The sequence below is a fragment of the Geomonas anaerohicana genome (genome assembly GCF_016458305.1).
Classification (GTDB): Bacteria; Desulfobacterota; Desulfuromonadia; order Geobacterales; family Geobacteraceae; genus Geomonas; species Geomonas anaerohicana.
The window spans coordinates 1-57,671 of the sequence record NZ_JAEMHL010000001.1; the positions used below are offsets into that span (position 1 = coordinate 1).

Genomic DNA, 57,671 nt, shown 5'->3' on the forward strand with positions numbered 1-57,671 from the left:
GGGGGAAGCCGGATCGAGCCGCTACGCTCCCCCTCCCTGTCCCTCCCCCTCCGGGGGCGGGAACGCTTCGGCAACTTTCTCAGAAGGGACGGTGTTCCGCTAATCCCTCTCCCTCCGGGAGAGGGTGCCCGAAGGGTGGGTGAGGAAGGTGCCAACGCAGCGGGATCATTGCCTAATGCAGCGCCCTGCGCTTGGCAACGCAGGGCGCTTCTTTCGTTACGGATATTTCCTACTTCTCTTTCTTGATGAAACTCGCCGCGTTGCTGCCGGCGATCCTGCCGAAGACCACGGTGTCGGTGATGGCGTTGCCACCCAGGCGGTTCCAGCCGTGCACGCCGCCGGTCACCTCGCCCGCCGCGTAGAAGCCGGTGATCGGGTTGCCGTCCTTGGCGATGACCTGCGCCTCGGTGTTGATCTTCACGCCGCCCATGGTGTGGTGGCGCCCCGGTTTGACCCAGATGGCGTAGTACTTCGGCCCGTCCACCGGACGCGGGATATCCTGACGCTGGAATTCCGGATCCTTTTTGGCCTCGAAGGCCTTGTTGTAGGCAGCAACCGTGGCGGTAAGCGCATCGGCCGGCACGCCCATCTTGGCCGCGAGGGCGGCGACGCTGTCCGCCTGCTGCACCAGGCCGAGCGCGATATAGCCGTCGATCTGGACGTTGCTTTTGCGGGTGCTCTCACCCAGCACCAGGAAGGCCGACTTCTCAGGCTGCGCCAGGATGGCGGCGGAGGCCTTGTCGCGGGTGGTCAGCTCGTTGACGAAGCGCTTGCCGGCATGATTGACCAGGATGGCGCCGCTGCCGCGCACCGTTTCCGACACGAGCACCTTGGTGTCGCCCCCCATGGTCGGGTGGATCTGGATCTGTTCCATGTCGATGAGCTTGGCGCCTGCTTTTTCCGCGAGGAACATCCCTTCGCCGGTCGCGCCGGGCTGGTTGGAAGAGGCGGTTTCCCTGAACTGCGGCTTATAGGAGCCGACCAGTTCGTTGTTGGCGGCGAAGCCGCCCGCGGTGTCAATCACGGCCTTGGCGTTGATGGTATACACGCCGCTGTGCTTGCCCTTCACCTGGACGCCGGTGACGCGCCCCTTGCCGTCGGAGAGGATCTGCACCACCTCCGAGTTCACCCGGACGTCGATGTTGCGCTTGGCCGCATTCTCCCGGTACACCTTGATCAGGTGCGGTCCAACCGCGGCCCCGCCCACCGGACGGTGGGTACGGTCCACGGCGACGCCCCCCGAACGCACCAGGTCGGTCATGTCGGCACCAAGGGAGACCAGGAAGTCCACCGCATCGGCTGATTTGTAGGCGAGGACCTTGACCAGCTCGGGATCGTTCTTGTCACGCCCCCCCTTCATGGTTTCCTTCACCATCTCGGCCGGGTCGTCGTGCATCCCGAGCCGCTCCTGGTAACGGGTCCTGGCGGCGTTGATGCCACCGGCCGCCAGCATGCTGTTGCCGCCGGTGATGGGCATCTTCTCCAGGAGGATCACCTTCGCCCCGGCGTCGTGGGCGGTGATGGAGGCTACGTAGCCCGAGCCGCCGGCGCCGATGACGACCACGTCGGTGGACTCGACCCGGTTCGATTTCAGATCCTTCTTCCCGGGCGCCGATTCCTGCACCCACTTCTTGTCGGTCGATTCCTTCTCGGTCCCCATGGCGGGGATCTTCATCGCGAAGCTGTGACAGTAGTTGCAGTACGCCTTCGAGGCGACGTGCCCTTTGTGGCAGGCGGTACAGTTGGTGTCGCCCAGGTGCGAGTTGTGCGGGTTGATATGCTCCTTGGTCTTCGCCGCGAGGTCGGCGAAGCCGCCGTGACATCCCTTGCAGTTCTTGTTCAGCGCAGTCTCGCTGTCATCGACGGTAAGCGATTTGCCGTGGCAGTCGGCACAGGTAACCTGGTTTTTCTTGTGCACCCCGGAGAGGAAGGAGCTCTTGGATGAGTCCTCCCCCCAGGCCGCGGATGCCGCGATGAGCAGGGCTGCCGAGAGCAGCAGTGCCGGTACGATTGTTTTCCGTGTCATTTTTCTCTCCTGTGATTACGTCGTAGCTGTCCTGACCGAGCCCTTAGAAGAGCAGCTGCACCTGGGCGCGCGCCACGAGGTCGTCAACCTGCCCCTTGTAGATGTGGCGGTTGCCGACGTCGCCTTGGATCTTCAGGTTGTTGCCGTAGAGGAAGTAGTTGACCGCGCCCTGGATTTCCGAGATGGAGTCGCTGGATACCTGGCGGTTGGGATCCATCCAGGCGTAGCGGAGGGCCAGTTCCAGGCGCTGCGGTATCACGAAGTAGCCGGCTTGGACGTAGCCGCCCCTGGCGATCAGCTCCTTGCCGGAGGTTTCACCCACAGCCTTGCCCCAGAAGTACTCGCCCTGCATCGACGCGCCCAGCCACTTGCAGGCGAAGTCCGCTTCCCAGGAGTCGACGCTGATATCCTCGGCAGCCTTGGTGCCGAAGTATTTCCCCTTCACCGCCGTGCCCAGCCAGCCGTTGGCGTCGGTTACGAAGTTGGAGTTGTTGTTGTCGATGGCGGAAGTCGCCGTGGCGCCGGTCCCAGCGACCGTCTTTTTCACGGTGTTCAGGTAGTAACTGCTCCCGAGGGAGACCAGGGGCTTCTGGGAGTATTCCAGGTCCCCCTCGCCGTATTTCATGTCGCCGAGCGGGTTGTAGGTCAGCCTGAAGTTGTAAGCGTTGTCGCTGGTTTTGTTCTTGGTGTTCTGCCCGGCGCCGCCGAAGACGCCGGCATCGTATTTGACGATCCCGGTCCAGAGGTCGCCGTGCAGGTTGATGCCGGTATCGTACCCCTGCATGAAGGCATTCCTGACGAAGGAGCCGTCCACGAACTGCTGAGCGGTGTTGGAGGTGATCCACTGCCTGGAGTACTGGATCTTCTCCTGCCCGAGCATGACCTGCAGTTCGTCGGCGACGCGGTACTTCATGTTCACCTCTTCCATCGCCTTGGAGTTCTCCTTGACCACGTTGGACCAGTTGTAGGTCGCCTTGTAGGTGAGGTCCTTGGTGAAGGCGTAGCCGCTCAGCAGGGTCTTGACGCGACGCAGGTTGAACTGGCTCACGTCCTGCTTGTTAGCCACATCGTAGTTGTCCAGCTCGTACTGGGCCTGGATCTGCCCGCCCAGCTGCAGCTGGAACTTCTGGTCCGGCGAGGTGAGGACGAACCCCTTACCCAGCTTGTAATCGTAAGGTTTGGCCTTGGCGGCTTCCTTGTACTCCGCCTCGGTGATGACACCTTTCTCCTTCAGGATATCCTCCAGGCTCTTCGCCTGGGCATCGTGCCCTACAGCCAGTGCCGCCAGAAAACCTGCCATCGCCATTGCCGCTTTCTGATTCATGATCCTCTCCTTCGGTTGTTGGGGCGAGGGCCCCGTGATTGCTTTTGAACTCATTAGAGCAGGATCGATACCAACGGCGAAATTAAGGATAAGTAGCCGGTATTGCGGATGTATTTAAAATGGGGAGGGGGGCAACGGCTATAGACTCAGGCTATGGGACTTCCGGGAGCAGGAGGAGGATGCGCGTGATTACGCGGAGTTACAACGCTATTGCCGAAGTCTATAGCTATAGACTCCGGCAATAGGGGTTCAGCCGCGGGCCAGTTTCAGGCGTTTCCAGAGGGAGGGTTGGGATATCCCGAGCAGCCGTGCCGCCAGGGTCTGGTTGCCGCCGGCGCGGTTCATCGCCTCATCGAGGAGATAATTGGCGGCGTTAGCGAAGGTGGGCAGGGGCTCGAAGCCTGCAAAGGGGTTCTGGTCCGGCGCCCGCTCCGTAACTCCTCCGCCGGCGCTGATCGCCTTGGCGAAGGAATCCATGGACAGCATGCGCTCCTTGTGGGTGCTCACCGCGTCGAAGACCATGGCCTTCAACTCGCGGACGTTGCCCGGGAAGCTGTAGGTGGACAGGAGCTGCACCAGCCCGGGGGGCGGCGTCGGCTTCTTTTTCCCCAGCGTGGCGGCAGCCTCCTCCAGGAACAGGTCAAGCAGGTACGGCAGGTCCCCCTTGCGGCTCCGCAGCGGCGGCACCTCCACGTGGTGGGTGCGCAGCCGGTAGAACAGGTCGCGCCTGAAACTCCCCTCGGCCACTTTTGCCTCCAGGTTCTGGTGGGTCGCCACCACGACGCGCGCCTTCAGCCTCTTGGGCTGGTCGCTACCCAGCGGGAAATACTCCCCTTCCTGGAGCAGACGCAATAGTTTCACCTGGGAGGCGATGCTCAAGTCCCCGATCTCGTCCAGAAACAGCGTGCCGTTGGCCGCCGCCTCGATCATGCCGCGGCGCACCCCTTCGGCCCCGGTGAAGGCGCCGCGCAGGTGGCCGAAAAGGGTGTCGGAGAAGACGGTGTCATCGAGCCCGGCGACGTTCACCGCCACCAGTTCGCCCCGGCAGCGGCTCAACCGGTGCGTGGCCTGGGCCAGGAGTTCCTTGCCGGACCCGCTCTCGCCGGTGATCAACAGCGGCAGCGGGCTGACGGCCACCGCCTCGATGTAGGCGAAGAGCGCCTGCATGGCCCGGTCCGCCGTGCAGATGGCGGAGAACGCCTCCGGGTGTTGCAATTCGCAGGAAACGAAGCGACGGGACATCTCCTTGTTGTCGCGTTGCAGTTCCAGGTGCTTGATGGCACGCAGGACGCCGCAGACGATGCGCTCCTCGTCATCGGTTTTGACGTAGTAGTCGTAGGCACCGAGCTTCATGCAGTTGACCACCTTGCCCACCTGGTTCAGGCCGCTCACGACGATCACCGCCACGCCGGGAAAACGTTCCGCGATCTGGACCAGGAGTTCCTCTCCCGAGACGTGCGGCATGGTCAGATCGAGCAGCACCAGGCCGATCTCGCCCGCGGCGAGGATATCCAGGACCTTGCGGCTGTCGCTGCAGAGTTCCACGTTGGTGATGCCGGAACTGCTCTCCAGCGCCAGCGACAGCGAGCGCAGCCACGCCGGTTCGTCGTCGACAAGCAGCACCTTGAAGCTTGGGTACAGCTCACTGTCCATGTTCGCTCCCCTCCACGGCAGCCGGCAGGGCGAGGGTGACCGTCGTCCCCTTGCCGAGACTGGAATCAAATCTGATTTCGCCGCCGTGGTCCTTGATGATGTTGGCCGAGATGGAGAGTCCCAGTCCGGTCCCGCCGCTCTCGCGCTTGGTGGTGAAGAATGGGTCGGTGAGGTGCTTCAGGTGCTCAGGCGAGATCCCGCTTCCCTCGTCGTGCACGGTCAAAATGACCCGGCTGCTGCCGGCATCGTAGCTCGTCTGCAGGCTTATGGCGCGGCTGGGATCCGGCAGCGCCTGTCCCGCGTTCATGACCAGGTTCACCACCACCTGCTCCAGCCGTTGCTCGTTGCCCAAAACCCGGGGCAGCCCCTCGCCGTAAGAGGCGCTGAAATTGTTGGTCAATTTCCGCGTCGCCACGTCCACCAGGCGCACCGCCGTCTGCACCACGCCGTTGAAGTCGAGCAGGTCCTTGCGTGCCTCATCGTCCTTGCGGGCGAAGTTCTTGAGGTCCTCGACCGTCTTCTTGATGCGCTGGGCGCCGTCCTGAATCTCATCCAGGATCAGCGGCACCTCCTGCCGCACCCTCTGGTATCGGATCCCGCCCAGCGCGAACTCCCCCTCTTCCTCCTGATACCGGTCCAGGATCCGCTCGGCGTCGCGAAATATCTTCTTCAGGGTCGGCATGTTCATGAGGATGATACCGGTAGGGTTGTTGATCTCGTGGGCCACCCCGGATACCAGGATGCCCAAGGCTGCCATCTTGTCCGCCTGCACCAGTTGCTGCTGGTTTCTCTGCAACTCGGCCAGGGCGTTGGAGAGCGACTCCGTGCGCTGTGCCACCTGACGGCGCAGCGAGTACGACCAGAACACCGTCGCCGCCAGGATCAGGGAGAGCGGGATCACCACCAGTGCCGCGTACTTCGCCACCGTTACCCACGACGTGCGCTGCGGTTCCAGCACGCCGATCCACTTGTCGTAGATCTGGTTGAATTCCCCGGTCTTCTTGAGTATGGAGAGCCCTTCGTTCATCTGGGCCACCAGCTCCGCGTTCCCCTTTTTCACCGCATAGCAGTAGTAACGCTGCGGCGCCACGTTGGTCGCCACCGGCACCAGGTTGGTGAGCTTCTCCTCCCGGATGATGTACATGGCCGGCAGCAGGGCCACCACGGCGTAGTCGCACTGCCCGGCCGCCAACTGCTGCAAAGTCTCCCGGGGGCTGTCGGTCAGCACCAGGTCCGGGTCGTAGTGCCGTTCCTGCAGGTAGCTGTGCATGCCGCCGCCACGGTGCACCAGCACCTTTTTCCCCTTGAGCTCTTCCAGGCTTTTCACCGCCGGGGTTCCCTTACGTGCGAAGATGGCCTGCACGATGATGGAATGCGGCGTCGAGAAATCGTATTCCTTTGCCCTCGTTTCCGAGTAGGAGAGCCCCTCGAGGATGTCGATGTCGCCGTTATCCAGTCCTTTGAGGATCTTGCCGAAGTCGTCCAGCCGGATCTCAACCTGCAGCCCCATGACGCGGGCGATGGCCCTGGTGAGGTCGACGATGTAGCCGGCGGGCTGCCCGTTCTTGTCGAGGAACTGGTAAGGGGGATAGTTGCTGTTGCCGCCCACGACGATGACTCTCAGGTCGCGGCCCGGTGGTGGCTCGGCATGCCCCCCGGAGACGGTCAGGGCCAGAACGAAAAGCAGCAATAGGATTCTAGTCAACATGGCGAGAGGCTCCTGGCGCAACGGGTTCAGATATTGCCAAAGGAAGGAGCACAAGAGAATGAGGGGAGTTCGCGGAACTTATAACACCGGCGGTAACTTCACGTCAAAGCAAAATATCTTTCCTGACCAGCGATGATCTTCCGCCAAGATGCCCATCCCCCTCTCCCACCGGGAGAGGGCAGGGGTGAGGGCGCGGACGGTCCCACGCAATCCCACACAAGTTATGCGACAAAATGCCATCTTCTCCTTGAAACATATTGACATATGTCTTTTTGAATGTTAGTTGTGCCTGTGCGCCTGGTCACAATGGAGGGTTCCATGGAGTTGCTGGACAAGCTTGCTGCCGCGGCAACAAGCCAACATGAAGCCGGTCTTCCTGCCTCGCTGGTCGAGGACATTCTGGCCCTGTGCGCGGTCCCCGTTCTCGCGGAAGGGAAGGCCGATCTGCTCGAGCTGCTCCTGCAACAGGTCGAGGACTTTGACAGTTACGCCGGCGCGGGCTGTTTCGGCGACTCCGTGAGCGCCGCCACGATAGAAGGTACTGTGAACCGTCTGCGCGGCCGCGGGTGACCATGCGGCCGGTAGCAGTTTGACGCCGGTCCCCCGGCTTTAGGTTCCCCCTTTACCAAGGTCCTCCGGAATCCCGGCCAACTGATTTTGGTCCCCCCTCCCGTCAAGGGAGGGGGGAGATCAGCCTTTGCGAAGGCCAGGGGGATTTGTAGTAGCGCGGCTGTTGCGGACAGTCCGGTCCGGCTACCGTGGATAACGATTTATTTCGAGGTGCGACATGGCGTGTGAACTCGTCGAGTGCTGCCAATTTTTCAAAGACAACATGAAGGAATTGCCCAAAGCTGCCGAGTACATTCAAAGCAAACTGTGCTTTGGCGACTATGAAAGCTGCAACAGGTATCAGATCTTCAAAAAGGGGGGTGGCGAATATGTCCCCTTCGCCCTCAACCCCAGTGACCATGAGGCCATCAGCAAGGTCAAGCGCTGCATGTTGAGCAAAGAGGAATCCGAACCGAAAGAGCCGTAGTCGAACCGGCCAAGTACCCCATAAGCCCCCGCCCCCGCGGGGGCTTTTTTGTTCATCTAGAATTCCAGGCGGCCGCTGCCTTGGTCCCCCCTCCCCCTGCGGGAGGGGGTTAGGAGGTGGGGGAAGGTGCCACAAGTTGTGACCGCCCGCTGCTCGTCACCACCTATCGTAATTACCGATCACGCTGCACAGTTTTATCGAAACAATCGGTTTGACTTATCCCCCCCTTACATATAAAAATCCTCATAATTTTATCTTCGGTGGAGGGACCTGTTATGAACGACGCTTTTCAGGTGCATTCGGACCCGGAACTTTGGGAAGAACTCGGCATGGACGTCGCCCGTTTCTCGGGCATGCCTCCCATGCTGACCAACGCCTATAAGAACATCTTCCTGTCGCAGCACAACCGACCTGAAAAGATGTCGTATTTCGACGACATGGTCGCCAACATCCACACCGGGCGCATCAGGGAGATCTACGACGCCAAAAAGGGAGGCAAGCCGGTGATCGGCACTTTCTGCGTCTACGTCCCCGAGGAGCTGGTGGTCGCCGCTGGCGGCATCTGCATCGGGCTTTGCGGCGGCGCCCAGGGCTCCATCGCCGACGCCGAGAAAATTCTGCCGCGCAACATCTGCCCCATGGTCAAGTCCGCCTTCGGATTCAAGGTCGGGAAAATCTGCCCCTACTTCCAGGTGGTCGACCTGGTCTACGGCGAAACCACCTGTGACGCCAAGAAAAAGACCTGGGAGCTCCTGGACCGCTACGTCCCGACCCACGTCATGGAGATCCCGCAGATGAAGCGAGAGCGTGACAAGTGGCTCTGGCTGGACGAGGTGAAGGATTTCAAGGCCGCCGTTGAACGCATCACCGACACCGTGGCCGATTTCGACGCGGTGGCCGACGGGATCAAGACCATCAACGCCAAGCGTTTCGCCCTGCAGCGCCTGAACGCCCTGCGTCACCACAACCCGTCCCCCATCAGCGGTAGGGACATGCTGCTCATCGAACAGATCGCGTTCTACGACGAGCCTGTGCGCTTCGCACAGAAGGTGCACGAACTATGCGACGAGTTGGAACAGCGCATCGGCAACGGAGTCTCGGTGGCGCCGACCTCGACCCCGCGTGTCATGGTGTCGGGGACCCCGATGGCGCTCCCCAACTGGAAACTGCACTTCATCATCGAGTCCGCCGGCGCCATCGTGGTCAACGAGGAGAGCTGCATCGGCACGCGCTACTACAAGGACCTGATCGACGAGAGCTCCGCCGACCTCGAGCAGCAGTTGGAGCGCCTCACCGAGCGTTACATGAAGATCGATTGTTCCTGCTTCACCCCCAACGACGACCGCATCGCGCAGGTGCTCAAGGAGTACGAGGCCTCCGGCGCCGAGGGGATCATCGATTACTGCCTCCAGTTCTGCCATACCTACAACATCGAGGCGGTGAAGCTGAGGGAAGCCTGCGAGGCGCGCGGCATCCCCTTCATGTCCATTGAAACCGACTATGCACCGGACGACGTCGGGCAGTTGCAGACCCGTGTCGAGGCGTTCCTGGAGCAGATCAGGGGGTAGCTCATGCAGGTTGGTATCGATCTTGGCTCGCGCACCATCAAGACGGTGGCTCTCAAAGGGGGGGCGGTGCTGCAGCGCCGCGTCGTGGAGAGCGGCTTTGAGCCGCACCGCCAGGCCCTGCAACTGCTGGGCGACCATCCGCGGGCTCGGGTGGTGGCCACCGGCTATGGCCGCCACTTGATGCAGCAGCACGCCGACCTCGACATCATCACCGAGATCAAGGCGCACGCCCTGGGGGCACGGCACCTGTTCCCCCACTGTCGGACCGTCCTCGACGTCGGCGGCCAGGACAGCAAGGTGATCCAGTTGAGCGAGAACGGCCGCATCGTCAGCTTCCAGATGAACGACAAGTGCGCCGCCGGCACCGGGCGCTTCCTCGAGATGATGGCGCTGTCCCTTGGTTATGACCTCAAGCAGTTCGGGTTGGCCGCAGCCGAGGCCCAGGCCAGCACGGCCATCAACAGCATGTGCGCAGTCTTCGCCGAATCAGAGGTAGTCTCGTTGAAGAACAGGGGCGTTCCCCCCGGCGAAATCGCCCGCTCCGTGCACCTTGCCGTCGCTTCGCGGTTGGCGGCCATGGTGCAAAAGACCTGCGAAAGCCATCACTTGGTATTCACCGGCGGCGTGGCCAACAACAAGACCCTGGTGGCAATGCTGGAGAAGGCGCTGGGCGTGCCGATACTGGTCCCGGAGGACCCTTCCATCGTAGGGGCGCTCGGTGCCGCCTTGCACGCAGGGTGCTCCTGAGCATTTACGGGACGAGAAGTAGCAACATCTGGGACTGGCTCCGCAGGTGCCTGTCCCGCTTAGCAACCAACAAAACAGGAGAAGAGAAAGATGAGAAGAATCGTGGCACTTACCTTGGCAGTTGCAGTGACCCTGATCGCAACGGCGGCCTTCGCCGGGAACCTTTTCGGTGGCAACTACCGCTACGTGGCACCTGCCGATTTCAAGAAGTGGCTGGAGACCGGCAAAAAGGTGCAGATCGTCGACATCCAGGTCCCCGCTGAATTCCAGCAGCATCACTTCAAGGGAGCGGTGCAGACCAACGCCTTCCCGGTCAAGTCCGCCGAGGACAAGCAGAAGTTGGACCGGATACTGCCGCAGCTGACCGCTTCCCGTGAGGAGATCGTCATCGTCTGCCCGCGCGGCGGCGGCGGTGCCAAGAACACCTACGACTACCTGAAGGGCAAGGGGATCGCCGAGGCCCGCCTCTTGATCCTCGAGGACGGTATGCAAGGCTGGCCGTACCGCGAACTGGTGGCGCAAGGGAAATAAAAAGTAAGGTGAGGGGACTGGCTCCGCCAGGTGCCTGTCCCCTTCTATCTGCACTCCCTTCTGCTACCGCGCCCTTTGCAAAGGTTCTCCGGAGAGTTTCCGGAACCTTGACCATGTCACCCACGACGTGCTGCACGTGAACCTGCGTCCCCCCCTTTGACGAAGGGGGGACAGGGGGGATTTACCTTACACAGAAAAGCCGCTTCTTTTTCGAAAGAAGCGGCTTATTTATTGTTCAGCATCCTGCGGCTGCGCCCAGAACTCCCCAATATCCTTCAATATCGCCCCCGACACCAGTTCATCCGCCCGCGTCTCGAACCAGTCCGCCGGCATGGCACTGCTGTACCCCTCCTCGAGAAAGCGGTCATCCATGAGCACGATCACGCCCCGGTCCGTCTCCGAGCGGATCACCCGCCCCGCCGACTGGATCGCCTTGGACATGGCGGGAATGGTGTAGGCGTACTCGAACCCCTTGCCGTAATGGCGCTGGTAGTAGGCCCGCATCTCCTCGCGCTCCAGGTCGTAGTTGGGAAGCGGCGGCCCGACCACGAAGGCGCCGATCACCATGTCTCCCGCGTAATCCACCCCTTCGGAAAGGGATCCCCCCTGCACCGCGAGTACCACCGTGGGCACCTGCCCCGACCGGAGCTGTTCCAGGAACTCGGCCGTCCGCGCCCCCTTCATGTTGCGCTCCTGCCGGAGCACCTCGAACCCTTCCGGAGCCCGGAACAGCTCGCCGACCCGCTCCAGGAACGTGAAACTGGGAAAGAAGGCCAGGTAGTTGCCGCGCCTGAGCGCCACGATGCGGGCCAGGGCGTCCGCGATGCGCCCGTAGTTGCGCTCGCGCTGTGAAAAGCGGGTGGAAACCTGCGGGATGATCAAAAGCTTGCGCCGCTCCGGGGGGAACGGGCTTTGGAACTCAGACCAGCGCACCTGGTCCGGGTCGAGGCCGGAGAGCTTGGCGTAGTACTCCATCGGCTTCAGCGTGGCCGAGAAACCGACCACCTGCTGGTACTCGGCGTAGCGCTCCCGGATCAGTTCCGAGGCGTCGCAACAGGTGACCTTGACGCTGCCACCGCCACCGTGCGGCTGGTACGAGGTGAAGAATTCCTGGCGCTCCGAGCGCACCGCGAATTCCAGCGTCTCGGTGAACTCCGACCAGTAGTAGCACAGGCGCAGGACGGGGTCCTCCTGCCGGATCTCCACGTCCGCCTCCAGGTAGCGCGACAATAGGGCACGCAACCGGCCGTCCAGGTCCAGAAACGGTGCCAGCGGCGGCTCGATGCGCGCCGCTTTGCCACCCTCACCCCGGCGGCAGGAGAGGACCGCCGCCACGCACTCATCCAACAGGGCCGCCGCCTCGCGCCGAAACGAGAGCGGCACACCGGCCAGATCCTCGCGCATCCCCTCCAGCACGGTACTGGAGAGCCTTGGAGAGTAGTACTCCATGGCCCGGGAAGGGAGGTTGTGCGCCTCGTCGATGACCAGGTTGGGCTTGCCCACCTGGTCCACCGGCAACCCTGCGGCACGCCCCAGCGCGGAGCGAGGCGCGAAGACGTAGTTGTAATCGCAGATGACCACGTCGGCCAGCTTGGCGCAGTCTATCTGCAGCTCGAAGGGGCAGACCTGGTACTCCTCGCCGAACTGCCGAAAAGTGCGGCTTTTCAGGCTCCTTTTCTTCTCCAGCAATTCCACCAGCCCGTGGCGCGCCACCTTGGCGTAATAGTCGCGGGCATACTCGCAGTATTCCGGGGTGCAGATCGGCTCCTCCTTGAAGCAGATCTTGCCTTTGGCGGTGATGGTCAGGGAGCGCAGCTTCGAACCCGCCTCGCGGAACCTGTGCACCGCGTCCTCGGCGACCTCGTGCTGGCTGTTCTTTGGCGTCACGTAGCAGACGGCCTGCCCCCGCCCGAGCGCCTCCCTGAGCACCGGGTGCAGGACACCCACCGTCTTGCCGAGCCCCGTCGGCGCCTGGATCAGCATGCGCCGCCCCAACGCCATCCCCAGCTCGACCTCCTGCATCAGTTCCACCTGACCGGTACGCGGCTGGTCAAAGGGAAAGGGGAAGGTTGCCGCCACCTTGCGCCTGCGCTGTGCCCTCTTGGCTGCCAGGACCGCCTCCCGGACCAGTTCATCGAGTCGGGCCTCCAGCCACTGCTGGTACTGCTCCAGGTCGAGCCGGATCTCCAGGTCCGCCGACTGCCCGTTACGTGACGAGACCAGGTGGAAGGTGAGCCTGGGAACCACGCCGTGCTCCAGCCAGTGGAAGTAGCCGTAGGTGCAAAGCTGCAGGCAGTAGGGCTCCTCGAGCGACCCAGCGCTAAGGCGCCGCTTCAGGTCCCAGAGGTTGAAGCAGCTCTTTATCTCCTCGATGCAGGTGACATCGCAGCCGGACACGCCGTCCATGCGGCCGTTGATCTGGAAGCGGAAGCCGCCGCGCTCGATAAGCCGCCCCACCGGCACCTCGGCCCGGTAGGTCGGGTCGTCCTGCGCCCGTTTCCGCTGCACCCGCTGGTGGATCTCCTGGCCGTCGCTGGTGGAGCGGTCGTAACCCGAACGGGGCTCGATGCTGCCAGTGCGCGGCACGGGGAGAGCGAAGTACCCTACGGGGATGTTGATGATGTCTTTTGCTGGTTTCATGCGCTGCAGCCCCTTGATTCTCCGCCACTTTCTAATGACACCCCGTCTTTTGTCAAGTTAAGAATCCGCAGGACGTTGCAATACCTGGCGGAGCGGGTATCCTCTTCAGCGTATTCTCTAATTACAAGCCCAAAGGAGACGAAAACATGAGAAGAGCCATTGCAGCCGCCGTCCTGACCGTTTTCTGTGCCGGACTGGCCTATGCCGCTGACGAAACCGTGGTGGTGCTCCAGGCCAAGAACGGCAACGTGACCTTCCCGCACAAGAAACACAAGGACATGGCGGAGATGAAGTGCACCAACTGCCACGAAACCGACAAGGGAGGCAAGATCGCCGACCTCGGCAAAGACTGGGCGCACAAGACCTGCAAGGGGTGCCACAGCGACAAGGGCAAAGGCCCCACCAAGTGCAACGAATGTCATAAGAAGTAGCACTCTTTCCCGCCCGATCAGCACCCCGGCGGGGGCCACGGCCTCCGCCTTTTTCGTGCCCGCCTCCCCCCCACGAAATCAATTAGAACCCCGCTCACAACATTGACATACTTTAATTTTTGGAGATAATGAAGTCGCGCGCCCTGCCCCGCTCATCATACGACGGCGGACAACTCCTTGCACTGACATGGCTTCTGTCGTAACGGCACGGCACGCACCGAGGAGCTAAGCCCTCACATTAAAGGTTGAGGCTGAGGAGATTCACTCATGAGGGACCCTTTCCACGACCTGCATCACCATGAATCCGTCAGCACCTCCCATATCAGGCTCATCTCCGAAGGGGGGACCTCCCACCCAAGGAGCCCGGAGCTGGTCTGCATCGACTCCATCCAGGCCACCCAGTGCTGCACCACGGAAGCACAGCATACGGTGTACCCGTCCACGGTCGCTCCGGGCCAGGTGCTGCCGGAAAGCCCGGTCTGCACCCTTCCCGCGGAGTATGTCGAGGAGCTCGATCGCGAGATCCTCCCCTCGTTGCTGCTGCAACGCCTGCAGCTGTTGCAGCTCCCTTTGGGGGCGGCAGCCACCGTCTCGGTCAGGGACCACGGCAGGCTGTGGCTGGTCGGCGATGAAACCTGCTCCTACTCTGTCAGATTGCTCGGAGGCCGGATCGCAATCTACGCCGAGCAGCGCTGAACGCGGTCCCGAAGAACCGCCTGTTTGTTTACCGGCAGCGGCGGCAACAGCGCCGCATGCCCGGATGCTATCCAATGAAAGGAGAGAGCCATGGCCGAGGAAAACATTGGTGGGGGCGACGGTGGCAGCAGGCACTTGAAACTGGTGTCCGAAGGGGACGGTGACCCCGCAACCCGACGCGCACAATCCTGGTCGCCGGACCAGATCGTCGCCAGTTGCATCACCTCGCAACAGATGGAGAACTTCAGGGCATACAACAACGTGTGCATGACCCTGCCGACCAACGACATGTACGTATTTTCAGTGCCGCTGGAGCATGCCGGAGAACTGGACCAGGGGGAGATCCCGTTGGCCGTGCGACAGCAGTTCGACGCCAACAGCTCGGCCCTCTCCCCGGCCGCCAGGATTACCGTGCAGCAGTCCGGGAGAGTCTGGTTCATCATCGACCTGGACCGGAAATATTCAATCAGGATGGTGCCGACCGGTTTGCTCGTCTACAGCGAGAGGTTGTGACCAGCGCCCCAGCCGGAGAACGGTCATGAGCGACTTTCATACCTTCAAGCAGGGAGGGGAGCACTTCCTGTTTTTCAGCCGTTCCGCCAAGCTCTACCAGGTCAGCCCGCTGGCGGCCCGGCTGCTGGAGCGGTTTATCCCTGCCGAGCCGGGAACTGACCTGCCCGCCCCGATGGCGCAGCAGCAGCCGCTCGGTCCGGAGGAGGCAACGCTCTACCGCGAACTGCTCGACCTCTTCAACCGGGAGCGCGCCGTCCCGCTCCCCACCCCCTACCAGGAAGACGCCCTCACCGGTGAAAACAGCTACCAGACCTTTTCCATCTACCTCGCCCAGACCTGCAACATGGCTTGCTGCTACTGCTGGAACCGTGGCGGCACGTTCGGCAAGCCGGGACATGTCATGGGTTGGCAAACCGCCCGGCGCGCCACCGAACTGATCGTTTCACTGGTGGAGCATTCCAGCGCGGAAAAGATCTTCATAAACTTCTACGGCGGCGAGCCTCTGCTCGATTTTCCGGTGTTGCAGCAGATCACCCGGGAGCTCCTCAAACACGAGGCACGCCTTGGCAAAAACTTCTGTCTGACCTTGGATACCAACGGCACCCTGCTGCAGGGGCATGCCGCGCAGTTCCTGGCCCGCTACTTCACCCAGGTCGGGGTCAGCCTCGACGGAAGCCAGCGCATTCACGACCTGCAGCGCCCCGGGAAGTACGGCGAGGAAACCTGGCAGCAGATCGTCGACAACATCCGGAACTTCCCGAACCAGAAACTCCTCGGCATCCGCGCCACCCTGACCACCTTTTCCGACAGCTACCTGGAGACCTTCCGCCACCTCACTACCCTGGGCGTCGGCCGGATACAGCTAGAGTACTGCCACGAGCCCGGATACCACCAAAACCCCATCTATGAAAAGCTGATCGTGCCCCCGCAGCGGCAGCTGGCCGAACTCCAGCAGTTCGTCGATTACTACGTCGATTACATCGCCAGCTACAAAAGCACCCGCGACATTCCCTTCGTATCCAACCTTTTGGACAGCATCAACAGGATCAGGCGCGCCAGCCGCTTCACCCGCCCCTGCGGAGCCGGCACCAACACCCTCGCCATCAACAGCCACGGCGAGGTCTTTCCCTGCATCGCCTTCGTGGAACGGGAGGAATTTGCCATGGGACAAACGGAAAAAGGATCCTTGTCCCTGCACCATGCCCTGCAGGGATTCGAGGTGGACAGCGCGCTTCCCTGCCATGACTGCTGGTTGCGCTACGACTGCGCCGGTGGCTGTTATGCCACCCACTATGACATGACGGGGCACGCCCGGCAGCCGCACCCCGAATACTGCCGCAACATGCAGGGACGCGCGGAGGTCTTCTTATACGCCCTCACCCGGATACTCACCAAGTGCCCGTGGCACCTGGATCGGTAGCCCCGGATCCCTCTATCGCCCGCCGGGCGTCACGTACCAGAAAATGGCCAGAAAATGGAAGGCGCTGCCGACCAGCACGAAAACGTGCCAGATGGCGTGGTTGTAAGGAAGGCGGTCCCAGAGGTAGAAGAGGACGCCCAGGGTGTAGGCCGCGCCGCCGGCAAAGAGCAGCAGGAGCCCGTTGAGCGCGAGGGATGCGGCAAGGGGTTTGATGACCACCAGCACCAGCCAGCCGAGCCCGAGGTAGAGTAGCGGCCCGAGGTAGGGGAGCCGGTGCGTGGTGTAGAGCTTCATGAAGGCGCCGATGGTTCCCAGCCCCCACACCGTGATCAGCAGCCAGTATCCCCACGCCCCACGCAGGGTCACCATGGCAAACGGGGTGTAGGTGCCGGCGATCATGAAGTAGACGCAGGCATGGTCCAGTATTCGGAACAAGTAGCGCAGCCGTGGCCTTCTCACGCTGTGGTAGATGGTGGAAACGGCGTAGAAGAGGAGCATGGCCCCGGCATACACGGAGGTCGAGACAATGCGCGCCATTTCGCCAATGCGCACGGCCAGACTGATCAGGGCAGCTGACGCTGCCGCGCTGAGCATGAGCCCGATGCCGTGAGTCCAGCGATTGGCCAGCTCCTCCGCCTCGGTGTAATGAAAGAGCAGTTTCGTGATATCGTCGTCATCCATGGCCACCCCCAGATATTAGTACCTACTTAAGATACCTCGACTTTTCCTCTCCCGCAATCAATCCCCATCCCGCCTTTCAGCTTGACAAGCCGCCCCTTCGATACCATCATGGGCATCGCGTTTACACTATGCTAATGAGGTATAGCGGAGGCAGTCTTGGCCAGGAAGATTTTCGTCGCGGCTTCGGGTCAGAACATCGGTAAGACCACCATCAGCGTTTCGCTGCTGCACCTCGCCCAGAAAAAATACGGGCGCGTTGGTTTCATGAAGCCCCTGGGGCCCAAACCCACCGTACTGCGCAGCATTCCCGTCGACAAGGACGCCGCCTTGATGGCCCAGGTATTCGGCCTCACCAAGGATCTGCGCTACATGTCACCGGTCGTGGTGTACCCGGAGACCTCCCGGCAGGCCATCGACGGTAAGCTGAACCTTCCCGAACTGGCTGACCGGATCATGACCAGCTTTGCGGAACTGGAGAAGCACTGCGATTACATCGTAATCGAGGGATCCGGGCATCCCGGTGTCGGATCGGTGCTCAATCTCTCCAACGCGCGCATCGCCAAGATGCTGGGCGCGCCGGTCCTGATGCTGAGCGGCGGAGGCGTGGGGAACGTCATCGACACGCTGGCCATGAACACCGCCCTGTTCAAGCTGGAGGGGGCCGATGTGCGCGGGGTCCTGGTGAACAAGCTCTTCACCGAAAAACGGGACATCATGCTGGACTACCTGACCCGCGCCTTCGTGGGACAGCCTTTCTCGGTCCTGGGCGGCTTCGACTACAAACCCGTGCTGGCCAATCCATCGTTAGGAAGGGTGGCGCGCCTGCTCGACCTCCCCTTGCACGGCAACCGCCGCGAGGTGAAGCGCATCATCCACCACGTGCAGATAGGGGCGGCCTCCACGCAGCGGGTCACCGAGATGCTGCGCGACTCCTCACTTTTGCTGGTGACCAGCAGCCGTGACGAATTACTGGTGACCCTGGCCAACCTGTACCAGATGCCCGAGTTCCATCAGCAGATCGCCGGTCTGGTCATCTCTGGGCAGGCACCGGTCAGCGGCATCACCCAGCGCATCATCGACCGCAGCAACATCCCCTATTTCCGCACCAACCAGACCACCACCGACCTTTACAAGCTCATCACCGAGGATGTTTCCAAGCTGACCGCAAAGGATACGGAAAAGCTCGCCCTGATCCGCTCCCTCGCGGAGGAGCGCCTCGATTTTGACGCCATTGACGAGTTGTTTGCGCAGTAGGGACTGGCTCCGTCAGGTGCCTGTCCCTTTAGCGGAACGCTCCTTTCAACTCAGCCACCTTCCCCAAGCCTTCAGGATTTCTTAAGACCTAAGGCAAAAGCATTAACACAGAGGTCACAGAGGTTCACGGAGGACACAGAGAGAAAACCGGAGCGGGGAAACCCCAAAAACTCTTTAAGATTTTCCTCTGTGGCCTCCGTGAACCTCAGAGTCCTCTGTGTTCCTGGGTTAACTAAAAAGGCGGCCTCCATGGGAGAGCCGCCTTGCGCCGTCCATTTTGGGAACGGCTTGCGCTGGTACTGCTGATTACTTCTTGTGGCAGTCAGAGCACTTGGTCGGACCGGCACCCTTGTCGCTGTGGCACCCTTTGCAGGTCTTGTGCGCCCAGTCCTTGCCGAACCCTTCGATCTTGCCCGGTCCCTTCTCGTGGCACACCTTACAGTCCTTCAGCGCCTCCTGGTGCTTCTTGTGATTGAAGGTGATGTTGCCGTTTTTGGCCGGGAGGGTGATGACATCGGCGGCGAAGGCCGCTCCAGCACCGAAGACGACGAGGGCTGCTGCTACGATTACCTTTTTCATGGTCTGCTCCTTTTTACTTTTTGAGTTTTTTGCTGCCGAACTGTGGTAAAAATAGCATCTGGTCAGCCGCCCCGGTATCGACATCTATAGCAATTCGACCCGATGTCGGGTCCTGTGCAGGCCATGTCTGGCCGTCCCGCCCCGGGATCGGCCCCCTTTTCACCCCGGGGAGAGTGCTGTTAATGGCGGAAACCAACGACAAAAACGAGAAGGTGCCCCTACCCAGCGTCGCCATCGACGGCACCCGGATCAGGAACATCCGTGAGGCCAAGAAGCTCACCCAGCTTTACGTGGCCAACGTCGTCGGGGTGACCACCGACACCATTTCTCGCTGGGAGAACAACCGCTACCCCTCCATCAAACGTGACAACGCCCAGAAGTTGGCCGATGCCCTCGAGGTATCGCTGGATGAGATCCTGCGCCAGGAGCTTTCCGACACGGATGAGACTTCGGTGCAACCTGCACCTCCCCCTGCCCGGCGCGCCGTGGTTACGGTTCTTGCTGTCGTTGCCGCAGTGATCGTCGGCCTGCTTCTTTTCTTCCTGTTACGTCAGCCTCCCGTCCCTGCCAGTGCCACCCGCTGGGCGCCGCGCTTCGCTGCTCCCGGGGAGCCTTTCCCGGTTCAGGTTAAGGTGGCGCGCCAGCCTTCGGCCCCCTTCGGCTTCATCCTCAGGGAAAAGCTTCCCCCCGGCGCCCGCCCGGTCAACTCGCTCCCCGCCACGTCCTCTGCCGATTCGGAACTGAAGTGGCTGGTTCCCAGCGCCGGCACACCGGTAACCGTCTCCTTCACCCTGCAGGTCCCGGCCAGCTTCAATCCTGGCAAGGACGCCGCGCTCAAGGGGGAGATCGTCGTCCACAGCGCCGACTCCTCTAACCGGACCGAAACCGTCGGCGGCAACGGCTCCGTCCACATAGGCGCCTACCACTGGGCCGACAGCAACGGTGATGGCCGCATCGATGACGACGAGATCATGCCCGCCTACTACATCTGCGAGGAGATGAAGGGGCTTGGGCTCGACTGGAAGACCATCGAGGCGATCTGGAGCGGCAAGGGCTACCGCTGGGACGCCAAGCATGGCTACACCGTGTTGAAGTAGTCACCCTCCCCTGGCTCTTACGTCTTCTCCCCCATGCGAGTTTCCCCTGCCCTGTTAGAAATGTCTCCCTTTGCACATCATTAATTTTTTTTTACTCTTTCCAATGCCAACTATCGGGCGCATGATAAACTGTGTCCGTTGAACTTCGGCCATTTCGGCATGTCTGCCTACGTCGGCACATGCCTAATTAACTCTTAAGAGCGGAGGCATCATGAAAGCACTGATTTTGAGCGCGGATAACTTCGAGGATACTGAATTGTTGGTTCCCCTTTACCGGCTTCGCGAAGTCGGCTTCTCCGTCGTCGTCGCGTCTGAAAGTTCCGGCACTATCCATGGCAAGCACGGCTATGAAGTGCCGGTCGATAAGCCGTTCTCCGACATCAATCCTGCCGATTACGCCGTACTTGTGCTACCGGGAGGAAAGGCACCGGCCGCAATCCGGAACATCCCTGGCGTGCAGGAAATCGCTCGCGCCTTCATGTCATCGGAAAAGCCGGTGGCTGCCATTTGCCACGGTCCGCAGATCCTCATTTCTGCCGGGCTGCTCAAGGGGCGCAAGGCCACCTGTTACGAGTCGGTGGCCCCGGAACTGCGCGACGCGGGGGCGCAATACCAGGACATCGAGGTGCTGGTTGACGGCAACCTGATCACCTCCCGGAAACCCGACGATCTGCCTGCCTTCTGTCGCGAGCTGACCAGGATGCTCAAGGCCCAAGGTTAGCCCCCAGTCCGAATGGTTCCCAATTCCCCCTCTCCCAGGGGGAGAGGGGGAATTAGCCAACATCTGAATAAAAAAGGGCGGCTCCTGATCGGGAGCCGCCCTTTTTGTTTTCTGCATCAGATTGTTACTTAAGGTTCTTCTTGATCCTCTCAACCGCCTCGATGACGTTGTCGCGGTTACCGAAGGCGGAGAGGCGGAAGTACCCTTCGCCGGAGGGGCCGAAGCCGCTGCCCGGGGTGCCGACCACGTTGCACTCGTTGAGGAGTTTGTCGAAGAAGTCCCAGGAGGAGAGCCCATTCGGGGTCTTGAGCCAGATGTAGGGGGCGTTGACGCCGCCGAACACGGTCAGCCCGGCTGCAGCGAGCCCTTCACGGATGATGCGGGCGTTCTCCATGTAGTAGTCGATGATTTCCTTGTTCTGCTTCCACCCTTCCTCGGAATAGACCGCAGCAGCGGCCTTCTGCACCGGGTAAGAGGCGCCGTTGAACTTGGTGGTGGTGCGGCGCAGCCAGAGCTTGTTGAAGGAGTACTTCTCGCCGCTCTCGGTGGTCCCCATCACCTCTTCCGGCACGACCACGAGGCCGCAGCGCACGCCCGTGAAGCCGGCGGTCTTGGAGAACGAGCGGAACTCGATGGCGCACTTCTTGGCCCCTTCCACCTCGTAGATGGAGTGCGGGATGTTGGGATCGGTGATGAACGCCTCGTACGCGGCATCGTAGAAGATCACGGCGTCGTTGGCGAGGGCGTAGTCTACCCACTTCTTGAGCTCCGCCTTGCTGGCCACGGTGCCGGTCGGGTTGTTGGGGAAGCAGAGGTAGATGATGTCCACTTTGCCGGTCGGCAGCGCAGGAATGAAGCCGTTTTCCTCGGTGCAGGGAAGGTAGACGATCCCCTTGTAGTACCCTTTCTCGTCCGCCTCACCGGTGCGGCCGATCATCACGTTGGTGTCGTTGTAGACCGGGTAAACCGGGTCGCCGATGGCCACCACGTTGTCCAGTGCAAAGATATCGAGGATGTTGGCGCAGTCGCACTTGGAGCCGTCGGAGATGAACATCTCCTCGGTCTTCAGGTCGACGCCGAGCGGCTTGTAGGACTTCTCGATGATGGCGTTGATCAGCCAGTCGTAGCCCTGCTCCGGGCCGTAGCCGGCGAACTGCTCGACGGTAGCCAGGTCGTCAACCGCTTCGTGGAACGCCTTGATGACGGCCGGGGCCAGGGGGCGGGTCACGTCGCCGATGCCGAGACGTATCACCTTCGCCTCCGGGTTGGCGGCGGCGAAAGCACGCACGCGGCGCCCGATCTCCGGGAAGAGGTAACCTGCTTTCAGTTTCAGGTAGTTATCGTTTATCTTTGCCATTGCTTCTCCTTCTTACGCTAATTCAGATCTATCTTTATCAGTATTTGGCTTCTTATTTCTTTCGCGATCTCGTACGCCTTCACAGCTTCGTCCAGAGATGGTTCGGTGAACCCATTAGGGTACCGAACCGCAACGCCGTATTCCGTTATCTCCTCCAGGCTATCCTCGTACTGCGAAAGTTCAGGGATAAACTCAAGCACTTCCGTCAGTAGTCTGACCAGGTCGTGAGTCTTGCTTACGTTTTGGCCATGTGCCACCAAGACTGCTTTCAACACTTTCTCTATCGCCTGCTGTGCGTGAAAGCAGATGGTGTCTGTGGGGATTTCTTCTGCTGCGAGGTTGTTCCGGATGTTTTGCAGATCGTTATCCGCTTTGTGCAACCACATCCCCACTATTTCATTTTGCGCCTCATCCATAAAGCAACCTGCCTTCGTGAGCAGCAGTGTACACTATGGTGCCAGGGACATCTTTATACCGTTCAAACTCCTCGGGGGTAAAAACAAAAGCGTCCAGCGAGAACTTTCTACGAGGGAATAGTCTTTTCAAGCTGACATTGCGTTTATGTGGCTCGAGGTCAGAGTTCATGACCACGACCAGATCGATGTCGCTGTCCTCGGTTTGCCGTCCCTCGGCGTATGAGCCGAACAGGAATATCCTTTGCGGGTGAACACCTTGCACAATGGTTTCGCAAAGTTTGTTTATGTCTATGGAAGTCAGCATTCAATTCCCCTCTGCTGCGGCCCCCCTCGACAGCCTCTACCCTTACCTGAGCCCGAGCACGTCCTGCATGTCCCAGACGCCCGGCTTGGCGGTCACTACCCACTTGGCGGCGCGCACGGAACCGCGGGAGAACATGTCGCGGGTATGGGCACGGTGGGTGAGCTCAATGCGCTCGCCCATGCCGATGAAGTAGACGGTGTGCTCGCCGACGATGTCGCCGCCGCGCACGGTCTGCATGCCGATCTCGTCGTGGGTGCGCTCGCCGCAGATCCCCTCGCGGTGGTAGTTGGCGACCTTGTTGTAGTCGCGCCCCAGCGCGTTGGCAACCACTTCGCCCATCCTGACCGCGGTCCCGGAGGGGGAATCCTTCTTCAGGCGGTGGTGCGCCTCGACGATTTCGACGTCGAAGTCCTCGCCCAGGATCTTGGCCACGTCGGCCAGCACTTTGAAGCAGACGTTGACACCTACCGACATGTTGGGAGCGATGATGACCGGAATCTCGCGGGCAAGTTCCGCCGCCAGGGCACGCTCTTCCGGGGTGAAACCGGTGGAACCGATGACGATGGACTTCTTGTAGAGGGCGCAGACCTCCAGGTTTTTCAGGGACACCTTGGGCGCGGTGAAGTCGATCAGGACGTCGCAGCCCTGGACGGTTGCGTTCAGGTCATCGCTGATAAGGACGCCGATGGCGCCCAGACCCGCGTTGTAACCCGCATCCTGCCCGACCATCGGGTGGCCCGGGCGCTCGAGGGCACCGGACAGTTCCACGCCTTCGGACTCCTTGATGGCAGCGATGATGCGGCCGCCCATGCGGCCGGCAGCCCCGCAAACAGCTATTTTAACCATTGGTTTCTCCGTTAGTTGATGTATTTCAGCCGACTGCGCCGTCGATCTCTCATCTATCCCTGTCACGTCGGTTCCCGCCCCCGGAGGGGGAGGGTCAGGGAGGGGGCGCAGCGGCTCGTTCAGGCAAAGAATCCCCCCTCCCAACCTCCCCCCTCCAGGGGGAGGAGCGTGGCGCGGCTCCTTTAACCTGACTGATCGCCAATCAGATAGCTAGATCAGCTTGTATTCCTTCATGATGGCCACGAGCTTCGCCTTGTTGGCCTCCATGAGCGGGGCCAGCGGCAGGCGGACTTCGTCGCTGCACTTGCCCATGAGGGAGACGGCGGTCTTGACCGGCACCGGGTTGCTCTCGATGAACATGGCGTTGGAGATCTTCAGGAGGTACAGGTGCAGCCTCCTTGCCTCCTCCATGTTGCCGGCGTTGAAGGCGTCGACCAGCGAGGCGACCTCTTTGGGCATGATGTTGGCGGTCACGGAGATGACCCCCTTGCCACCGGCTGCCATGATGGGCAGGGTGATGAAGTCGTCACCGGAGAGAACGTCGAGTTTGTCGCCGCAAAGCGCCAGCACCTCGGAAGCCTGCTGCAGCGAGCCGGTAGCCTCCTTGATGGCAACGATGTTCTGGTGCTCGGCGAGACGTGCTACGGTCTCCGGCAGCAGGTTCACGCCGGTACGGCCCGGTACGTTATACAGGATCTGGGGCAGTGCCACCGCGTCGGCAACGGCCTTGTAGTGACGGTAGAGGCCTTCCTGGGACGGCTTGTTGTAGTACGGAGTCACCAGCAGGGCACCGTCGGCGCCCAGTTCCTTGGCGTGCTTGGTGATCTCGATGGCCTCGTGGGTGGAATTGGAGCCGGTGCCGGCGATGACCGGAACCCTCTTGTTAACCTGCTCTACCACGATCTGGATGACCCGGTCGTGCTCCTCGTAGCTGAGGGTGGAGGACTCACCGGTGGTGCCGCAGGGCACGATGGCATCGGTGCCGTTCTCGATCTGGAACTCGACGAGTTCCCTCAGTTTTTCTTCGTCCACCGCGTGATTATTGAACGGGGTCACGATGGCAACGATACTTCCGTGAAACATGGTCTACCTCCTCGTTAGAGCTATGTGAATGTCTAGTGGTGTTTGTCGATTAAGTGCAGCTTGGTGGCTCCAGCCACTTTCACCTGGCGCTAGTGTCGCCGTAAACAAAAAAAGTTTTTATTTCTAACATATAAAGAGACAAAAAGTCAAAGTAATGCTCACCAGTATCCCCGCGTCAGGACCGGAGAATTACAGGGATAGGCTGTGGTTAACACGGTTTCAGAAATGGGAATTTGTCACTGCATCCTTGAAGTAGCTTCGGATCTTTTGCCCGATGGTTCATTGAAAGCGAAATCAGCCCTCACCCCTGCCCCTCTCCCGGAGGGCGAGGGGGTGTAGTAGCAGGTGCACTCACGTCGAGGAGGAGCGGGAGACTCCCCTCAATCATTTGGGTCCATCCTCCCTCTCCCTTTGGGAGAGGGTCGGGGTGAGGGCGTCGTGATCAACAAGATTCCCGTCTCCGACCCGCCATCCGTCACCCTCTCTCGTCTGACATGGCGACAAGGCCACAGGAACGATTTCCAGAGAATTTGCACAAAATTTAGGCTGCCATTTTGTGTCCTAAAAGAGCCGTTCTCGTCTTGACGCAACCACTGACCTTCTTTGACACCTAAAACCGTTTCTAGAGCCGTTTTTGCTCGTTATATTAAATATTAATAAATACCAATCACATTCTAACGATGACAACGAGCGATCTGGCGTCGCCGGAGCAGGGAAGAGAGAAATCGTACACCGACTCGACTCGTGCGCCACGTTTTTCCAACTCGCCTTCGGCGGCGGCCACTTCCTCGGCCGCGTTCTTCCCTTTCATGGCAACGATGCGACCGCCGTCCTTCAGAACCGGAAGGGCCATGGCAACGAAGGAAGGTATATCCGAGAAAGCGCGGGAGACCACCCAATCGAAATGACCCGCGTACTGCACGGCCAATGTCTCGGCACGCACATGCTGCGCATCGAAGCCCACCAGGTTCAATAGACGCACCGCCTGTTTCTGGAAGCTGATTTTTTTCACCACCGCGTCGACGGAAACGATTTCCAGATCAGGTTGCACCAGCTTCACAGGAATACCCGGAAAGCCACCGCCGGAGCCGATGTCCAGCATGGAGCCCGGCCCACGTACCACTTTGAGCAAGCTCAGTGAGTCCACCAGGTGCTTCACGGCGATACCTTCGTCATCGGTGATGGCGGTGAGGTTGATCTTCCGGTTCCATTTCTTCAGTTCCTCGGCGAAGAGGTCGAGAGCGTTCAACTGGCCCGGCGTCAGATCGATACCCAGCTCTGCACTCCCCTTTTTCAGGAGATCCTTGGCGCGCTGGTTCATCGGCCATACCTCGCTTTCAACGCGATGGACAGGATCGTAATACCTGCCGGCGTTACACCAGGGATGCGGGATGCCTGCCCCAGGGTGTCGGGACGGAAGCGAGCAAGCTTTTCCCGCACCTCGGCGGAAAGGCCGGAGATGGTGCCGTAGTCCATGTCATCGGGGATCTTGGTGCTTTCCAGCCTGGCGGAGCGGTCCACCTGTTCCAATTGGCGCTGGATGTACCCCTGGTACTTGATCTGGATCTCGAGCTGCTCGCGCACCTGCTCGGGCAGTTCCAGGATGGCGGGATAAACCCTGGAAAGATCCTGGCAGGTGAACTCGGGGCGCCGCAGCAACTGTTCGTAGCTGATTGCGTTCTGTATTCCGACCAATCCCCATTCCTCCAGCAGATCGTCACCGGCGGCCGAAGGAGCGAGTCTCTCCTTGGAAAGTCGCACCAGTTCCGACTCGATCAGCTCTTTTTTCGCCAGGAACGAGCTGTACACCTCTTCCTGCACCAGCCCGATCGCGTGCCCCTTTTCCCTCAAACGCAGGTCGGCGTTGTCTTCGCGCAGCAATAAACGGTACTCGGCCCGCGAGGTGAACATGCGGTACGGCTCCTTGGTGCCCAGGGTGACCAGGTCGTCGATCATCACGCCGATGTAGGCTTCGCTGCGTCCAAGTACCAGCGGGTCTTTGTCCTGCACCCTCAGGGCCGCGTTGATACCGGCCATGAGACCTTGCGCCGCGGCCTCCTCGTAGCCGGACGTACCGTTGATCTGGCCGGCATGGTAGAGGTTGCGCACCAGCTTGGTCTCCAGCGAGGCGTGCAACTGGATCGGGTTGACGTAGTCATACTCGATGGCGTAGGCCGGACGCATGATCTCGACCCGCTCCAATCCCTCGATGCTCCGGTAGAAGGCCCATTGGATATCGATGGGAAGCGAGGTGGACATGCCGCTGGGATATACCTCGACCGTCTCCCGTCCTTCCGGCTCGATGAAGGTCTGGTGGCGATCCTTTTCGGGAAAGCGCACCACCTTGTCCTCAATGGAGGGGCAGTAGCGCGGGCCGATCCCTTCAATGATCCCAGCGTAGAGCGGTGAACGATCCAACCCGCTGCGGATGATATCGTGGGATCTGGGATTGGTATAGGCGATGTGACAGGGAACCTGCGGCTGCTCGATGCGCTCGGTCGAAAAGGAAAACGGGATCGGGTTCTCGTCGCCGTACTGCTTCTCAAGCCTGTCGAAGTCGATGGTCCTACCGTCCAGGCGCGCCGGAGTGCCGGTCTTGAGGCGACCGACATCGAAGCCGTAATCCTTGAGGCCGTCGGAAAGGCCGATGGAAGGCAGATCCCCTGCCCTGCCGCCGGGATAATTGACGAGGCCGATATGGATGAGGCCACGCATGAAGGTGCCGGTAGTGAGGACGACGGTTTTGCCCATGAAGCGGACGCCGCCACGGGTATCAACGCCTACCACCTCGCCATCCTCGATCACCAGTCCGGTGACTTCTACCTGCTTCAGGTCCAGGTCATCCTGCTGCTCCATCACGTGCTTCATGCGCAGGCGGTACAGTTGCTTGTCCGCCTGGGCGCGCGAGGCACGCACCGCCGGTCCCTTCTTGGTGTTCAGCACGCGGAACTGGATACCGGTTGCATCTATGTTGCGCCCCATCTCACCGCCGAGCGCATCGATCTCCTTGACCAGGTGCCCCTTGGCCAAACCACCAATGGCAGGGTTGCAGGACATCAGCGCGATGGCGTCCAGGTTGATGGTGAGCATAAGGGTCGGGCGGCCCATGCGGGCAGCGGCCAGTGCGGCCTCGCACCCGGCGTGTCCGGCGCCGACGACGATCACATCGTATTTTTTGTCATAAACTATCAAACCATACTCCGTTTACTGCGAAAGCATCTATGTGGGATGTTCCACGTGAAACAACACTAAAAAATAATTTAAATTTAAATAGTTACCCGATATCCACCCTGACAACCGCTCCAAAGAAGGTGGTGAAAGAAAGGCATCTGCCATCAAAAGCGAATTCCCTCTATCCCACGCCTTTCGTAAAGGGGAGGACGTGGGTCCACCTTTGGCAGGCGAGTCACCGTGCACGTCAGGTGAGTCACCTTGCACGTCGGGCGAGTCACATTGTGCGTCGTGCGAGTCACATTGTGCGTCGTGCGAGTCACCTTGCGCGTCGTGCGAGTCACCTTGCGCGTCGTGCGAGTCACCTTGCGCGTCGTGCGAGTCACATTGCGCATCGGGCGAGTCACCTTGCGCATCGGGCGAGTCACATTGTGCGTCGTGCGAGTCACCTTGCGCGTCGGGCGAGTCACATTGTGCGTCGTGCGAGTCACATTGCGCGTCATGCGAGTCACATTGCGCGTCATGCGAGTCACATTGCGCGTCATGCGAGTCACATTGCGCGTCGGGCGAGTCACCTTGCGCGTCGTGTGAGTCACATTGCGCGTCGGGCGAGTCACATTGTGCGTCGTGCGAGTCACATTGCGCGTCGGGCGAGTCACATTGCACGTCATGCGAGTCACATTGGCGCAAGGTGAGTCAACGTGCGCGGCAAGCGAGACACCCGACACAACGAGCGAGTCACTTGGTGCGATGACGAACGGTACCTCTCCTTATAGTGGCGGCGGCTGGGCGAATAGTTATTCGCCCCTACAGTCGAATTCCTCGGCCCGCGATTTAAACTGATGAACAGGTCAATGTAAGTATATGTTGCAACATCGAAAAAGGCATTTGTTTCACGTGAAACACCGCAGACGCGATGCAAGGGCGAATAATTATTCGCCCCTACTTGCCAATGCAGAAACTGGAGAAGATCCTGTCGAGGACATCGTCGGCGGTGGTCTCGCCGGTGACCTCCCCTACCGCGTCCAGCGCATCCCTCAGATCGACCGGCAGCAACTCCATGTTTACCCCTGCCTCAAGATTGGCGACGAACGACTGCAAGGAGCCACGTGCCTTGAGCAGGGCATCGCGATGGCGCGCCTTCGATACCGCAACAAACTCACGTCCGTCGATGGCGTGTCCATGCATGAAGGCATTGGTGATCGCATTACGAAGTTCAGGCACACCATCCCCGGTCAGCGTCGAGATGGCTACAACGGGACCAATACATGCGGCAGGCAGCACGGCGTTGACCTCCAGATCTGCCTTGTTCCGTACCACAAGATAACTCTTGTTGCCGATGGCCTGCAAGATGGTCGCATCATCATCGCCGAATTCACTGGAGCCGTCGATGACGAAAAGCACCAGATCAGCCCTGGGTATGCGCTCCAACGACAGGCGGACGCCTTCCTGCTCCACCTGGTCCTCTGACTCGCGGATACCGGCGGTGTCCAGAAGCTTGACCGGCAGACCGTTGATGTTGACTACTTCCTCGATCAGGTCGCGCGTGGTGCCGGGCACGGAGGTAACGATGGCCCGTTTCTCTTTCAAGAGCGTGTTTAGCAGGCTGGACTTGCCGACATTGGGCTTGCCGGCAATGACTACTGATACGCCGTCACGCAGCACCCTTCCCTCGTCGAATCCTTCGATCAGAGCGTCAAGTTCAGCCAGGGCGGGGGCCACCTTGCCGAGGACGTCGGTCTCAACGGCTACATCGACGTCATCCTCGGGGAAGTCTATTAGCGCTTCCACGTAAGCAAGGGCATAGACAATCCCTTCCTTCACAGTGGAAATACGCTTGGAGAGAAGCCCCTCGCGCTGGTGTTGGGCCAGGGCAAGCGATGCATCCGTACGGCTGGAGATGACATCCATGACGGCCTCAGCTTGCACCAGGTCGATCCGTCCGTTCAGGAAAGCGCGCTTGGTGAACTCGCCTGGCTCTGCCAACCGTGCCCCTTGTTCCAGTGCCAGCGACAAGATGCGTGACACAACCAGGGTGCCGCCGTGGCATTGGATCTCCACGACATCCTCCCGGGTGTAGGAGTTGGGCCCCTTCATATAGACCACCATGGCCTCATCGACCAGGTCGCCGTTGGCAGGACTTACCACGTCACCATAAGAAAAACGGTGGCTTTTTAGGCCACCGTTCGACTTTGCTCTGAAGATACTGCTTGCGATGGGCAGGGAGGCAGGGCCGCTGATCCTTACGATCCCGATTCCCCCCTCACCTACCGCTGTGCTTATTGCGGCGATTGTGTCGCGAACATACATTGCTTTGATCCACTTATGGTCAGTCGGCGACCGACTTGTTGATGTACATCTGCTGCGCGATGGTCAGCACGTTGTTGACCAGCCAGTAGATGACCAGGCCGGACGGGAAGTTCAGGAACATGAAGGTGAAGACGACGGGAAGCATCAGCATCATCTTGGCCTGGACCGGGTCCATGTTGGTCGGGGTCATCTTCTGCTGGATGAACATGGTGGCGCCCATGATGAGCGGGGTCACGTAGTACGGGTCCTTGGCAGAGAGGTCGGTGATCCAGAGATAGAAAGGCGCGTGCCTGAGCTCGATGGAGTACATGAGGGAGCGGTACAGGCCGAAGAACACCGGGATCTGAACGATCATGGGGAGGCAGCCGCCCAGCGGGTTGACCTTGTGGGTCTTGTACAGTTCCATCACGGCGCGGTTCATGGCGTCGCGATCGTTCTTGTACTTCTCCTTCAGTTCGTTCATCTTCGGCTGCAGCTTCTGCATGTCCTTCATGGACTTGTAGCTCTTGTGCGTGAGCGGGAAGAACACGAGCTTCAAGATGCAGGTGATGATGATGATGGCGATACCGTAGTTGCCGGTGTACTTGTAGAGGAACTTCAGGAAGACCACCAGCGGCTTGGCGATGGCGGCAAACCAGCCGTAGTCGATGACCTCTTCCAGCCTGCTCCCCTGCGCTTTGAGAATGTCGAGATCTTTCGGGCCGTAGTACAGGGCGTAGCTGACAGCCGCGCTCTGGCCGGGGGCCACGGTGATGGTCGGGGAAGCGATGTCCCTCAGGTTGGCGTCGACGGAAGGACGGGACAGGCGCACCTGGGCGATGCTCCCCTTCTCGGCAATGACGCTCTCCATGAAGTACTTATCGGCAAAGGCGGACCAGAGGATGTTCTTGTCGAACTGCACCGGTGCCTTGAGCAGGCTGTCCAGCTTCTCACTCTTCACTGCATTATCAGTAAGGGTCGAGGGACCGTACACCTCGTAACGGCCGCCGCCTGCCTTCTGGTCGATCACGCGCGAAGTCTGCAGCAGGTGCACCGGTGCGGCAACCTGTGCGGAGCCGCCATTCTGCACCTGCTCGGTGAGGCCGATGCGATAGGCGTCGCCGGAGAAGGTAAAGGTCTTCTTGAACACGATCCCCTGCGGGGTGGTGGTGGTGAACTCGAGGGTCCCCTTGTTGGCACCGGTGAGCTTCAGATCACTGCCGCTGACGTTGTAAAGGGCGGTCGGGTTGAGGCCCAGTTCGCGGGAGTCACTAAGGAGGTTAAACCTGTTGGCAGCGGTCTCGTTGACCAGGACGATGTCCTGCCCTTTCGGCCCGGCTACATCCTTGTACTTCTTCAGTACGAACTTCTTGAGGCCGGCGCCCTGGGTAGAGAAGACGGCACTGTAGAGATCGGTATCGACGGTGATGTCACGGGCAGCGCCTGCGGGTGCTGCCGGCACGGCGATGGGAGCGTTCGGAGCACCAGCAGTGGCGGCCGGTGTTGCCTGAGGTGCACTTGCTACCGTAGCAGAGCTGACGGCGCCTTGCTTGGCACTACCTGCGGGCGGAACCTGCTTTGCGGGCGGGAAGATAAAAGAATAAGCGTACATTACTCCGATGGAGAGCAGTATCGCTACGATAGTACGTTTTTCCATTTCAATCTCCTGGAAGGACTATTTGACCGGATCGTAACCACCCGGGTGAAACGGATGACACTTGAGTATGCGCGCCGCCGTCAACCACAACCCTTTGAGAGGGCCGTATTTTTCCAATGCTTGTAAGGAGTAGTGCGAACAGGTAGGGTAAAAACGGCAGGATGGGGCCTTGAGCGGAGAGATGAACCTCTGATAGAGAACGATCAGGCCTTTGAGTATGCTAGTGACCATGTTTTTTACGCAGCCGCCCGAAGGCGGCTGCGAGCTCGGTTGAGATCTGGTGAAAGTCAAGCAAGTCAGCTCCTTTCTTGGCAACGATATTGAAATCGGCCGAGATGAAAAGAGGCTTGTTCTGCCTGTAAAACTCCCGCAGTCTTCTCTTGATGCTGTTTCTGACTACGGCGTTCCCTACCTTCTTGCTGACGGTAAACCCGACCCTGGTGACGCACCCGTCTTTTACCTTCCAGAGCAACAAAAAATGCGGCGTGTGCATCTTCGACGCGCCGTCGTTGAACTGCAGGAATTCGGGTCGCCTGCGCAGGCGTTCAGCCTTGGGAAAATCCGAGCAGGACAAAAAGGATATTACTTGGTGGCAATGCCTACGGAGAGACGCTTGCGGCCTTTAGCCCTTCTCCTCTTGATAACGAGACGGCCGTTCTTGGAGGCCATGCGCACGAGGAAGCCGTGGGTCCTTTTCCTGGAAGTATTGCTGGGCTGGTAAGTTCTTTTCATCTTTATCTGCTCCTTAAGTCTTAGGGTTACAATGCTTTTAAAGGCAAGTGTCGAACTTAAACATAAACGCCAGTCCTTGTCAAGTCGTTTCTTTAAAGCCAAGTTTTGCCTTGCAAAAAAAGGGGATGACATGGTAGTGTGACACGCTAAAAATCTTAACATAGGCTTATTCTGTGTAAAATCCTGTAAGCCACTGAAATTGTGTAACTTATCTATTATCAACAGTTGTTGATAAAGCTGTTTAAAAACAGTGAAAAAAAGGCCTCTCTCCATGGAAAATATTTGGCTGGAAGCCCAGGCAAATCTTAAACACGTATTAACCGAGCAGACTTACACGACCTGGATAGAGCCGCTTAAGTTCCTTGGCGCCACCGCAGACACCGTAGTCCTCGAAGTACCGAGTTCGTTCTTTCAGAAATGGGTTACTGACAAGTACCTCGCCATGATCAAGGAAGTGCTCTCCGCGATCACCTCAAAGACCTACCACATCGAGTTCCACGTCGCCGAAGCCAAACCCGAGCTACCGGAGCCCAGGACGGAGAAGGAGCCGAAGGCCAAAGGCAAGGAAAAGGATAAAGAGAAGGAAGGGGAAAAGGAGAAGGAAAAGGAGAAGGACAAAAAGCCCGAACTCGTTCCCAATCTCAACCCCAAGTACACCTTCGAGTCCTTCGTCTCCGGGCCGAGCAACCAGTTCGCCTATGCGGCGTCGCAGGCGGTCGCCAACAAGCCCGCGTCCAACTACAATCCGCTCTTCATCTACGGCGGCGTGGGTCTGGGCAAGACGCACCTGGTGAACGCCATCGGCAACCAGATCCTGGCCAAGAACCCGAAGGCGAAGATCTGCTACTACTCGTCCGAGAAGTTCATGAACGAGATGATCAACTCGCTGCGCTACAAGAAGATGGACGAGTTCCGCAACAAGTTCAGGAAGATGGACCTGCTGCTCATCGACGACATCCAGTTCATGGCCGGAAAAGAAGCGACCCAGGAGGAGTTCTTCCACACCTTCAACGCGCTCTACGAGTCCCACAAGCAGATCGTGGTCACCTCGGACAAGTTCCCCAAGGACATACCGGGTCTCGAGGAGCGGCTCAGATCGCGCTTCGAGTGGGGTCTCATCGCGGACATCCAGCCGCCGGGGGTGGAAACCAAGGTAGCCATCCTCAAGAAGAAGTCCGACATGCACGCGGTGAACCTCCCCGACGACGTGGCGCTGTTCCTCGCCGAAGGCGCCACCAGCAACATCCGCGAACTGGAAGGTATGCTGATCCGCCTGGAGGCCTTCGCAAGCCTGACCGGCAAAGAGATCACGCTCTCCATGGCGCGCGAGGTGATGAAGGACATCATCGTCGAGAAGACCCGCGACATCAGCGTGGAGATGATCCAGAAGATGGTCGCCGATCACTTCCGCATCAAGCTCTCCGAGCTCAAGTCGGACAAGCGCATCAAGACCCTGGTGGTGCCGCGCCAGATCGCCATATATATATGCCGGGAGCTGACCAAGGCCTCCTACCCGGAGATCGGCGAGAAATTCGGCGGCAAGGACCACTCGACCATCATCCACTCGGTGAAGAAGATTGAGAAGCAGTTGGCGGCCGACGCGGACCTGAAGGCGACTGTGGAAGACATCAAGAAAAGGCTGTTCACATAGTGGGGATAACTGTGGAGAACCTGCCTGTCTGAAGCCCTGTCAAAAAAAGCTGTGCAGAAATGAAGAGAACTGGCCGGATTTTCCCGCCAAGTTTCCAGAGCCAAAAGGGTAACAGTTTCAAAGGGTAAAGAGGGTTGTCCACAGTATCAACAGGACACTATCTACTACTACAATCTTTTATATAAAACATAATAAAAACAGAACCGGAGAGAGACATGGAATTCAGAATCAGCAAAGAGATTTTTATGAAAGCCCTCCAGAGAATCCAGGGTATCGTAGAAAAGCGCAACACCATGCCCATTCTCTCCAACGCACTGCTGGAGGTTCAGAACGACCAGCTCTTCATCACCGCCACCGATCTCGAGGTCGGCATGAAGAGCTCCTACCCGACCACCGTGATCCGCGAAGGCAAGATCACCGTCTCGGCCAAGAAACTCTACGAAATCGTCAAGGAGATGCCGGACGAGGAGATTCTTTTCACCACCAAGGAGAACGACTGGGTCGAGATCACCTGCGGCAAGGCCCGCTTCAACATCGTCGGCCTCTCCTCTGAGGAATTCCCCTACTTCCCCAAGGTGAAAGAGGAAAGCTTCCTGGTCTTCAAGAACGAGATCCTGGCTGACATGATCGAGAAGACCTCCTATGCCATCTGCTACGACGAGACCAAGTACAACCTGAACGGTATCTTCATCAAGGCGTTCGACGAGAACGGCACCAACGTCCTGAAGATGGTGGCAACCGACGGTCACCGCCTCTCGGTCGCCCAAAAGGAGATCAACGGCAACATCACCGCCGAGCTCTCCAAGGGGGTCATCTTCCCGAGGAAGGGTATCTTCGAGTTGAAGAAGATGGTGGAGGAGGAAGACGGCGAGATCATGCTGGGCTTCATGGACAACAGCGCCGTCATCAAGAAGGGGAACACCGTGGTGGTGATGCGCCTCATCGACGGCGAGTTCCCGGACTACACCAAGGTCATCCCGGTCGCCAACGACCGCATCGTGCAGATCAACCGCGACAAGTTCCTCCACTCCCTAAAAAGGATGTCGATCCTCTCCTCCGAGAAGTTCAAGGGGGTCAAGATCGACGTCAATCCGGAACTGGTGATCATCTCCTCCAGCAACCCGGAACTGGGCGAGGCGCGCGAGGAGATCGAGATCGATTACGACGGCAACGGCATCTCGGCCCGCTTCAACGCGAAGTACCTGATCGACGTGCTCTCGGTCATGGAGCAGCGCGAGGTGGAGTTGAAACTGAAGGACGAGCTCTCCCCGGTGATCATGAAGGCGGCCGACGGCGAGGAGTTCCTGGCGGTCATCATGCCGATGAGGCTCTAAAAACTCCCTCACCCGGCCTTCGGCCACCCTCTCCCGGAGGGCGAGGGCTTGTCCATTTTCCTTCTCCCTTTGGGAGAAGGTGCCCCAAAGGGGCGGATGAGGGCGTTACCACGTGTATCCATGTTGTGCATATGGAGGGGGTAGAAGTAGCTAGCCTGTGTCGTTAAGGCCCCAATGAAACTGATAAAACTAAAACTTGCTTCATTCCGCAACCTGCAGAACATCGAGCTTGTTCCGGGCAAGAAGTTCAACGTTTTTTACGGCAACAACGGCCAGGGCAAGACCAACCTACTGGAATCGATCTACCTCCTCGCCACGATGAAGTCGTTCAAACAGGCGAAAAACGTCGAGCTCATCGCGTTCGGCTCGGAGTTTGCCCTGATCAAGGGGGTCGTGGAACGGGACCGGGTCAGCAGGGAGATAGCCCTCCTGTTGGAGAAGCAGGGCAAGAAGGCGAAGATAGACGCCAAGCTGGCAACAAGGCTGGACGACTTCTTCGGCAGTTTGAACGTGGTGCTCTTTACGCCGGAAGAGATCTCCATGGTGCGCGGGGGACCGGACCTGCGACGTCGGTACCTGGACCGGGCGGTATTCACCTGCGATCTGAGTTACCTGGCTGCCTTCCACGACTACTCGAAGATCCTCAAGAACCGCAACGCCCTCTTGAAGGTAGGCGACGGCAGCGGGATCGAGGTCTGGACCGAGCAGTTGATCCAGGCGGCGCAGCTGGTGATCGAGAGAAGAAAGGCGTACCTGGCCGAAATCGGCAAACTGCTGCAGGGCTTCTACAGCGAGATTTCCGGCAACGACGAGACGGTGCAGATCGAGTACCGGCTGCACGGGGTGGACCAGAAGGCTTACGCCGAGGATCCGGCAGCGGCGCTGGCCGATGCCATAAAGGCGCACGCGGCGGAAGAGAAGAGGCGACAGACCACGGCCATCGGACCGCATCGCGACGACCTCTACTTCGGATTAAACGGCCGCTCGGCCCGGCACTTCGCCTCGCAGGGACAGCAGAGGTCCTTCGTGTTGGCGCTCAAGATGGCGGAGATAGAGTACATCACCAGGTGCTTCGAGGCGCCGCCGGTGCTCCTGCTGGATGACATGACCAGCGAGCTGGACCGGGAGCGTAATCAGAACCTGATGGATTTTCTGAAGAAAAGAGAGATGCAGGTCTTCATCACCACCACGTCGCTCTCCAATGTGGCGATCGAGGAGATGGACGACAACAGGACCTTCCGCATCAAAGAAGGTCGCATTCTCGAGTAACGATGCGCAAGTTGTTCTCGTTCCCAAGGTCCACCTTGGGAACGCAAAGCTGGAGCTTTGCGCCATATGAGGGTTCCCAAGCTGGAGCTTGGGAACCAGGAAAAGGTCGCATTCTCGGATAGTTGTAGCTGACGCTCCTCCCCCCGGAGGGGGGAGGTTGGGAGGGGGGCTTGTTGGCATAAAGACTTCCCCCTCCCTGCCCTCCCCCTCCGGGGGAGGGAAATTGAGTAATTGAACTTTCTTGAAAGAGGTAACGATGAGCTCAGAAGAACAAAGCGATTACGGGGCGGATAAGATCCAGATTCTGGAAGGACTGGAAGCGGTAAGAAAGCGTCCGGCCATGTACATCGGTTCCACCGCTGCTCAGGGTCTGCACCACCTGGTTTACGAGTTGGTGGACAACGCCATCGACGAGGCGCTGGCCGGCTACTGCGACGCGGTCCAGGTCACCATCCACCTGGACGGCTCGGTAACCGTCGAGGACAACGGCCGCGGCATCCCGACCGACATGCACCCGACCGAGGGCAGGTCGGCGGCGGAGGTCGTTCTCACCGTGCTCCATGCCGGCGGCAAGTTCGACAACTCCTCCTACAAGGTTTCCGGCGGCCTGCACGGCGTGGGGAGCTCGGTCGTCAACGCGCTCTCCACCAAGCTTGAGCTGGAGATCCGCCGTAACGGCAACCTCTACACCCAGAGCTACAGAAGGGGCGTGCCCCAGGCACCGCTCGCCATCACCGGTGAGACCAAGCGTCGCGGCACCAAGATCACCTTCCTCCCCGACGGCGAGATCTTCGAGACCACCGAGTTCTCCTTCGACGTCCTCTCCAAGCGCCTCAGGGAACTGGCTTTCCTCAACGCCGGCGTGCGCATCAAGATCCACGACGAGCGCACCGAGAAGGACCACGACTTCTTCTACGAAGGCGGCATCCGGAGCTTCGTCGAGTACCTGAACAAGAACAAGAACCTGGTCAACCCCGACCCGATCTACATCAAGGGTGAGAAAAGCGGCGTCGATATCGAGATCGCCATGCAGTACAACGACTCGTACGACGAGAAGGTGTTCTCCTTCGCCAACAACATCAACACCCACGAGGGCGGCACCCACCTGGTCGGTTTCAAGGCCTCGCTGACCAGGACCATGAACAACTACGCCACCGCCAACAACCTTTTGAAGAACGTGAAGGTGGCCATCTCCGGCGACGACCTGCGCGAAGGCCTCACCGCGGTCATCTCGGTGAAGATCTCCCAGCCGCAGTTCGAGGGGCAGACCAAGACCAAGCTGGGCAACTCCGAGGTGAAGGGGTACGTCGAGACCCTGATGAACGAGAAACTGGCCACCTACCTGGAAGAGAACCCGGCCATGGCCAGGAAGATCCTGGAAAAATCCATCGATGCGGCCCGCGCCCGCGAGGCGGCCAGGAAAGCCCGCGAGCTGACCCGCCGCAAGGGGGCGCTCGAGGTGGGTACTCTCCCCGGCAAGCTGGCCGACTGCCAGGAGAAGGATCCGGCGCTGTGCGAACTGTTCCTGGTCGAGGGTGACTCCGCAGGGGGCTCGGCGAAGCAGGGGCGTGACCGCAAGTACCAGGCGATCCTCCCCCTGAAGGGTAAGATCCTCAACGTCGAGAAGGCGCGCTTCGACAAGATGCTCGCCTCCCAGGAGATCAGGACCCTGATCTCGGCCCTGGGCACCTCGATCGGCAAGGAAGACTTCGACATCGCGAAGCTCCGTTACCACCGCATCATCATCATGACGGATGCGGACGTCGACGGTTCGCACATCCTCACGCTGCTGCTCACCTTCTTCTTCCGCCAGATGATGGAGCTGATCGAGCGCGGCTACCTCTACATCGCCCAGCCGCCTCTGTACAAGATCAAGCGCGGCAGGAAAGAGCAGTACCTGAAGAACGAAGCGGCGCTGCAGGCCTACCTCCTCGAAGAAGGGACCGAGGAAATGACGCTGAAGCTCGGCTCCGGCAGCGACGAGCGCTCCTATCGCGGCAAGCAGATCATCCCGATCCTCACCCAGCTGATCGACTACGACGAGCTCTTCGACAAGGTGGTCAAGAAGGGGATCAACGAACTGCTCCTGAAGGTCTTCCTGAAGGCCGGCATCAAGCCTGGTCTGGAGGAGATGTCCGACCTGATCGCGCAGTTGCCCAAGATGAAGGAGGCCTACCCCGAGGTGGAGGCCCAGGTATTCGACGAAAGCATCATCTTCGCCTTCGGGAACCTGAGGGTGAAGATAGATCAGCAGATCTTCGAGGTGCTGGAGTCCTACGAGTACGCCATGCTGCTCGAGAACCACAAGCGGGTCCGCTCCGTGATGGGGGTCGGCGCCGGGGTGATCCTCGGGCCGGAAGACAAGGTGATGTTCGAGAGCGAGAGCCAGGACGACATCCTGTCGTGGTTCATGGAGAGCGCCAAGAAAGGTCTCTACATCCAGCGCTACAAAGGTCTGGGCGAGATGAACCCGGAGCAGCTCTGGGAGACCACCATGCACCAGGAGAACAGGGTGCTCTTGCAGGTGAAGATCGAGGACGCAGTGGCGGCCGAGGAGATCTTCACCGTGCTCATGGGCGACCAGGTAGAGCCGCGCCGCGACTTTATCGAGCAGAATGCCTTGAACGTGAGCAACCTGGACGTCTAGCACCTACCCTCCTCCTCTTCCAACTACCTCCTCCCCCCGGAGGGGGGAGGTCGGGAGGGGGGTAGCTTGGCCGTCAGGTGAAACCTTCCCCCTCCCTATCCCTCCCCCTCCGGGGGCGGGGACGCCCTCACCCCGGCCCTCTCCCGGGGGGCGAGGGGGAGTTGGATAAGGCGGGTGAGAACGAGTTAACACCGCGGGATGCTTAAATAAAAAAAATTTTCCCTCCCTTCGGGAGGGGATAGCGTTTTGCATATATCTACTGCAAATCAATTGTGAGGGCGTTTTTCGGGGGATTTGACCCAAAGATGCCGCCTTTTGACCGGAAAGGGTTTCCTAAATGCTGAATCAACTGAACAAGGTATCGGTAAACATCGAAGACGAGATGAAGCGCTCCTACATGGACTACGCCATGTCGGTCATCGTCGGCCGCGCGCTTCCGGACGTACGCGACGGCTTGAAGCCGGTGCACAGGCGCTGCCTCTACGCCATGTACGACATGTCCAACGACTGGAACAAGCCGTACAAGAAATCGGCCCGCGTCGTCGGCGACGTCATCGGTAAGTACCACCCGCACGGCGACACCGCCGTCTACGACACCCTGGTCAGGATGGCCCAGGACTTCTCGCTCAGGTACCCGCTGGTCGACGGCCAGGGCAACTTCGGTTCCATCGACGGCGACTCCCCGGCGGCGATGCGTTACACCGAAATCAGGATGGAGCAGCTTGCCCACGAACTGCTGAACGACCTGGACAAGGAAACCGTCCCCTTCGGCCCCAACTACGACGACTCCTTGAAGGAGCCGCTGGTCCTCCCCTCCAAGTTCCCGAACCTACTGGTGAACGGTTCCGCCGGTATCGCGGTCGGTATGGCGACCAACATCCCGCCGCACAACCTCTCCGAGGTGGTGGACGCCATTGTCGCCATCATCGAGAACCCGCAGCTCTCCTTCGAGGAGCTGGTGGAGCTGATCCCGGGCCCGGACTTCCCGACCGGCGGCTTCATCTACGGCCGCGAAGGGATCATGAAGGCCTACTCCACCGGCCGCGGCATCATCCAGATGCGCGCCAAGGTGCAGATCGAGACCCAGAAGAAGACCGAGCGCCAGTCCATCGTGGTAACCGAGATCCCGTACCAGGTGAACAAGGCGAAGCTCGTCGAGAAGATCGCCGAGCTGGTCAAGGAGAAGAAGATCGAGGGTATCTCCGACCTCAGAGACGAGAGCGACCGCGAGGGTATGCGGATCGTCATCGAGCTCAAGAAGGACGAGAACCCGACCATCATCCTGAACCACCTGTACAAGCAGACCCAGATGCAGTCCTCCTTCGGCATCATCATGCTGGCCATCGTGCACAACCGGCCGCGCGTGCTGACCTTGAAGGAGACCATCGAGTTCTTCATAGAGCACAGAAAAGAGATCGTCACCCGCCGCACCATCTTCGACTTGAAGAAGGCCGAGGCCCGCGCCCACATCCTGGAAGGTCTGAAGATCGCCCTGGACAACCTGGACGAGGTGATTGCCCTGATCAAGGCGAGCGCTTCGCCGGCCGAGGCGAAGGTCGGCCTCATGGAGAAGTTCGGCCTCTCCGACCTGCAGGCCCAGGCCATCCTGGACATGAGGCTGCACCGCCTGACCGGCCTCGAGCGCGAGAAGATCCTCGAGGAGCTGCGCGAGATACTGAAGTACATCGCCCGCTTGAAGGAGATCCTTGCCTCCGAGGCCGAGATCCTCAAGATCATCGTGGGCGAACTGCTTGAACTTAAAGAGAAGTTCGGCGACAAGCGTCGTTCCGAGATCGTCATGCAGACCGCCGACATCTCGCTGGAGGACACCATCGTCGAGGAAGACATGGTGGTCACCATCTCCCACACCGGCTACATCAAGCGTAACGCCGTCACCCTGTACCGCGCCCAGCGCCGCGGCGGCAAAGGGAAGACCGGCATGAAGACCAAAGAGGAGGATTTCGTGGAGCAGCTGTTCATCGCCTCCACCAAGGACTATCTCATGTTCTTCACCGATGCCGGGAAGGTGTACTGGCTCAAGGTGTACGAGATTCCGGAAGCGGGCCGCGCTGCGCGCGGCAAGGCGATCGTGAACCTGTTGAACCTCGCCAACAACGAGAAGATCACCACCATCCTCCCGGTCAAGGAGTTCGTGGACGACAAGTTCATCATGATGGCCACCAGGAACGGCGTGGTGAAGAAGACCAACATGATGGAGTACTCGCACCCCAGGGTGGGGGGCATCATCGCCGTCAACCTCGACGACGGAGACAAGCTCATCTCCGTGGCGCTCACCGACGGCAAGCAGGACGTGCTGCTCGCCACCGCCAACGGCAAGGCGATCCGCTTCAAGGAAGACGACGTCCGCACCGTGGGCCGCGTCTCCCGCGGCGTGCGCGGCATGACCCTCGAGGACGAGGATGTGGTCATCGGCATGGAGATCCTGAACGAGAACTTCACCGACTCCACCATCTTCACCGTAACCGAGAACGGCTACGGCAAGAGGACCGAGATCAGCGAGTACCGCACCCAGTCCCGCGGCGGCAAGGGGATCATCACCATCAAGACCACCGAGCGTAACGGCCAGGTGGTGGACATCAAGCAGGTGGTGGACGACAACGACCTGATGCTGATCACCGATCAGGGCAAGATCCTGCGCGTTTCCGTGGCCGGCTTCTCCATTATCGGCCGTAACACCCAGGGCGTTCGCCTCATGGTCAAGGAAGAGAACGAGCGCGTTGTCGCCGTGGCCCGCCTGGCCGAGAAAGAGGACCAGGAAGAGAACGAGGAAGAAAACGACATCGACGAGATCGTCGAGCTCGAAGCGGACGGCGGCGAGGGCGAGGAGTAGTAAAGCAAATCCCCCTAAATCCCCCTTTGTTAAAGGGGGACTTAACGAAAAGCAAGCGTCGAACATGTAATCTTTGCCCTCCCCTTGGGAGGGGTGCCATGCAGTGAAAAAGGGTAGACCCATGCAACAGAGCGAGAAGGTAGACAACTCCCTCAATGAGCGTCGCGATATTCTGGATCTCCTGGTGCGGCTTAAGGGTGACGGTATCTCCATCCACGAGATGGAGCAGATCGGCCTGAAGTTCCAGAAGGCCGGCAAACGCGCGCTGCGTCCGCTGGTACGGGAACTCTGGCGCGAAAACTCGGGCGAACTGATCACCAAGTACGCCTACATCCTGGACTTCTTCGACACCAGCGATTGGCTCGACCAGCTGATCCAGATCGCAATCAAGCGCCAGGACCTCGCTGCCGACGGCAAGGCCGCCCTGATGATCGCCCTGGAAGGGTACGGCGTGGACGTCAACGCCCCTCCCTTCAGGCAAGACAAGGCCAGCTCCGGCGGCACCTCCCTGGGACAGCAGGTCCAGGGGGCGATGCGACTGGGCGAGGAAGGGATGGTCACCTTCCTGGATGATTTCCTCTCCTACCCTGCCGAAGTGCAGCAGATCGTGATCCGCGAGCTGTGCCACTCGGGCGACAACCAGTCGCCCCGCTTGCTTCAGGCGATGCTCTGGCACGAGGACCGCGACATCGTGCACTCCGCGCTTGCGGCCCTGGGCAAAATCAGGGACCCCCGCGCGGCCGCCGTACTGCAGGATTTCCTGGCCGATTGCGGTGCCGAGCTTGCGCCGTACGCAGACAAGGCACTGCGCAGGCTCCGTTTCCTGGGCGTCGCGGTGCCGCCGCCGCGCAAGCTGCTCCCCTTCCATGCCGGCTACGCGACACCGCCGGACGGGGACGGTTACCGTTCGCTGCTCTTGTCCCGCTGGGCCAGCCCGGACACCGTGAGCGTGCTGTACATGCAGGTGCACGAGAGACGCGGGGTGCTGGCAGCCTGGGGCGCCGGGGACCTGACCCTCGACAACTTCGCCGCCGAGATAGAAGGCTTCCGGATGCAGGACGACCTGATCGAGGTGGCTCCGGCATACCTGCTGGACCTGGTGCGCGACGCCCTTTACTGGAGCCGTGACCTCTGCTACCTCCCGGCGGACTTCTACATGAGGCGCGGCATTTTCGCCGGCGAGGACATGACCCCCGCCCGCTACACCGACAAGCTCACCGACCTCCCCCGCTCGCGCCGGCTCAGCTTCCACGAGGGCGAGCAACTTGCCCAGCGTCTCTTCGCCGATTCATTCTTCTCCGGCTGGTTCATGGCCGCACAGCGAGTCTATGATTTCGCCGAGGAGTACCGCAGCGGTAAGGGATCGGAACAGGTACTGGAGCGTTTCTGCACGGAACTGCTGGCACCGGAGATGGAACTGATCCGGGAGCGGCTGCTGGTCAGCGCGGACCTGATGCGCCGCTGCGGCAGGGACAATCTCGAAGTTGCCCGCATCGTGGGGCTTGCCGACAGCCTAGTGGACAACCCGCTGCCGCTCCATCTGCACCCGTTCCTGCGCCGCTTCGCGCTGGAGAGCATGGAAATCGCCCGGGAATCGCTGGAGCGTGGCGATGAGCCGCCGCTGAGGGCGGTAGAAGAGCTGTAAAAAGTAATTCCTGCTTTCGCAATCCCTCCCCCTCCCGCAAGTGGAGGGGGAACAAGGCGCTTGCGAGTGCGTCTGCGGAATGTTAATTATTTGTGTTACAATGAAGTCCTCATGAGGGCTAGAGAAACTGTACGAGGGCTTGAATAGATGCTAGAGAAAGTTGCAGTAATAGGCGCGGGCAGCTGGGGCACCACGCTGGCCGACCTGCTCGCCAAGAAGGGACACCAGGTCACCCTGTGGGCCTACGAGCCCGAACTGGTCGTCACCATGCGCGAGACCAGGGAGAACAACCTCTTCCTCCCCGGGATCACGCTGCAGGAGAGCCTTGCCTTCACCAACGACCTCGAGGAGGCCTACCGCGGCTGCACCATGGTGCTCTGCGTGGTGCCGTCCCAGCTGGTACGCCGGGTGATCACCAACTCCCTCCCCTTCATCCCGCAAGACGCGCTCATCATCTCCGCCAGCAAGGGGATCGAGGTCGACACCCTGGCCACGGTTTCCGAGATCTACCAGGAGATCCTCCCCGCGGAGATGTACGCCAACTTCGCCGCCCTCTCCGGCCCGAGCTTCGCCCGCGAAGTGGCGCAGGAGATGCCGACCGCCGTCGCCGCTGCCGCGGCTACCGAGCAGATCGCCCGCCGGGTACAGGAAGCCTTCAACACCAACTTCTTCCGCGTCTACCGGAATTCGGACGTGGTGGGGGTCGAGCTTGGCGGCGCCATCAAGAACGTCATCGCCATCGCGGCCGGCATCTCGGACGGCCTCGGCTTCGGCAGCAACACCCGGGCCGCTCTCATCACCCGCGGCCTTGCCGAAATGACCCGCCTCGGCCTTGCCATGGGGGCGCAGCCCGCCACCTTTGCGGGACTGGCCGGGATGGGAGACCTGGTGCTTACCTGCACCGGCGACCTGTCCAGGAACCGCAGCGTAGGCATCCAGATCGGCCAGGGGCGCCGCCTCGACGAGATCCTGGGCGAGATGCGCATGGTGGCCGAAGGGGTCAAGACCACGGAATCGGCGTACAACCTGGCCAGGAAGCTGGGGGTCGAGATGCCCATCATCGACCAGATGTACCAGATGCTCTACCAGAACAAGCCGGCACGCGAAGCGGTCCTGGAGCTCATGACCAGGAACCTCAAGGCCGAAGGAGCTTAGGAACAGATTAAGGCTGAGATTAGGATTAAGATTGAGAAGAAACAGTGGACACTGCGCCATCCTGTTTCTCTTTGTCTCAATCTTAATCTTTATCTGTTTTTCAAGGATAGGTAATGCAACCACGCTTTGGCATAAGAACCAAACTGCTCCTGTCCATCCTCGCCATCCTTCTCATCTCCTATTCCACCCTGATCTACTCGACCATGAAGACCATGAGTGCGTCTTTGCGCACCGAGGTCGACCGTAACCTCGAAACAAACCTCACCTACGCCCGCAGCCAGTACCGCGACCGCGCCACTGTCATCAATTATTCGCTGCTGCAGCCCGCCACCGCGCCGGTGGTGCAGGGACATGTTGCGTCGGGTGATCGCAAATGGCTGGACGATCGGCTGAAACAAATACACAGGGTGCTCCCCTCCCTGGATATCTTGCTGATGCTGGATGGCAAAAAGAGGATCTTAGCGGGCGTCGATACCACATCGTACGACGAGGAGCTGTACCTGCCCGGGATACTGGATCAGGCACTGGCGGGGAAAGGTGTGGTGAGTTCGACAGAGATACTGCCGGCTGCAACGCTGTGTCAGGCAGGGGCCAAGCGCTATTGCGAGCAGGAAAGCAACGCGGAGGCCATGGTAAACACAGTGGTGGTCCCGGTGCTAGGCCAAGGCGGCAGCGTCTTGGGGTGCTTCGTCGCCGCCGAAATCCTTAACAACCAAGCGACCCTCCCCACCGACCTTCAGGAGGTATCAGGCAACGACGTCGAGGTGAGCATCACCCAGCGGGACCTGCGTATCTCCAGCAGCCTGCCGGCCACTCTGCGAGACGCCTCCACCCTCTCCCCGAAGGTCGTCGAGGTGCTGGAGCGCGGCGAGGTGTATCGCGGCGAGGCTCGCATCGGATCGCGAGACTACGAGACGGTCATCGACCCCATCCTGAACAGTCGGGGTGAATTCGTCGGCTCCATTTCGGTCGCCGTGGCCACCGAAAGGTTCAGCGAAACCAGGCGGGAAAACCTGGGCAACATCCTGGCCTCCGCCTTCATCGGCATCCTCTGTTCGTTCGGTTTGGCCTTCCTTGCCTCCCGGCACTTTACCGGCCCGCTGCGGCAACTTGCGGCGAGCGCCAGCAAGATCGAACATGGGGACCTGGACCAGAGGGTCGAGGGTGACCAGGACGACGAGGTGGGGGTGCTGGCCTCTTCCTTCAACAAAATGGTGCAGGCGCTCAAGGAGCGCGACGCCATCATCAACAAGAAGACCGACGACCTCCAGGAGCTGAACGAGCAGCTGGAGCGGATGGTGGACGAGCGGACCTCGGCCCTGGTCATGGAGATGGGGAGGCTGGAGGCGGTGCTGACCAGCCTGGCCGAGGCGGTCGTGGTGACTGACCTCGACAACCTGGTCGTGCTCTTCAACCCCGCGGCGCAGCAGCTCTTCGGGATGGTGCCGCACCGCGTGGTCGGGCAGCCCATCGAGCAGGTCTGTGAGCTGGTGGGGTTCACCCCGCTGCTGGAGCGGATCAGGGACCTGTCCCAGCCCGAGCGCGGCGGCGGGACCAAGGAGGAGCTGACGGTAAAGGGGAAGCGGCTGCACGTCTACCTCTCCTCGCTCTCCGACGAGTACGGCAACTTCGCCGGCATCGTCCTCTCCATCCGCGACGTCACCGTGGAGCAGCAGGTGGACCGGATGAAGACCGAGTTCATCTCGACCGTGTCGCATGAACTGAAGACGCCGCTCACCTCCATCAAGGGGTCGCTACAGCTCCTCTTGACCCGCAGCAAGTGGCTGACCGACACCGAGCGGCAGCTGCTCACCGTCTGCTTCCGCAACACCCAGCGCCTGATCCGCCTGATCAGCGAGATACTCGACATCTCGGGGATCGAGTCGGGCGGCATGGTGTTCAAGTTCAAACCGGTTTCCATCGGCGAACTCACCGTGTACGCGGTCGAGGAGATCAAGTCCTACGCCATGGGCCGCGACATCACCATCGTCAACACCGTCGGCGAGCACCTCCCCATGGTGTACGGCGACAGCGACCGCCTGATCCAGGTGATCACCAACCTTTTGTCCAACGCGGTGAAGTTCTCGCCGGAGGGGAAGGTGGTCATGATCAGTGCCGAGCAGGAAGGGAACTACGTGGTGGTCTCGGTGGCCGACAAGGGACGCGTGATCCAGTGGTCGGACCGCGACAAGCTTTTCAAGAAATTCCAACAGATAGAATGCCAGGAACGCGGCAAGGTGGGGGGGACCGGCCTGGGACTCGCCATCTGCAAGGAGATCGTCGAGCGCCATCACGGCCGGATCTTCTACACCGCCGCCCAGGAGCGCGGCAACACCTTCAGCTTCACCGTGCCAATCATAGGGGAGACCGATGCAAAAGGATAGGATTCTCATAGTTGATGACGAGGCGGACATCGCCCTCATCCTCAAGCTGCAGCTGGAAGACGCCGGTTACGAGACCGAGCGGGCCCGCGACGGGGTAGAGGCGCTGGAGGCGATCGAGCGCGAGCATTTTTCCCTGATCATGCTGGACATCAAGATGCCCCGCATGGACGGTCTGGAAGTGTTGAGCCGGATCCGCAGCGACCAGACCCCGGTGGTGATGATGACCGCGCACGGCAGCGAGGACATCGCGGTGGACGCCATGAAAAAGGGTGCGCTGGACTACATCTCCAAGCCCTTCTCCTCCGACGACATGCTGCAAAAGGTGGAGCGCGCCATCGGCATCGACCGCACCAGGAAGGAAAACGCCAAGCTGCAACGGCAGTTGGACGAGGAGCGCCTCAAGATGGCGGCGGTACTCCAGGGGATGGCGGACCTTCTGCTGGCCGTCGACCTGCACGGGACCATCATCACTGCCAGCCGCCAGGCGGAGAGCGTCCTTTCCTGTGACGGCGGCATCGAGGGGAAGGTGCTGGAAGAGGTACTCAAAGCCGAAGTACCGGGTGGGGAACTGCCGGCCCGCACCGTGCTGCGCACCTGCGAGCCCTGCCTGGACGTCGCCTACCAGCTCCAGATCGGCGGGCAGCAGGTGCCGGTCCTTTCCTCGGCGGCGCCTTTGAAAAACGGCTCCGGGGAACTGGTGGGGAGTGTCGAGATCATCCGGGACATCTCCAAGCTCAAGGAACTGGAGCAGGAGAAGGAAGATTTCGTCAGCATGCTGTCGCACGACCTGAAGTCCCCGATCACCGCCGTGGTCGGTTCCATCGACCTGGTGCGCGAGGCGAAGCTCGGCCCGATCACGCCGGACCAGCGCGAGTACCTGAACGCCGCCATCGAGAGCTGCGAGGAGATGGTCGAGATGATCGACACCCTGCTCGGCATCCACAAGTTCGAGGCGGGCAAGATGAAGCTCAGCTTCAGGGACGAGGATCCGGGCTCCCTGCTCAACCGCAGCGTCAGCAAGTTCCAGACCCTGGCGCAGCGCGGCGCCATCAATCTGTTCACCACCCTCCCCTCCGGACTGCCCCCGGTTTCGGCGGACCGTTCCTCCTTCAACAGGATCATGGGGAACCTCCTCTCCAACGCGGTGAAGTTCACCCCGGAAGGGGGCGAGATCGAGGTCTCGGCCGACCTGGTGCACGACCCGACCACGGTGACGGGGAAGGTCCCGGAGCAGAACTACGCACCGGGGCAGCTCCCGACCGAAGGCGACTTCGTGCGCATCAGGGTGCGCGACAGCGGGGTCGGCATCCCCGAAGAAGCGCTGGGCTCCATCTTCGACCGCTTCGTCCAGGCCAGGAACCGCCGCCAGGGGAAGACCCGCGGCACGGGCCTGGGGCTTGCCTTCTGCAGGAAGGCCGTGGACGCACACGGGGGCTACATCTGGGCCGAGAGCGAGCCGGGGGCAGGCAGCGTCTTCACCATCCTGCTTCCCGCGCAACCGGAGGAGCCCGGGGAGTAGCCATTTCGGGTTTCATTAGCCGCAGGAACGGGGGGACCGTCGGACAGGTTTCGAAAGAGTCTTTAATTATTCCTCTTTTTTCTTTCGGGAAATATAGTAAAGTAGAGCAGCGTTGGAGAGGAAACCCCTCTCATGGGAGTGCCGGCAGTTACGTTGACATGATCTTGGGACGGGAGGGATAAGTGGCGCTGCGAGAAACTGACGCGGGGTACCGCGAGTTGTTCGAGGAAAACCCTGAGGCGATGTGGGTCTGTCACCGTGACACCGGGCAGTTTCTGGCGGTCAACGAGGCGGCCCTGAGGCTGTACGGCTATGGTCGCAGCCAGTTCATGGAACTCAACCTCTCCCACCTCGGCGCGGCCGATCCCCCCTCCGGCGACGAGGCCAAGGTTGTTCCCTGCCTGCAGCGCAGGCGGGACGGCACGGAACTGGAGCTGCAGCTCACCTGGCGACCCGTCACCTTCCACAGCGAGCCGGCCCACCTGGTGCTGGCGCGGCGGCTCGAGCCGGCTGCGCAGGGACAGGACCAGGAGGGCTTACGGCGCCAGGTGACCGAACAGTTGGCCCAGTTGGAGGCAGCGCACCGTGAGCTCGAGGCCTTCAGCTACTCCGTTTCCCATGACCTGCGGGCCCCCCTGAGGCACATCGACGGGTTCAGCCGGGCCCTTTTGGACGACTACGGTGAGGTGATCGGCAGCCAGGGGCAGGAGTACCTGACCCGGATCTGCCAGGCGACCGGCAAGATGGCGCAGCTCATCGACGCCGTGCTGCAGCTGGTGCGGGCAGGACGCTCCGAGTTGGAGCCGCGCGCGGTCGACCTGAGCGTGAAGGCGCAGGTCATCGCCCTGGAGCTGAAGCACAACGAGCCCGGGCGGGAGGTGGAGTTCGAGATCGCCGAAGGGATGACGGCCGAGGCCGATCCCAAGCTGGCTCGCCAGCTACTCGAGATACTGATCGGCAACGCCTGGAAGTTCAGCGCCAAGACCCCTCAGGCCCGGATCCGTTTCGGGGTCAGGCAAGAGGCGGGGCAGCCGGTCTACTTCGTCAGTGACAACGGCGCGGGGTTCGACATGGCCTACGCCGACAAGCTGTTCACGGTGTTCCACAGGCTGCACCGTGCCGACGAATTCGAGGGGTGCGGCGTCGGGCTGGCCATAGCCCAGCGCATCGTGACCCGCCACGGCGGCAGGATCTGGGCCGAGAGCGCGCCCGGGCAGGGGGCCACCTTCTACTTCACGCTGGGACGTGAGGCAGTTGTCAATTGATAACCGGATTGATTAGCGACGATCTTCCGCTGGTCCCTCTCCCGGAGGGAGAGGGGATGTAGAAGCATTTGGCGCAAGATCATGCCTAATCGGGATTGGTAATAGGTTTAGCTATGTCGTCAAAAGAGCTTAAAGTTCTGCTGGTTGAGGATTCCCAGGAAGACAGCCTGCTTCTGGTCCGCGAGTTGATGCGCGGCGGTTACCAACTGGAGCACCTGAGGGTGGAGACCGCCGAGGCGATGCGGCGCGCACTGGAAGAGGGGACGTGGGACGTCGTCATCTCCGATTACAGCATGCCCTCCTTCGACGCCCTGGGGGCGCTGCAGGTGCTGCACGAAAGCGGCCAGGACCTCCCGTTCATCATCGTCTCCGGCAAGATTGGCGAGGACCTCGCCGTCGCCGCCATGAAGTCCGGGGCCAACGACTACCTGATGAAGGGGAACCTTGCCCGCCTGGTGCCGGTGGTGGAACGCGAACTGCGCGAAGCGGCGGAACGCCGGACGCACCGGCAGACACAGGACAAGGTACGCCGCGGCAAGGCGGAGTGGGAATCGGTATTCGATGCCGTTTCCGACCTGATCATCATCACCGACGCCGAAGGGGTCATCTCCCGCTGCAACGGCCGGGTGACCTCCTATTTCCCGGGCGGGTACGACGCGGTGCTCGGCAAGCGCATCGACGAGATCTTCTTTGGAGCGGAGCAGCCCGAGGGACAGGTCTTCCGCTTCCTGCACAGCCAGGGCGAAGCCGACGAGGATGTCCGCTTCCCCAACCTGAGCGGCTGGTACAACGTGACCAGCTACCCCATGCGCATCGAAGGGAACGACCGCGGCTTCGTCCACATCATCAAGGACATCACCAAGCGGCGCGAGGTCGAAGAGGAGAAGCGGACCAGCGACCGCGAACTCCTTACCCTTTACGCCGTTGCCTTCCGCCTGCAGTACACCAAGGGGGTGGAGAAGGTGATGGGGGACCTCCTGTTCCAGCTGCACAACATGCTGCAGATGGATTTCTCCTGCATCCACCTCTTTGAAAGCGAGCGCCTGAGGATGCGCGCCTCGCTGGGGCTCACCCCCGCCTTCGAAAAAGCGATGAAGTCGCTCTCTCCCGATGAGGAGTGGAACCGGCTGGCGCAGAGCGGGCGGCCGTTTTTGGGGGAGGAGCCGGATGCGCGCTTCCCGGACAAGGCGAAAAAGGCTGCCGTCGCCATGGGGTTGCACTCCTGGTGCACGGTCCCCTTGAAGATAGGCCAGGAAGTGATGGGGGTGATGACGGTGGGGACGCTGTCCGGGCGCAGCTACAGCGACCGCGACGTGTTTCTCCTCTGCTCCATCGCCGGTCAGCTCGCCGTCCTCATCGACAACTACAGCCTCTACGACAAGATGAAGGAGAAGGCCGAGGAGCTCTACAAGAGCAAGATGGAGCTCAAGGAAAACCTGCAGAAGGTGAAGCGGGCCAACATCGAGCTGGGGCGGCTCAACACGGCCAAGAACAACTTCATCGGCATCGCCTCGCACGAGCTGAAGACGCCCATCACCTCCATCATGGGGGGGGCCGAGTTCCTGCTGAAGTATTCCGGAATCCCGATGACGCCGGAGCAGCACAGCATCCTCGCCTCGGTGTACGAAGGGACGGTGCAGCTCAGAAAGCTGGTCGAGGATCTTCTTTCCATCTCCAGGATCGAGGCGCAGGGGCCGCTGGCCCAGAAGAAGCCGGCCAGCCTGATGCACGTCTGCCGCGAGGTGCACAACCTCTTCGTGCTGCCGCTCTCCGAGCGGCACATCACGGTGAATATCGGCGGGGACGAGGCCGACGTGCCGGTCGACGAGGGTTTCGTCACCCTGGCGATTCGGAACCTTCTGGAAAACGCGATCAAGTTCACCCACGACGGGGGCGAAGTGCGGCTTTCCGGGCGGGTCGTGAAGCATGCGCAGTTGAAGGAGATGACCCCCACCCTGCGCCAGTTCTACTCCGCATTCCCGAACAACATCGCCAACGCCCAGAACTATTACCTGTTGCAGGTAAGGGACAACGGCATCGGGATTCCCGCCGACGAGCGGGTCAGGATCTTCGACAAGTTCTACGGCGTCGGCGACATCGCGCACCACTCCTCCGGCGACACCGCCTTCATGTCCAAGGGGTCGGGGCTCGGCCTCTCCATCGTGCGCGGCATCATGGACGCCCACGAGGGGGTGGTCTGGGTGGAGGATGCTGCAGGCGGCGGCAGCACCTTCTCGCTGCTTTTCCCACTAATTAACAGGGATAAAAGGGATAAAGGGGATAACACCCGATAACCCAAAGGCTTTTACTGGCTTTTATCCCTGTTATCCCTTTTATCCCCGTAAGGGTGGGTTATGAACTTCGCCATTACCTTGCATGACATCACCAAGAGCTACGACGGCTTTACGGCGGTGGATGCCTTCTCGCTGCAGGTGCAGCGCGGCACCGTCTTCGGGCTCTTGGGACCAAACGGCGCCGGCAAGACCACCCTGATCAAGATTCTCACCACCCTGATGCGCCCTACCCTCGGCGACGCCTTCGTCGAGGGACACAGCGTCCTCACCGCGGGCAAGGAGGTGCGCCGGGTGATCGGCGTGGTACCGCAGGAAAACAACCTGGACCGCTACCTGACCGCGCGCGAGAACCTGGCCCTGCATGCCAGGCTGCACGGCATGCGCCCCGCCGCCTACAACCCGCGCATCGACCAACTGCTGGAGATGACCGGGCTCGCCGGGCGCCAGCACGACTTTCCCGATACCTTCTCCGGCGGCATGCAGCGCCGCCTGGTGGTGGCGCGCGCCCTGGTGCACGAGCCGCGGGTCCTCTTCCTCGACGAGCCTACCACCGGCCTGGACCCGCAGTCCCGGCGCTCCCTGTGGGACCACATCCGCGGCCTGCGCCGGACCATGACCGTCTTTCTGACCACCCACTACATGGACGAAGCCGATGCCTTGTGCGACCGGATCATGATCATGGATCACGGCACGTGTCTGGCCGACGGCACCGCCGCGCAGTTGAAGGACGCCTTCTCCCGGGCCCACACCTACCAGGTCGAGTTCCGCAATGACGCCGACCGCTACCAGGAGGTGCTGGCCGGGCTTCCCTTCGTCAAGGGGGTCGAGCGCGACGGCAGCCTGTTCCAGATCACGTTGGCCGATGAAGAGTCGATAAAGCCGCTCATGGACCACCTCTCCGGCTCCGACATCCGCCGCATCTGCCTGAAGGAGCCGACCCTGGAGGACGTGTTCATCTCGCTGACGGGGGAGAAGGTCAGGGAATAAGAGGCGGTTCAACGTTCAACGTTGGATGTTTGAAACGGATTTTCCTAAGCCGCGGCGGCAACGTGACGGCGCGGTCCCTTGCCTGCGGAGGTGCCGCGCCCAGCGGGCGCGAAACGTTGAACGTTGAACGTTGAACGGAGGTGTCGGTGTTCAAAGGCGCTTTTTCCATCTGGGGCAGGGACATGCGGGTCATGAGGCGCAGCATTGTCTCGGAGCTGGTCTCCGTGATCGCCTACCCGCTTACCCTCTACCTCGCCTTCGGCTTCGGCCTCAAGGGGTACATCACCGACGTGAACGGCGTCCCCTACCCTCTCTTCATCGCACCGGGCCTCATCTCGATGACGGCGGTCAACGCGGCCTTCGACGAGAGCTCCTGGAGCATGTGGTTCCACCGCAAGGTGCAGCGCACCATCGAGGAGTACCGGGTCACCCCCGTCACCGTGTACGACATCGTCATCGGCAAGATCTTCTCCGGCTTCTCCCAGGGCGCGGTCAAGGGGACCGTGGTCTTCCTGGTCATCCTCGCCCTCACCCCCTTCCGCATCGACTACACTCATTTGCCGGTGTACCTTTTGTGCATCGCACTGTCATCGATGACCTTTTCCTGCCTCGGCACCATCTGCGGGACAGTCATAGACAAGCCGGAAAACATCGGACGGGTGCAGTCGGTGGTCATAGTGCCGCTGATATTCATGGCGGGCATCTTCTTCCCGCTTTCATCCTATCCTTCATCCATCCTGCCGCTGATACAGCTTCTTCCCACCACCGCTGTATTCGAAGGAGCGCGCGATGCGCTCCTCACAGGAGCGATCCCGTCACAGTACCTGGTGAACCTGTTGCTGACTGCCGCCGCCTGTTTCACTATCGCCGTATACACCTTCAACCGCAAGATGGCGGAATAAGCGATTCTTCTTGAGTTTCCCGAGTCATTCATAGTAAAGTTTGCAGTAAACTTTTTACCTCCTGGATGCCCGCTTCGGACGCCGTGTCGCGAAGCCGGCAAACCGAGCGTACCTTGTCGCTGAGCAAACCGTTTTTGGCGTGAATTCGTTCCCTGCCCGAGTCGATTAGCCCCCCGCCGCATCGCAACGCTTTCCAGGGTAACTATTGGAGATACCATGGCCGAAGAGTTCGTACCCAAATGGATCGCCTGGGAAACCACCCAGCGCTGCAACCTCAAATGCGTGCACTGCCGCTGCTCGTCCGAGATGACTTCGTCGGAAGGTGACTTCACCACCGAGGAAGGCAAGAAGCTCTTGAAGGAAATCGCCGACTTCTCCAAGCCGGTCGTGGTTCTCTCCGGCGGCGAGCCGCTGATGAGGCCGGATATCTTCGAACTGGCGGAGTACGGCACTTCGCTGGGCCTCAGGATGTGCATGGCGACCAACGGCTCGCTGGTCACCGACGAGGTCTGCGAAAAGATGAAAAAGGCCGACATCAAGATGGTGTCGCTTTCCCTGGACGGCTCCTGCGCCGAGGTCCACGACGACTTCCGCCAGTGCCCGGGCGCCTTCGAGGGCGTCATGAAGGCGGCCGAGCTGTTCAGAAAGCATGGCCAGAAGTTCCTGATCAACTCCTCCTTCACCAAGAGGAACCAGACCGACATCGCCAACACCTTCAAGGTGGCCAAGTCCATCGGCGCCACCGCCTGGTACATGTTCATGATCGTCCCGACCGGCCGCGGCGAGGAGATCATGAGCGAGCTCATCTCCAAGGAAGACTACGAGGAGATCCTGGACTGGCACTACCACCAGGAGAAGATGGAGGACGACATCCTCATGCGTCCCACCTGCGCGCCGCACTACTACCGCATCGTGCCGCAGAAGGCCAAGGCGGAAGGCGAGAAGTTCGAGCGCCGTTCGCTCACCTTCTCCACCGGCGGCGGCAAGGGGTGCATCGCAGCGCAGACCATCTGCCTCATCGACTGCTTCGGCAACCTGAAGCCCTGCTCCTACTTCCACAGGACCGCCGGCAACGTGAAGGAAACCCCGTTCAAGGAGCTCTGGGAAAACTCCGAGATCTTCAAGGACCTGCGCGACTTCAAAGCCTACAAAGGGAAGTGCGGCGAGTGTGAGTACCTCAACGTCTGCGGCGGCTGCCGCGCCCGCGCCGATGCGGTGTACGGCGACTACATGGAAGAAGAACCGTTCTGCAACTACGTGCCCATCAAGGTGCAGAGAAAGCAGAAGGACTAACGGCCGTTCAACGTTCAACGTTCTACGTTGAACCCCTATACCACTTCCCCCTTGTCAAAGGGGGGCCGGGGGGGATTTGATTCTCCCCGCGTAAAAGCAAATCCCCCTAAATCCCCCTTCGCAAAGGGGGACTTTAAGCCTCCCCCCTCCCCTCCCGCCAGGGTGGAGGGGGCACTGCCATGCACTGAAGAGATACGAAAATATTTCACCCAGGAGGATTACTATGAATACTCGTTTTTTAGACGCTTGTTGGGGTAAGCCGGTTGACCGAGTGCCCGTATGGCTTATGCGCCAGGCTGGCCGTTATCTCCCCGACTACATGCGCGTCCGCTCCAAATGCACCTTCCTGGAACTGTGCAAGACCCCGGAACTCGCCGCTGAAGTGACCATTCAGCCGGTGGACATCCTGGGCGTCGACGCCGCCATCCTCTTCTCCGACATCCTGACCCCGATCGAGCCGATGGGCATGGAACTCGACTTCACCCCGGGTCCCGTCTTCACCAAGCCGATCCGCACCATGGCCGACGTCGAGGCGCTCAAGATCCCGAAAATGGAGACCGACGTCCCCTACGTGCTGGACGCCGTCAAACTGCTCCGCAAAGAGCTCGCTGCCAAGGTGCCGCTGATCGGCTTCGGCGGTGCGCCGTTCACCCTCGCCTGCTACATGGTCGAGGGCAAGGGCTCCAAGGACTTCGCCGCCCTCAAGAAGATGATGTACGCCGAGCCGGAAGTCTACGCGGCCCTGATGGACAAGATCACCACCATGGACATGGAGTACCTGAACGCCCAGATCGCTGCCGGCGCGCAGGCCATCCAGATCTTCGACACCTGGGGCGGCATGCTCTCCCCGTCCGACTACGAGCGCTACGTCCTCCCCTACACCCAGCGCCTCATCAACGGCCTGAACCGCACCAACGTCCCGGTCATCCACTTCGTCAAGGGCGCCGGCACCATGCTGGAGATCGTCAAAGAGGCCGGCGGCGACGTCATGGGTCTCGACTGGCACGTCAACCTGGGCAAGGCCCGCGACATCCTGGGCGACATGGCGGTACAGGGCAACCTCGACCCGACCGTGCTCTTCGCCCCCAAGGAGATCATCGAGCGCGAAGTGAAGCGCGTGCTGGACGAGAACGCCGGCAGGCCGGGCCTCATCTTCAACCTGGGCCACGGCATCCTCCCCACCGTCCCGCCGGAAAACGCGATCTTCATGGTCGACTGCGTGCACCGCCTGACGCAGAAATAATTCTGGACCACAGACAAGGGCGGCCGACGAGGCCGCCCTTTTTGTTGACCCCGTAAAAGGATCCGGCGGCCGTGCAGCCACGGCCGGCACATGGCGCCGGACCAGCCAGGAGCGCATCATGCTTAGGCTTTTCAAGATAGATAACGGGCTCATCAAGGAGATGGAGTCCCAGAGGGAAGACCTCCCGAACCAGATCCTCAAGGCCGACTGGATCGACGCGCACGAACCGGACGACGAGGAGAGGGATCTCCTCGAGCTGCTGCTGCACACCGACATCCCGGAGTCGGACGAGGTCGACGAGATCGAGATCTCGGCCCGCTGCTTCGTGGACTCGGCCGGGATTCACGTGCACCCGCTGTTCCTCTCCCAGAGCGAAGGGCGTCACATGACGCTCACCGTCGCCTGCATCCTGCAGCAAAACCACCTGATCACCATTCGCGAGGGGGATCTCGCCGACTTCCGCCTGTTGCGCATGCGTGCCCGCCGCGGGCATGTCGAGTGCCGCTCCCCCGCCGAACTACTGGTCATCCTGCTGGACCAGAAGGTGGAGAACCACGCGGACACCCTGGAGGACATCCACCGCCAGCTCGAAGGGGTGAGCCACATGGTGCTCGAAGACGACAAGTCCGAACTCGAGGACGCCATCGGCAAACTGGCCCGGCTGGAGGACAGCAACGGGAAGATCCGCCTCTGCCTGATGGATACCCAGCGGGACATCTCGTTCCTGTTGCGCCACCTGCGCGACCGCACCG

At 60.6% G+C, this 57,671-nt stretch carries 48 protein-coding genes (1 of these 48 running past the window's edge); 28 read left to right on the forward strand and 20 right to left on the reverse strand.

Going from position 1 to position 57,671, the window contains the following annotated elements; all coding sequences use genetic code 11:
• Positions 1 to 229: 229 nt before the first annotated feature.
• The 4 genes from JFN91_RS00005 to JFN91_RS00020 form a co-directional block, all read right to left on the reverse strand.
• Positions 230 to 2,026: a flavocytochrome c gene (locus JFN91_RS00005; protein ID WP_199387183.1), complete on the reverse strand. Its 1,797-nt coding sequence runs from the start codon at positions 2,024 to 2,026 to the stop codon at positions 230 to 232.
• Between the two features lie 43 nt (positions 2,027 to 2,069).
• Positions 2,070 to 3,350: a porin gene (locus tag JFN91_RS00010; protein WP_199387184.1), complete on the reverse strand. Its 1,281-nt coding sequence runs from the start codon at positions 3,348 to 3,350 to the stop codon at positions 2,070 to 2,072.
• A 249-nt stretch (positions 3,351 to 3,599) separates the two neighbouring features.
• On the reverse strand, positions 3,600 to 5,003 hold the full coding sequence (locus JFN91_RS00015) for a sigma-54-dependent transcriptional regulator (RefSeq protein ID WP_199387185.1): 1,404 nt from the start codon (positions 5,001 to 5,003) through the stop codon (positions 3,600 to 3,602).
• Positions 4,993 to 6,711 (reverse strand): transporter substrate-binding domain-containing protein, encoded by a 1,719-nt coding sequence (locus tag JFN91_RS00020; protein WP_199387186.1) that lies wholly within the window; start codon positions 6,709 to 6,711, stop codon positions 4,993 to 4,995. The genes JFN91_RS00015 and JFN91_RS00020 overlap by 11 nt, the downstream gene beginning before the upstream one ends.
• Before the next feature lie 318 nt (positions 6,712 to 7,029).
• On the opposite strand from JFN91_RS00020, the gene JFN91_RS00025 reads away from it, so the two are divergent.
• The 5 genes from JFN91_RS00025 to JFN91_RS00045 all read left to right on the forward strand — a co-directional run bounded on the left by JFN91_RS00025 (position 7,030) and on the right by JFN91_RS00045 (position 10,593).
• Positions 7,030 to 7,281 carry a GSU3529 family protein gene (locus tag JFN91_RS00025; protein ID WP_199387187.1) on the forward strand — a complete coding sequence of 84 codons (252 nt, stop codon included), beginning with the start codon at positions 7,030 to 7,032 and terminating at the stop codon, positions 7,279 to 7,281.
• A 217-nt stretch (positions 7,282 to 7,498) separates the two neighbouring features.
• Positions 7,499 to 7,747, forward strand: a complete 249-nt coding sequence (locus JFN91_RS00030) for a hypothetical protein (protein ID WP_199387188.1) — start codon at positions 7,499 to 7,501, stop codon at positions 7,745 to 7,747.
• Between the two features lie 275 nt (positions 7,748 to 8,022).
• A complete protein-coding gene (locus JFN91_RS00035; protein WP_199387189.1) occupies positions 8,023 to 9,315 on the forward strand; it encodes a double-cubane-cluster-containing anaerobic reductase in 1,293 nt (430 codons plus the stop codon).
• A 3-nt stretch (positions 9,316 to 9,318) separates the two neighbouring features.
• Positions 9,319 to 10,062, forward strand: coding sequence for an acyl-CoA dehydratase activase (locus JFN91_RS00040; RefSeq protein ID WP_199387190.1), 744 nt, complete (start codon positions 9,319 to 9,321; stop codon positions 10,060 to 10,062).
• A gap of 90 nt (positions 10,063 to 10,152) precedes the next feature.
• Entirely contained in the window at positions 10,153 to 10,593 is a 441-nt protein-coding gene (locus JFN91_RS00045; protein ID WP_199387191.1) for a rhodanese-like domain-containing protein, read from the forward strand.
• A 228-nt stretch (positions 10,594 to 10,821) separates the two neighbouring features.
• Here JFN91_RS00045 and JFN91_RS00050 read toward each other — a convergent pair whose 3' ends face one another.
• The gene (locus tag JFN91_RS00050; RefSeq protein WP_199387192.1) at positions 10,822 to 13,233 is read right to left on the reverse strand and encodes an ATP-dependent DNA helicase; all 2,412 of its coding nucleotides are present in this window, start codon (positions 13,231 to 13,233) and stop codon (positions 10,822 to 10,824) included.
• A 146-nt stretch (positions 13,234 to 13,379) separates the two neighbouring features.
• Between JFN91_RS00050 and JFN91_RS00055 the strand changes: the two genes are divergently transcribed.
• From JFN91_RS00055 to JFN91_RS00070, 4 genes are all read left to right on the forward strand, one after another.
• Positions 13,380 to 13,664, forward strand: coding sequence for a cytochrome c7 (locus tag JFN91_RS00055; RefSeq protein WP_199387193.1), 285 nt, complete (start codon positions 13,380 to 13,382; stop codon positions 13,662 to 13,664).
• Positions 13,665 to 13,931: 267 nt separating this feature from the next.
• A complete protein-coding gene (locus JFN91_RS00060; protein ID WP_199387194.1) occupies positions 13,932 to 14,360 on the forward strand; it encodes a hypothetical protein in 429 nt (142 codons plus the stop codon).
• 90 nt (positions 14,361 to 14,450) lie between these two features.
• Positions 14,451 to 14,873: a hypothetical protein gene (locus JFN91_RS00065; protein ID WP_199387195.1), complete on the forward strand. Its 423-nt coding sequence runs from the start codon at positions 14,451 to 14,453 to the stop codon at positions 14,871 to 14,873.
• A 25-nt stretch (positions 14,874 to 14,898) separates the two neighbouring features.
• Complete coding sequence (locus tag JFN91_RS00070; protein WP_199387196.1) at positions 14,899 to 16,293, forward strand: radical SAM/SPASM domain-containing protein; 1,395 nt, start codon at positions 14,899 to 14,901, stop codon at positions 16,291 to 16,293.
• 12 nt (positions 16,294 to 16,305) lie between these two features.
• On the opposite strand, the gene trhA is transcribed toward JFN91_RS00070, so the two are convergent.
• Positions 16,306 to 16,974 (reverse strand): PAQR family membrane homeostasis protein TrhA, encoded by a 669-nt coding sequence (gene trhA, locus JFN91_RS00075; RefSeq protein WP_199387197.1) that lies wholly within the window; start codon positions 16,972 to 16,974, stop codon positions 16,306 to 16,308.
• 156 nt (positions 16,975 to 17,130) lie between these two features.
• On the opposite strand from trhA, the gene JFN91_RS00080 reads away from it, so the two are divergent.
• Positions 17,131 to 18,228 (forward strand): phosphotransacetylase family protein, encoded by a 1,098-nt coding sequence (locus JFN91_RS00080; RefSeq protein ID WP_199387198.1) that lies wholly within the window; start codon positions 17,131 to 17,133, stop codon positions 18,226 to 18,228.
• Positions 18,229 to 18,534: 306 nt separating this feature from the next.
• Here JFN91_RS00080 and JFN91_RS00085 read toward each other — a convergent pair whose 3' ends face one another.
• The gene (locus JFN91_RS00085) at positions 18,535 to 18,807 is read right to left on the reverse strand and encodes a cytochrome c7 (RefSeq protein WP_199387199.1); all 273 of its coding nucleotides are present in this window, start codon (positions 18,805 to 18,807) and stop codon (positions 18,535 to 18,537) included.
• A gap of 182 nt (positions 18,808 to 18,989) precedes the next feature.
• On the opposite strand from JFN91_RS00085, the gene JFN91_RS00090 reads away from it, so the two are divergent.
• Together JFN91_RS00090 and JFN91_RS00095 are read left to right on the forward strand one after the other, a co-directional pair.
• Positions 18,990 to 19,904: a helix-turn-helix domain-containing protein gene (locus tag JFN91_RS00090; protein ID WP_199387200.1), complete on the forward strand. Its 915-nt coding sequence runs from the start codon at positions 18,990 to 18,992 to the stop codon at positions 19,902 to 19,904.
• A 211-nt stretch (positions 19,905 to 20,115) separates the two neighbouring features.
• A complete protein-coding gene (locus JFN91_RS00095) occupies positions 20,116 to 20,625 on the forward strand; it encodes a type 1 glutamine amidotransferase domain-containing protein (RefSeq protein WP_199387201.1) in 510 nt (169 codons plus the stop codon).
• Positions 20,626 to 20,749: 124 nt separating this feature from the next.
• On the opposite strand, the gene JFN91_RS00100 is transcribed toward JFN91_RS00095, so the two are convergent.
• The 13 genes from JFN91_RS00100 to rpmH form a co-directional block, all read right to left on the reverse strand.
• Positions 20,750 to 21,982 carry an LL-diaminopimelate aminotransferase gene (locus JFN91_RS00100; RefSeq protein ID WP_199387202.1) on the reverse strand — a complete coding sequence of 411 codons (1,233 nt, stop codon included), beginning with the start codon at positions 21,980 to 21,982 and terminating at the stop codon, positions 20,750 to 20,752.
• Between the two features lie 17 nt (positions 21,983 to 21,999).
• A complete protein-coding gene (locus JFN91_RS00105) occupies positions 22,000 to 22,398 on the reverse strand; it encodes a HEPN domain-containing protein (protein ID WP_199387203.1) in 399 nt (132 codons plus the stop codon).
• Positions 22,391 to 22,702 carry a nucleotidyltransferase domain-containing protein gene (locus JFN91_RS00110; protein WP_199387204.1) on the reverse strand — a complete coding sequence of 104 codons (312 nt, stop codon included), beginning with the start codon at positions 22,700 to 22,702 and terminating at the stop codon, positions 22,391 to 22,393. Before JFN91_RS00110 ends, JFN91_RS00105 begins: the two co-directional genes overlap by 8 nt.
• A 42-nt stretch (positions 22,703 to 22,744) precedes the next feature.
• Positions 22,745 to 23,548: a 4-hydroxy-tetrahydrodipicolinate reductase gene (gene dapB, locus JFN91_RS00115; RefSeq protein WP_183344088.1), complete on the reverse strand. Its 804-nt coding sequence runs from the start codon at positions 23,546 to 23,548 to the stop codon at positions 22,745 to 22,747.
• A gap of 210 nt (positions 23,549 to 23,758) precedes the next feature.
• Positions 23,759 to 24,631 (reverse strand): 4-hydroxy-tetrahydrodipicolinate synthase, encoded by an 873-nt coding sequence (gene dapA / locus JFN91_RS00120; RefSeq protein ID WP_199387205.1) that lies wholly within the window; start codon positions 24,629 to 24,631, stop codon positions 23,759 to 23,761.
• Between the two features lie 667 nt (positions 24,632 to 25,298).
• Positions 25,299 to 25,952, reverse strand: a complete 654-nt coding sequence (gene rsmG / locus JFN91_RS00125; RefSeq protein ID WP_199387206.1) for a 16S rRNA (guanine(527)-N(7))-methyltransferase RsmG — start codon at positions 25,950 to 25,952, stop codon at positions 25,299 to 25,301.
• Complete coding sequence (gene mnmG, locus JFN91_RS00130) at positions 25,949 to 27,823, reverse strand: tRNA uridine-5-carboxymethylaminomethyl(34) synthesis enzyme MnmG (RefSeq protein ID WP_199387207.1); 1,875 nt, start codon at positions 27,821 to 27,823, stop codon at positions 25,949 to 25,951. The genes rsmG and mnmG overlap by 4 nt, the downstream gene beginning before the upstream one ends.
• A 143-nt stretch (positions 27,824 to 27,966) precedes the next feature.
• Entirely contained in the window at positions 27,967 to 28,530 is a 564-nt protein-coding gene (locus tag JFN91_RS22445; protein ID WP_199387208.1) for a hypothetical protein, read from the reverse strand.
• Between the two features lie 214 nt (positions 28,531 to 28,744).
• Positions 28,745 to 30,112, reverse strand: a complete 1,368-nt coding sequence (gene mnmE, locus JFN91_RS00140; protein ID WP_199387209.1) for a tRNA uridine-5-carboxymethylaminomethyl(34) synthesis GTPase MnmE — start codon at positions 30,110 to 30,112, stop codon at positions 28,745 to 28,747.
• A 19-nt stretch (positions 30,113 to 30,131) separates the two neighbouring features.
• A complete protein-coding gene (yidC, locus tag JFN91_RS00145) occupies positions 30,132 to 31,748 on the reverse strand; it encodes a membrane protein insertase YidC (RefSeq protein ID WP_199387210.1) in 1,617 nt (538 codons plus the stop codon).
• 18 nt (positions 31,749 to 31,766) lie between these two features.
• Positions 31,767 to 31,967: a membrane protein insertion efficiency factor YidD gene (gene yidD, locus JFN91_RS00150; RefSeq protein WP_209005528.1), complete on the reverse strand. Its 201-nt coding sequence runs from the start codon at positions 31,965 to 31,967 to the stop codon at positions 31,767 to 31,769.
• A 1-nt stretch (position 31,968) separates the two neighbouring features.
• A complete protein-coding gene (gene rnpA, locus JFN91_RS00155; RefSeq protein WP_199387211.1) occupies positions 31,969 to 32,322 on the reverse strand; it encodes a ribonuclease P protein component in 354 nt (117 codons plus the stop codon).
• Between the two features lie 8 nt (positions 32,323 to 32,330).
• A complete protein-coding gene (gene rpmH / locus JFN91_RS00160; RefSeq protein WP_199387212.1) occupies positions 32,331 to 32,480 on the reverse strand; it encodes a 50S ribosomal protein L34 in 150 nt (49 codons plus the stop codon).
• Between the two features lie 271 nt (positions 32,481 to 32,751).
• Between rpmH and dnaA the strand changes: the two genes are divergently transcribed.
• The 16 genes from dnaA to corA form a co-directional block, all read left to right on the forward strand.
• On the forward strand, positions 32,752 to 34,131 hold the full coding sequence (gene dnaA, locus JFN91_RS00165; protein WP_199387213.1) for a chromosomal replication initiator protein DnaA: 1,380 nt from the start codon (positions 32,752 to 32,754) through the stop codon (positions 34,129 to 34,131).
• 215 nt (positions 34,132 to 34,346) lie between these two features.
• The gene (gene dnaN / locus JFN91_RS00170; protein ID WP_183344108.1) at positions 34,347 to 35,465 is read left to right on the forward strand and encodes a DNA polymerase III subunit beta; all 1,119 of its coding nucleotides are present in this window, start codon (positions 34,347 to 34,349) and stop codon (positions 35,463 to 35,465) included.
• Positions 35,466 to 35,639: 174 nt separating this feature from the next.
• Positions 35,640 to 36,734, forward strand: coding sequence for a DNA replication/repair protein RecF (gene recF, locus JFN91_RS00175; RefSeq protein ID WP_199387214.1), 1,095 nt, complete (start codon positions 35,640 to 35,642; stop codon positions 36,732 to 36,734).
• Positions 36,735 to 36,990: 256 nt separating this feature from the next.
• Positions 36,991 to 39,381 carry a DNA topoisomerase (ATP-hydrolyzing) subunit B gene (gyrB, locus tag JFN91_RS00180; protein WP_183344112.1) on the forward strand — a complete coding sequence of 797 codons (2,391 nt, stop codon included), beginning with the start codon at positions 36,991 to 36,993 and terminating at the stop codon, positions 39,379 to 39,381.
• A gap of 337 nt (positions 39,382 to 39,718) precedes the next feature.
• Positions 39,719 to 42,232, forward strand: a complete 2,514-nt coding sequence (gene gyrA / locus JFN91_RS00185; protein ID WP_199387215.1) for a DNA gyrase subunit A — start codon at positions 39,719 to 39,721, stop codon at positions 42,230 to 42,232.
• Positions 42,233 to 42,353: 121 nt separating this feature from the next.
• On the forward strand, positions 42,354 to 43,877 hold the full coding sequence (locus tag JFN91_RS00190; protein ID WP_199387216.1) for a HEAT repeat domain-containing protein: 1,524 nt from the start codon (positions 42,354 to 42,356) through the stop codon (positions 43,875 to 43,877).
• A gap of 147 nt (positions 43,878 to 44,024) precedes the next feature.
• On the forward strand, positions 44,025 to 45,032 hold the full coding sequence (locus JFN91_RS00195) for an NAD(P)H-dependent glycerol-3-phosphate dehydrogenase (RefSeq protein WP_199387217.1): 1,008 nt from the start codon (positions 44,025 to 44,027) through the stop codon (positions 45,030 to 45,032).
• Between the two features lie 113 nt (positions 45,033 to 45,145).
• Complete coding sequence (locus tag JFN91_RS00200) at positions 45,146 to 47,416, forward strand: ATP-binding protein (protein ID WP_199387218.1); 2,271 nt, start codon at positions 45,146 to 45,148, stop codon at positions 47,414 to 47,416.
• On the forward strand, positions 47,403 to 48,935 hold the full coding sequence (locus JFN91_RS00205; RefSeq protein ID WP_199387219.1) for a hybrid sensor histidine kinase/response regulator: 1,533 nt from the start codon (positions 47,403 to 47,405) through the stop codon (positions 48,933 to 48,935). The genes JFN91_RS00200 and JFN91_RS00205 overlap by 14 nt, the downstream gene beginning before the upstream one ends.
• Before the next feature lie 182 nt (positions 48,936 to 49,117).
• Positions 49,118 to 50,200, forward strand: coding sequence for a PAS domain-containing sensor histidine kinase (locus tag JFN91_RS00210; protein WP_199387220.1), 1,083 nt, complete (start codon positions 49,118 to 49,120; stop codon positions 50,198 to 50,200).
• A 113-nt stretch (positions 50,201 to 50,313) separates the two neighbouring features.
• On the forward strand, positions 50,314 to 52,494 hold the full coding sequence (locus JFN91_RS00215; RefSeq protein ID WP_199387221.1) for a hybrid sensor histidine kinase/response regulator: 2,181 nt from the start codon (positions 50,314 to 50,316) through the stop codon (positions 52,492 to 52,494).
• A 60-nt stretch (positions 52,495 to 52,554) separates the two neighbouring features.
• Positions 52,555 to 53,481, forward strand: a complete 927-nt coding sequence (locus tag JFN91_RS00220) for an ABC transporter ATP-binding protein (protein ID WP_199387222.1) — start codon at positions 52,555 to 52,557, stop codon at positions 53,479 to 53,481.
• A 146-nt stretch (positions 53,482 to 53,627) separates the two neighbouring features.
• The gene (locus JFN91_RS00225; RefSeq protein WP_199387223.1) at positions 53,628 to 54,383 is read left to right on the forward strand and encodes an ABC transporter permease; all 756 of its coding nucleotides are present in this window, start codon (positions 53,628 to 53,630) and stop codon (positions 54,381 to 54,383) included.
• Positions 54,384 to 54,599: 216 nt separating this feature from the next.
• Complete coding sequence (locus tag JFN91_RS00230) at positions 54,600 to 55,676, forward strand: radical SAM/SPASM domain-containing protein (RefSeq protein ID WP_199387224.1); 1,077 nt, start codon at positions 54,600 to 54,602, stop codon at positions 55,674 to 55,676.
• A 223-nt stretch (positions 55,677 to 55,899) separates the two neighbouring features.
• Positions 55,900 to 56,919, forward strand: a complete 1,020-nt coding sequence (gene hemE / locus JFN91_RS00235) for a uroporphyrinogen decarboxylase (protein WP_199387225.1) — start codon at positions 55,900 to 55,902, stop codon at positions 56,917 to 56,919.
• A gap of 118 nt (positions 56,920 to 57,037) precedes the next feature.
• Positions 57,038 to 57,671, forward strand: the 5' portion of a protein-coding gene (gene corA / locus JFN91_RS00240) for a magnesium/cobalt transporter CorA (RefSeq protein WP_199387226.1). Its footprint extends 320 nt past the window's final position; the window shows 634 of its 954 coding nt (coding positions 1–634); its start codon is at positions 57,038 to 57,040; the stop codon falls past the right edge of the window.

What these genes read in the sequence shown, in the direction of transcription:
- JFN91_RS00005 (WP_199387183.1), bottom strand. Translation starts at nt 2,026, where the DNA reads ATGACACGGAAAACAATCGTACCGGCACTGCTGCTCTCGGCAGCCCTG.
- JFN91_RS00010 (WP_199387184.1), bottom strand. Translation starts at nt 3,350, where the DNA reads ATGAATCAGAAAGCGGCAATGGCGATGGCAGGTTTTCTGGCGGCACTG.
- JFN91_RS00015 (WP_199387185.1), bottom strand. Translation starts at nt 5,003, where the DNA reads ATGGACAGTGAGCTGTACCCAAGCTTCAAGGTGCTGCTTGTCGACGAC.
- JFN91_RS00020 (WP_199387186.1), bottom strand. Translation starts at nt 6,711, where the DNA reads ATGTTGACTAGAATCCTATTGCTGCTTTTCGTTCTGGCCCTGACCGTC.
- JFN91_RS00025 (WP_199387187.1), top strand. Translation starts at nt 7,030, where the DNA reads ATGGAGTTGCTGGACAAGCTTGCTGCCGCGGCAACAAGCCAACATGAA.
- JFN91_RS00030 (WP_199387188.1), top strand. Translation starts at nt 7,499, where the DNA reads ATGGCGTGTGAACTCGTCGAGTGCTGCCAATTTTTCAAAGACAACATG.
- JFN91_RS00035 (WP_199387189.1), top strand. Translation starts at nt 8,023, where the DNA reads ATGAACGACGCTTTTCAGGTGCATTCGGACCCGGAACTTTGGGAAGAA.
- JFN91_RS00040 (WP_199387190.1), top strand. Translation starts at nt 9,319, where the DNA reads ATGCAGGTTGGTATCGATCTTGGCTCGCGCACCATCAAGACGGTGGCT.
- JFN91_RS00045 (WP_199387191.1), top strand. Translation starts at nt 10,153, where the DNA reads ATGAGAAGAATCGTGGCACTTACCTTGGCAGTTGCAGTGACCCTGATC.
- JFN91_RS00050 (WP_199387192.1), bottom strand. Translation starts at nt 13,233, where the DNA reads ATGAAACCAGCAAAAGACATCATCAACATCCCCGTAGGGTACTTCGCT.
- JFN91_RS00055 (WP_199387193.1), top strand. Translation starts at nt 13,380, where the DNA reads ATGAGAAGAGCCATTGCAGCCGCCGTCCTGACCGTTTTCTGTGCCGGA.
- JFN91_RS00060 (WP_199387194.1), top strand. Translation starts at nt 13,932, where the DNA reads ATGAGGGACCCTTTCCACGACCTGCATCACCATGAATCCGTCAGCACC.
- JFN91_RS00065 (WP_199387195.1), top strand. Translation starts at nt 14,451, where the DNA reads ATGGCCGAGGAAAACATTGGTGGGGGCGACGGTGGCAGCAGGCACTTG.
- JFN91_RS00070 (WP_199387196.1), top strand. Translation starts at nt 14,899, where the DNA reads ATGAGCGACTTTCATACCTTCAAGCAGGGAGGGGAGCACTTCCTGTTT.
- trhA (WP_199387197.1), bottom strand. Translation starts at nt 16,974, where the DNA reads ATGGATGACGACGATATCACGAAACTGCTCTTTCATTACACCGAGGCG.
- JFN91_RS00085 (WP_199387199.1), bottom strand. Translation starts at nt 18,807, where the DNA reads ATGAAAAAGGTAATCGTAGCAGCAGCCCTCGTCGTCTTCGGTGCTGGA.
- JFN91_RS00090 (WP_199387200.1), top strand. Translation starts at nt 18,990, where the DNA reads ATGGCGGAAACCAACGACAAAAACGAGAAGGTGCCCCTACCCAGCGTC.
- JFN91_RS00095 (WP_199387201.1), top strand. Translation starts at nt 20,116, where the DNA reads ATGAAAGCACTGATTTTGAGCGCGGATAACTTCGAGGATACTGAATTG.
- JFN91_RS00100 (WP_199387202.1), bottom strand. Translation starts at nt 21,982, where the DNA reads ATGGCAAAGATAAACGATAACTACCTGAAACTGAAAGCAGGTTACCTC.
- JFN91_RS00105 (WP_199387203.1), bottom strand. Translation starts at nt 22,398, where the DNA reads ATGGATGAGGCGCAAAATGAAATAGTGGGGATGTGGTTGCACAAAGCG.
- JFN91_RS00110 (WP_199387204.1), bottom strand. Translation starts at nt 22,702, where the DNA reads ATGCTGACTTCCATAGACATAAACAAACTTTGCGAAACCATTGTGCAA.
- dapB (WP_183344088.1), bottom strand. Translation starts at nt 23,548, where the DNA reads ATGGTTAAAATAGCTGTTTGCGGGGCTGCCGGCCGCATGGGCGGCCGC.
- dapA (WP_199387205.1), bottom strand. Translation starts at nt 24,631, where the DNA reads ATGTTTCACGGAAGTATCGTTGCCATCGTGACCCCGTTCAATAATCAC.
- rsmG (WP_199387206.1), bottom strand. Translation starts at nt 25,952, where the DNA reads ATGAACCAGCGCGCCAAGGATCTCCTGAAAAAGGGGAGTGCAGAGCTG.
- mnmE (WP_199387209.1), bottom strand. Translation starts at nt 30,112, where the DNA reads ATGTATGTTCGCGACACAATCGCCGCAATAAGCACAGCGGTAGGTGAG.
- yidC (WP_199387210.1), bottom strand. Translation starts at nt 31,748, where the DNA reads ATGGAAAAACGTACTATCGTAGCGATACTGCTCTCCATCGGAGTAATG.
- rpmH (WP_199387212.1), bottom strand. Translation starts at nt 32,480, where the DNA reads ATGAAAAGAACTTACCAGCCCAGCAATACTTCCAGGAAAAGGACCCAC.
- dnaA (WP_199387213.1), top strand. Translation starts at nt 32,752, where the DNA reads ATGGAAAATATTTGGCTGGAAGCCCAGGCAAATCTTAAACACGTATTA.
- dnaN (WP_183344108.1), top strand. Translation starts at nt 34,347, where the DNA reads ATGGAATTCAGAATCAGCAAAGAGATTTTTATGAAAGCCCTCCAGAGA.
- recF (WP_199387214.1), top strand. Translation starts at nt 35,640, where the DNA reads ATGAAACTGATAAAACTAAAACTTGCTTCATTCCGCAACCTGCAGAAC.
- gyrB (WP_183344112.1), top strand. Translation starts at nt 36,991, where the DNA reads ATGAGCTCAGAAGAACAAAGCGATTACGGGGCGGATAAGATCCAGATT.
- gyrA (WP_199387215.1), top strand. Translation starts at nt 39,719, where the DNA reads ATGCTGAATCAACTGAACAAGGTATCGGTAAACATCGAAGACGAGATG.
- JFN91_RS00190 (WP_199387216.1), top strand. Translation starts at nt 42,354, where the DNA reads ATGCAACAGAGCGAGAAGGTAGACAACTCCCTCAATGAGCGTCGCGAT.
- JFN91_RS00195 (WP_199387217.1), top strand. Translation starts at nt 44,025, where the DNA reads ATGCTAGAGAAAGTTGCAGTAATAGGCGCGGGCAGCTGGGGCACCACG.
- JFN91_RS00200 (WP_199387218.1), top strand. Translation starts at nt 45,146, where the DNA reads ATGCAACCACGCTTTGGCATAAGAACCAAACTGCTCCTGTCCATCCTC.
- JFN91_RS00205 (WP_199387219.1), top strand. Translation starts at nt 47,403, where the DNA reads ATGCAAAAGGATAGGATTCTCATAGTTGATGACGAGGCGGACATCGCC.
- JFN91_RS00215 (WP_199387221.1), top strand. Translation starts at nt 50,314, where the DNA reads ATGTCGTCAAAAGAGCTTAAAGTTCTGCTGGTTGAGGATTCCCAGGAA.
- JFN91_RS00220 (WP_199387222.1), top strand. Translation starts at nt 52,555, where the DNA reads ATGAACTTCGCCATTACCTTGCATGACATCACCAAGAGCTACGACGGC.
- JFN91_RS00230 (WP_199387224.1), top strand. Translation starts at nt 54,600, where the DNA reads ATGGCCGAAGAGTTCGTACCCAAATGGATCGCCTGGGAAACCACCCAG.
- hemE (WP_199387225.1), top strand. Translation starts at nt 55,900, where the DNA reads ATGAATACTCGTTTTTTAGACGCTTGTTGGGGTAAGCCGGTTGACCGA.